The following is a 57,671-nucleotide window of genomic DNA, read 5'->3' as shown; positions in this document are numbered from 1 at the left end:
ATCTAATTTTTTATCCGCCTATTTTTTATATCAATTCAATCGGCCAACATATCATCAAGATTTTATTATTGTGCTTGGCAGTGGTTTAATTAATGATAAGGTTCCACCACTATTAGCAAGTAGAATTCAAAAGGCGATTGACTTTTATAATAAGCAAGCAGCTCTTACCACACCGCCAACCATTATTTTTTCAGGAGGGCAGGGATCAGATGAAAATCTGTCAGAGGCTGAGGCAATGCAACAATATGCACTTAATAAAGGGATTCCGATTGAGCATACACTACAGGAGAATCGTTCTGTCAACACCTATCAAAATATGCTTTTTTCGAAACAATTGATGGACGAGCAATCACAGGGTAAGCCCTATCGTAGTATTTTCACAACAAATAATTTCCATCTTTTCCGGGCGGGCATCTACGCAAGGCTAGCTGGGTTGGACAGTCAGGGCATTGGCGCAAAAACAGCCTTTTATTATTGGCCAAATGCTATGATTCGTGAATATGTAGCGATTGTTGTAATGGAGCGCAAACGGCATATGAAAGTAGTCGGAATCATTTTAGCCATTTCCATCCTATTCGTGATTATTAGTTATTTGTTTACGTAGCACTTTATAGGGGTTCGTGATGCAGGTTAGAGTCGTGTCATGCATCCCTTTGTTGTTGTATATTTCTTGATATGTTGTTCGTATACTGTCTGATAATAATATTTGTATGGATAATGCTCCTGTTGCAGCACCTTATACAGAACAGACAACCCCTCCTCATAGCGAACAGCAAATTCACAATTATCATAAAACTGCCGTGTTAGCTGTCTGATGCGATAAAGGTCTAGCTTTGTACTCACTCTCCAACCAAACCGAATGGTATCTTGTTGATCTAATAGATCACGATATGTATCAAGAACAATGCATGTATCTGGCTGGTGCTGGTTGATAAATACCAACATATCCTCTGTATGAATGGATTGTTAAAAAAAACGATGAACAAATTCTTCTATTGGTACATGAATAGCAAGTATATCCATAAGTGCCTGAAAAGTTGACTGAGGTGTATACTCATCACTCCCATCATCTGGGTAGTCAATCAGCTCTGTAATAGAAGCCATTATCCAAAAGTCATACGTCAATATTTATCACTCCATTTAAACATTTAATTTCTTGTTCAACTCTATTCATAGGCACTTGCTACGAAATCTCCTGTTCAAAGAGTTTTCACTCGTCTTTTTTTATCAAAATAGACGCTTCTCTTATAAATAGGGACCGAAATAGAGCTCCATTTTCTCCTGTGAGTAGCCATCCTGCCCTCTCCATGTAGCCATTGACATAAAATCCGTGCCTCGTCCACGCTCCTTGCGATAAGGGTTCTTGGAAACAAGCAAGCCTGCATATCCCCAAATTTCCATAATAACATCCCGTTCATATTGATTAGCTTTAAAAATATCCTTCCAACGCTTCTCAAGCTGTCTCGCTGCATCTGTAGCTTGACAGGACTCTATCGCCTTAATCATCTGTTGCAAAATGGCGCTATCTTCCTTACATACAGTAAATGCTGTTTGCTCCTTTGCTAAGCATTCAAGATCAAGCAGGCAATATAGCAGCCAGTTTAAACGAATGCCGCCCCATTTAATGCGTTCAAAATTTAACACATTCAAATCTTCATCGTTATATGCTTCATAGGCTATAATTTGCTGTTCATTACAGTAGCCACAGCCGCTATGGGATACCAGCTGCACAGGTCGCTCATGATAGGTATGGCTAGGTAATTGATATGTAAGCGCCCAGCTTGATAGCGCACTGCGTAAATGCACCTTGCGCGTTGATAAGCTATGCAAAAAGGCTGTAACAGCAAGCTCCTTTGTTAATACTTCATGGTGAAGCTGTTGCAGTCTTGCGATACATTCATCATGTGTAATCGTTAACGGATCAAACATTAGCCCTTTGCTTTTGGCATATTGAAAATCTTCTTCTGCACATGTAAATTTTCCTGCTTTCCATCTACCTGATTGCCAAAATGTTTGCATTAAAGTTTTCTTTGCCTTTTGATCCATAGCTCATTCCTCCTCACGTCTTCTCAAGTGCTAGCTTGGCACTTACAATTTGCGCCATCTCTTGCCAAGGCTGCTGCCATTCTGAGGCTGCTACCTCTTCCTCTGGTTGCGCTAGCCAATAATCGCCCTCCATTAGCTCAAACATATCTAGCAATGTGATTGGCGCACATACAGGATTGTGTAACGCTGCTAGCATTGGCTCTGATCCATCATCCCAGTTATAGCCATTAACGACCGCATGCAAAATGACAGCGGATGAAATAGCATGAATGCGCTGGCCCATTTTATTAATAGATTCCTCATATAAAATCGTATCCACTTGCCTTTGCTCCTCTGCTGTTAACGTTAGTCGGATTGCACCCGGCGTAGCAAGCAATAAATCTGCTATTTCTCTATGCATTCTTGCTGTATACCAAGCGGTTGCCTGAATCCCCCCTGGCGCATCTAATGTCACACCTTTGGCTAGCAATAACTGAATAACATTTTTTTGCTTAAACTTTACAGCTTTCTTTAGTGCTGTATCTCCAAGCTTATCTTGTGCCTCCAAGTCGATATTTTGCGCCAAAAGAAGCTGAATCCCTTCAAGCGGCATTCGATTGGTAATAAAAAGCATTAATGGCGTTCTACCACGTGCATCCCGCTCATGAACATCCAGCTTCTGCATAGCCTCCTGCACTTCCTCCATATTCTTTGATTTACTAACTGTTAGCCAATCCATTGAACATCCCTCCCTGCTTTATGTATCCATCCATTGCAGTAGCTGCTCTAGCTCCTCCTTTATCAGTGGGGCTTCTTGTTTAAGATGCTGTGCTAGATTATTTGCACGGCCAAAAATGCGATACAATGCAAATGCACGCTCATAGTCCTCTTTCTTTGCTAGCTCATCCACAAGCGCCCTTATACAATCCTGTTCGCATAGATCAAGCCCCTTTAATGGCTTAGCTGATTCATTGGCAGCCAATAAAATAGCGATAAATACAGGCATAAGCTCCGCTGCTAGACCATGCGCTTTTAGAAAAGCCTCCGCATAAGCATTTTGGACGGACTGATGCTCTGTATCAACAAGTGCCATATAGCTTTGGACAAGCGGAAAATAAGCATCACTATAAAGCCCTAATCCAAATACTGCATAAGTGCCAGGCATCGCTGATTTTTCGCTTGGCTCAACATCCTGATACCAGGCATATGCCTCCATTGCCATCTGTGCATAGTTTGCTAGCAGCGGAAAAAGGGATGGATATGTGAAGCAGTTGGCAAAAAATTGATGGAGCTTTGATTTTGCTAGTCCTTTCACTGGTAAGTAATGCTTGACTTTGCTTTTCAGCAATAGCTTATAGCCCTTTGGAAAGCCTGCCTGTAAAAGCTCCATTATATAATGAAGTGCTTCTTGATAAGCTTTTTCCTCTTCTACAATGATATGAATCGTTATTGTTTGTAAAATATCATTGGCTTGTCCTCGTAACACATTACTTTGTCGTCTGCTTTCATAACGACCGCTTCCTGCTTGTAAATACATCGTTGCCTTTTCCGAACCAAGCTGCTTAGCTAGCTCCAAATATTTTTGGCAAGTTGCTGGCTCTTGCTGTCCTATTTTTAATGCGCTATAGAGAAAGAAATCTAGTTTTTCCTGCGCTATCTGCTGTGGTGCGACCGCTGTTGTCAGCACCCACTCTGTTGTATATGCTTCTGTTTGTTGAAAATACTGTGTTAAAAAATGTGCCTCTGCCCACTGCTCTAATGCTCTTGTATAGTAGTAGTTCCATCGCTCTAAACGCTGTTGATTGGCACGATGCTTATCTTGTAAACAGCTAATGAGTGGTTCAATTTCTTCAGCTCTTTGCTGGAAAAAATGAGGATTTACAAGATACTGTGCAAAGAAAAATTCATCATTATCACTTGGACGTGCTGGTGGCTCAGCCATTATCTTTGTGTCAATAAAGGTTGCTAATTCCTGCTTGGCTAACGCAAGCTTCTGCTGATTTAATAGCTCTTTTTGATAGTGGATCATTTTCCCGTTATGCTCAAATTCAAGCACTACCTGACAATAATAATCAAAAAAACGAGTACCATACTGTGATGATTGAAAAACTTGCTGCATTTTGACACATAAAGCATCAAAAAGCTTCTCAATATGAAGCGTTTCTGTGAATTCCTCTATATAAGCGGCTGCCTCAATCTTATAGGCACTATCACTCCAATCCAATGGCTCGTAAACATCTAATAGAATCATTCCATAAGCACCTTGTTCTTTATGCCAAGTTACTTTTAAATAGTTAAAGATACCTGCTTGCAAGCGGCTTTGATCGTTAAGTGCGTTTATTCGTTCACTTTCTCGCTTATAAATGGTTGCTAGCTTCGCCCAAACATCCGCAAGAAAATGCTCTATATATGGTTGCAATACACGTTCCTCCCCTTTTACCTAGCAAAAATCTCCCGCTAAAATGACTTCCAGCGGGAGAGCAATCTTACCCGATTGTTTTCACAACCGTTCCTTGTTGATCTTTAATATAGGTTTTCAAAATTTGAAAGTTCACATCTGCTAAAGAAGATAATTCAAATTGTCCTTCTTGTGGTACAAGCTTTTGGCAAAGCTCCTCCACTGCTTCCTTATTTAAAGAAATAATCACTTCCTGCTCATTGACATGATAACCTGCTTGCTCATTCGCTTGAAATGTAATTGTCACTTGCTGACCAACTAAGCGAAGGTTTCTTCCTTTTAAAATTCGTCCGCGTAATAATTGACAAATCACACCTGCCTGCTTAGCTCCGAGCTGAATGATATAGGATGGCTTCGTAAACCAACCGGTTTTCCCCTCTTGCCATGCTAATTGATCCACAAAAAGAAAGCCTGTACTAGAGCCATCTTCTTCTATCCCTCGCTCCACAGCTTTGACAACTACTGGATTTTGTAAAAGAGAGGATCTTGCTAAATCTGTTACATAGCTTGGTAGCTGCTCTATACCTGCCTGTAGTACACCAAGTGTCTGCCAAGCTTGCATCGCCTCTAGCTCATCCTCTGTAATACCCACCATTTGAATAAACGTCACTTTACCATTTGGCGTATGCATTTCACCTAGCTCTGGATCATCTGTAAATGCTAATGCCGTTAACAATGTATCTGCACCTAGACAAATCGGGCCATTTGCATCTAAATAATCGCCTGCTACAAACACATTGCCACTGTTAAAAACATACCTTGCCATGTTTTGTAGCAAATTCAACGCCCAAGCTGGAGGCTCTTCCTCATCCTGACTACGTACTAGTCGAAATGTTAATTCAAAGCCAAAGCCACTATATTCTTTATTATTCAATTCTTTTTCATATAATTCAGAAAATCCATAAGTGACGAAGTGCCAATGTGGAATAGGTGTTTCACTTTTATAGGCGCTAATACCATCCAGCGGGTCTTGTCCGCCCAGTGCATAGGAAATTAATGTGCCGTAATGCTTTGGCTCTTGCTCACCATATAGCTTTACTAACGCATGATCAATTGCATCCCAGCCAGTTGTTGTTACTTCTTCACTCATCGCTCTGCCCTCCTAGCAGGTATCGCTCTCTTAAATATATTTATTATTGTTATGATACCAATTTTACAATAGGCCTTTAACAGGAATAGGACTCATTTTTACATACGATTAAATAGGTTTATTTTCATTCCAGCTAAGGTAATTATTACTATCAAAAAAATCCAGACAATCCGTTTAAAGATTGCCTGAATAGCTAAAATTATTTAACCATATAGCATGACTGGCGCACGTACACCTTGTAAATAGTCAGCCAGCTTTCCAGCGAAGACCTTTTCCAAATAAGGTAATTGTGCTAGGCAGTGAGGCGTCATTAATGCCGGATTTTGATATACTTTTAAACCTCCCACTTTTAATAGCGTCGCTACAAATTGGGAACAAAAGTAAGCACGCTCTCTTCTCACTTCCTTCTGCATCACCACACCAAACAAACCGATAAAATTATATTTATAGCGGTTCCGATTCCAGTACATGTACCGCACAATTTTCATCATATCTAAATATTGATAATGGGATATTGTGCAGCGATAAATCACACAATCTGCTAACTCAAAAAGCCCTCTTTCCGCATCCTCACGTAAAAAGCCCCCACTTAGTGGATTGTTTAGCTGTCTACGACCAAAGCTATACATTTCAAACAGCCCCTCATCAAAGGCTATTGACGCATGATTCATTTCTTTTCCCGTATACATACCGATTGCCTTCGATAATAAGGTTCCTGTTTTGGTTAATACTATGTAGATCGTATGTGTCATTTCCTCACCTACTCCGATATTCTCTATTACTACCAATACGTTTTAAATCTTCAAATGGTTTCGCTAATTCCCTTATTTTATAAATATATAGGAAGAATCTTAATAATTTCTTTAGTAGAACCTGAAGATTTTCTTAAGATTTTTCATGTTGGACGCAAAACTTTTGCCATTTTTACTATCTATATTATATGTATGTAATCGTATGCTTATGTAAGAACATCCAACACAGATAGGTATATAGTAACATAAATAACAATAGAAAAAGCGATTCTTTATTTTTATAAGCAGCTTTTTCTCTCTATATAAAAAGAATTTTTTAATAAATCTTAATGAGTTAATTTCATAATTCTAACCCCTTGTCTCCCAAGGGTTTCAAGACAATAAAAAACGGGCACCTCCCCATTTTGGTATAATTTAAGTGACCAAACCAAAATCAACCAAGAGGTGAATGCCCTATGACGATTGTAAAACAAATGAGCCTTTTTGACATCCATGAATTATTGAAAATGGAAAGTTCTCGTCGTTTTGATGCGATTTTAGCCACTTTCGATGTGCAGCCGATCTTTCAGCTATTTCGAAAGAAGACGATGCGTGGTGCTCCACGTGAATGTAATTACGGGGCGATGATTCAATCATTGATTATTCGCATTGTCGAGCGTATCCCAACCGTTAAAGATTTGGTCAATCGTTTAACGGTTGATTTTGTCTTTCGTTTAGATTGTGGCTTTTTAGTTTCGGACACCGTGCCATCTGAAGCCTCGTATTCACGTATGGTCGACGCGATTAGTCAATCAGATGTGTTAGATCGCATGCACGATGAACTGATTCAGACTGCTTTTACAGAAGGTTTTCTTGAAGAAGAACATCTTGGTTTTGACGCGACACATTTTGAAGCGAGAGATGCCGCAAAACCTTCTGAGAAAAAAGAAATCGCTCCGAAAAAACGGGGGCGTAAATCAAAGGAAGAACGTGCTGCCTGGCTCGCTGAACAAGCCGAAATCGAAGCGAATCAAACGACTTATGAAAAGAAGTTGGAAGTACAAATAACCATTCCATTGATGACTCTTTGGCAAGAAATTCCCATTGAACCAAAGTGGGGCATTAAGAAAAATAGCGATGGTAAAAACACATTCTGGTACGGCTTTAAAGGGCATTTAGCTGTTTCGACAAAAAGCCAGTATATCGTGGCGCGTCTGATGTCTTCCGGAAATCTGAGTGATAGTAAAGCGGCGATTCCGTTACTAAAAAAGGTGAATCACATCATGCCTAACCATTTCACAACGGCCATTTTCGATGCGGGCTATGATTATGAAGCGATTTATCGCCAAATATGGATACATGAGATGAAACCTGTGATTCCTTATGTGAAAAGACGCGAAGGCGAAATGGTTGGTTTTGATGAGCATTTCCGTCCAACCTGTGTGCGTGAACATAGCTACTGTTACGACAGCTTTGATGAAAAATATCAGACGCTTAAGTTCACGCGTCCAAAAGAATGCGCAACCTGTCCATTACGTGAGGATTCGCTCTGTCAAAAGGTATTTAAAATTAAATGTGAAACAGATCTCCGCAAATACACGTATCCAGCACGTGGCTCCGTAGTATGGAAAGCAATTTATAAGGAACGCACAGCTGTCGAACGAGTAAATGCCTATTTAAAGCAATTCTTTCAGTTAAACAACGTCCGCCACAGAACCGGTAGAAAAGCCAAACTGCACTTCAATCTCGTGACGTTTATTTATAATGCCTGCAAATTAGCAGTCGATCGTATGAATGTATTTTGACAGCTTCAAAACAACGCAACGTAATTTTAAAAAATTAAAAATCAGGCACAGGAGCAGTCTAAGCTCTTAAAAAAATCGAATTATGAAATTGATTCTAATAAATATTCTTATAAAATATTAAGAATTTCCGCTTATTATAAATAGAGAGTAGTTTAAGGAGCTAACAATATGAAAAAACAAAATTTAATAATGATTATTACTAGTATATACACAGCGCTCATCTTATTTTTCATGTTCTTTGGCTTTAATCGTTTAGAGCATAGAGCAGATTACATGGACGCAGGCTACGAATTTATGCTTATTCCGTCAAGCGTTCCTTTGAACTTCCCTAGCCTTACATTTTCATGGTTGTATGATTTTGGCAATATTGCAGCTTTTATTCCTTTTGGCGTCCTATTTCCATTATTAAAACACTGTCCTTATAAAAAATTTATTGGGTCGTTCATTGTTGTGATTCTTGGATTGGAAACGATTCAATCACTCGTCTATCTCGGGACTTTTGATGTAGATGATGTGATTTCTAATACGATCGGGGCAACGATTGGCTATATTGTATACAAAGTTGGCTTCACTTCAAATTTAACTTTAAAAAAGCTCATTGCTTCATGCTTGTCTGCTGTTCTATTGCTTACATGTGTAATGATCATATCTGAAGTTTTAGAGAAACGCGTTAGTTCTATACAGCCTTTACATGCTATTAAAGAAACAGCAGACACGAACCCCCTAACAAACGATATCCCAATTTTCACTGTAGCTGGTCATAAAATAGAGCCTCACTATAATTTATATAGTAATGAAGGAACTACGAGCAAGACCTACACTTATATGATTGATGGCAAGGAGGATGTTATACTTTTTCTACATCTCGGTATGCCGGATGAAGAAGAGCCTCAAGGGAACGTAACCATCGTTATGGATGGAAAGGAAATATTTCAAGCAGATGAAGTGTATTTGCAGGAAACCGAAACACTTGAAATGCCATTAGAAATTCCATTATTTTATGAAGCTAACAAACTGACCATTACTATTACAGGTCATATAAAGCTATGGGATATCGGCTTCACAGAAATGAAGCATTGGTGGGAATAAAATGAATAACAAGACCAGCTCGGCTAAATAGGCTTTGCTGGTCTTTCAATGTTAGCTCTATCCTAGAAGAAGAGGACGCTATCGTTTCCAGTTCAGCAGTCTTTCCACTATAAAAGTTGCGAAGGATGTTCTCCTTTATATTGAATTGTTATACGGTTCTTTAAAAATCATGGAACATTCCCAGCTTCTCACTCCCTCTTGTACCTTCTCCTTGAAAAACAGTCCCACTCTCTTTACTTTTTTATCAATTATATATAATTCAGATAAATTTTATAAAAACAACAGAAGTGAATTAAAAATGAGTTTAATGTCCTGCTGTTATGCTAAACCTATTCTACTAATGGAAGGCTAGTGCAAAATACGGTTGGTAAATGGGGTGGCAATAATACGGTGGTCGAACGCCAATACTCGGCACAAACCAACTATCCTTTAAATAATGCATCACTAATCTACTTTCGTGGTTTTCTAATAAACGAGTGACCTCTGGAAAAAATTCAATGCTCATCAAGCAATCCTCCTGCCCCTATTTTTGAACATAAAAGCGTTAACATTCATAGTATATGATGAAAAGGAGGGATTGGTTATTAGCCATCACAATGACTGGCAAGCTCAAGATCAGCAAGCACTGCTTGAGCAAATTCAATTTTATCAAAAATGGTTTGAGGATCATAAACAAGAGGATCCGTACCCTCAATATCCTGTCTATGGAAAGATTACGCAATATCAAGAAGTGCCGCTTACACAGCCTGAACAAAGACAATTGCGTCAACCAGGGCTTGAAAGTTTAATGGTGCCTAAGCCCATTATTGAAAACCCTCATTATAAAGGAAGCGGCAAATTAACAGGAAAAGTAGCTCTTATTACTGGTGGTGATAGCGGGATGGGGGCTGCCGCTGCCATTGCCTTTGCAAAGGAAGGTGCGAATGTCGCTGTTGCCTATTTGGATGAGCATGAAGATGCTGAGCGAACGAAAAAAAGAATTGAAGAACTCGGACAAAAATGTTTACTACTTCCAGGCGACCTTCGTGATAAAAAACAATGTACAGACATTGTGTTTGACACGATCCATACCTTTGGTGGCTTAGATATTTTATGTAACCATGTTGGGATTCAATTTCAACAGAATGAGCTTACAGATATAACGGATGAGCAATTTGATGAAACATTTAAGCTAAATGTTTATGCTCATTTTTATACTACAAGAGCAGCTCTTCCTTATTTAAAGGCAGGAAGCTCTATTATTGGAACGGCTTCTGTTGTAGCTTATGCCGGTGAACCTTTATTAATTGATTATTCTGCAACAAAAGCAGCGATCGTTGGCTGGACGCGTTCTTTAGCAAAAAGTGTTGCTAAAAAACAAATTCGAGTAAATGCTATAGCACCTGGTCGGATTTGGACACCGTTGATTCCTGCTAGCTTTTCCTCCGATGAAAACGCATTACATGGCCCAAATCTATTTAATCGAATGGCCCAGCCCTTTGAAGTTGCTCCTACATTTGTCTATTTAGCCTCCGACGATTCAAGACATGTGACAGGGCAAGTATTGCATGTAGACGGCGGTGAATCAACAAATTCATAAATTTAAATAAAAAGCTCAGATTTTCTATAAATAGAGTATTTGACTTTTATATAATTTTAATAAAAGCTCTGCTAATAATTCCGAAAATCAGTCCATTTATTGAAGGCTTTTGTTTAAAAGCTATCTTTTATTGCCAGGATTTAGACCAATAATTTTAACACTACTATCCTTCTATTTGGATAAATAACGCCCCTCTTGTTCCATGTTTTACATATCCTAGAGAATAGACAGGAGGTGTATGTATGGGTTTCTCTGGAAATGTAGGTAATTTTAATAATTATTGTGGCGGCGGTCAGGAGACAGGGAATAGCTCTACTTTCGTGCTAATCGTTGTACTCTTTATTCTTCTTATTATTGTCGGTGCTAGCTTTATTTGCTAATGTGAATATTTCGGGCTTTAGCTTCTGTTCATTTTTTATGAATACAGGAGGCTAAAGCCTTTTTTATTTTATAAGCTGCTAGTGTCTCTTGCAATATTATGCTGAGATAGCCAATTCTCTAATTAAGCTAGCCTAACCTAACATTTTTTAAGGATTATTTTCACCCAAGTGACCTTTAGCTAGTTAAGCCTTTTACCTGAGCTTTTAAGAGAAAGAAATGAAAAATGCCCTGTTCTTTTTTTAAGGTGTTTTAGCTTAGTAATATTTTTCATTAAATTTCAGCATTTTTAAACAGCACCCTATTTACGAACATTTATTCTGTTGTTAAACTACTAAAAAAGGAGGTCATCTTGTGCAAAACACATCAAGTATTGAATTAGTACATTTCTCTGAAGATTATGTCGATCGTTTACATGAATTTGAGCTACCTGAAGAGCAGCAGCAATTTACAGCACTGCCAAAGGAAATTACTGTCGGAAAAGTTGGACAGTACCCTATTGTCATTATTAGTAATCATGGTCCTGTTGGCTTTTTTGTCCTTCATGCAACAGAACGTGTAAAAGAATATTCAAACAATCCTCATGCAATGCTATTAACAGCATTATCAATGGACTATCGCCATCAGGGCAAGGGCTATGCGAAAAAGGGAATGCTTGCTCTAGCTGATTTTGTAAAACAAGAGTTTCAGCATTGTGATGAAGTCGTGTTAGTCGTTAATCAAAAAAATATCGCTGCACAAAATTTATATCTTAAAACAGGCTTTGTAGACAATGGTGAACGTAGGTTGGGCCCAATTGGTGAGCAAATAGTTATGCATTTATATCTTTAAAGAATAAAGTCACTCATTTGCTATATTTAAATGAGTGACTTTGTCCTCTCCATTAGTAAATCTATTCTAATACCCAAACATCATCACAAACAATATCTATAAAATCCTGATCATGTGTAATCACAAAGACAAATTTATTTTGGTTCGCCATGTGCCGTACCCACCTCGCTACATTTATCATATTAGCTCCATCTAAACCGCTAGTAGGCTCATCTAGTAGAATGATTTGTGCATCAGCTACTGAAGCAGCGGCTAGTGTTACCCGCTGCTTTTCCCCACCTGATAGTGATGCTGGATGCCTGTCCTTGACATGGGTTAGTGAGAAATTTGTCAGTGCTGCCAGTGATTTTTGTCTTAATGTCTCCGTTATTGGTCGTCCTAACACCATTTCATCGCCCACACTCTCTGCATAAAGTTGGTAGTCGGGGTCCTGCATGACAAAATAAGATCGTTTAGTTCGTTGTGATGGTGATAGCTCTTTATTATTGAAAAGAATTTGACCTTTTTGCTGTCTATACAGCCCTGCTAAAACCTTACAAAGCGTGGTTTTCCCTGTTCCATTAGCCCCCGTGATAGCAACAACTTGCCCGCTTTGTGCTTGTGCTTGAAAATGCTGAAAGCCCTTTTTATTTTTTTTATACATATACTGTACATCTTTTACTAGCAAGCTATTTGGTGCTACTTGCTTGTCCTTTTCTGCTAAATTATTCTTTCGAATGTTGGGAAAACGCAAACCATATTGAATAAAAGTCTGATCAGGCAAAGTAAGAAACTGTTCACATGGATTATCCATGGCTACTTGTCCTTCGTTTAGTACGATAAAACGATCTGCCAAATCTCGATAGCTAAACAATCGGTGATCACTAATAATAATCGTTGTTCCACTCTGTTTGAGCATCATTAATGTATCGAGTAACACTTGAATCGTCTGTACATCTAAGTTAGCTGTGGGTTCATCCAAAATTAACAATGTTGGCTTTAAGAAAGTAGCCGCTGCTATAGCCACACGTTGTTTTTCACCACTGGATAGACTTTGTACATCTTTTTCAAGTAAATCATTTACATGTAATTCTTCAGCATGTAGGGCTAAGCCGCTTACCATACTCTCTTTAGAGCATCCCAAGTTTTCTGCGGCAAATAAAATTTCATCCTGCACCTTTGACATAAAAAATTGACTTCTTGGGTCTTGAAAAACAACACCCATCAATGCTGCTCGCTCTTCCGCTGTGAATGTGCTCGGTTCTTTGCCGAAAACAGTAATTCTACCCTTTAGTTTACCAGCATAAAAGTTTGGTATTAGCCCCATTAATAATCTTAAAATGGTGCTTTTCCCATGACCTGATCTTCCACAAAAAATCGTACACGTGCCCTCTGGAATCGTGAACTGAAGATCATATACACCGCTCTCCCCTCCCTCATATTGAAATGTAACCTGTTCAAACTTAATCACTAAAATCACCTACCATTAGCCAAAAACTGAGTAACAGTAAGGAAAATAATGTAATGGCATCATTTGCGCGAAACTTTGTTTGATAAACAGTTGTACGTTTATGTAGACATGCAATGCCACGTATTTCAGCAGCTACAGCTAATTCATTGGATAGCTTTAAGCAACGAAACGTTAAAGGTACAACTAAACACTCATAGGCAATAAAAGGATGTCTTATTAGATGTAGCGGTGTAGGGAAAATGCCTCTTACCTTAATGCCATCATAAATCGTTTGAATTTCTTTCAGCAGTAGAGGAAAAAAACGTAAAAAAATCATTGTTACAATTAAAAACGGTTTAGGTAACCTTAACGCATCCAAAGAATATAAAATTCTACTTCCACCAGAAGCAGTGAAAACAACACCAATCATAAAAACAGGGTAGATTTGTGTAATTGAAAAGACAACTGGTGCTAAACCCGGCATTATAAGAGGCATTACTAGCAGCAAAATCTTGAAAAGAATATAGGCAAACATAGCATGAATAGCTTGTGTCCATATACCATGAAACAGCATGTATATGGTACTAAACACTAACATACTATAAATTTGCCATTGGGCTTCATTGAACAAAACAAGCATACTCATTACTAATAATACGATTAAATGAGTACGAGGATCATTTTGAATCATATTAATTTCGCTCTTTTTACATGACGATTTAGCAGCGAATTGCCAATAAAGCCACCAATAATAACACCAACTACAGCCATTGCACACATCGCTGCGATCATACTTGGCGTTTCATAATAATAAAGCATATGATTTAATGATTCTGGTGTCGTATAACTAGATGCCAGTGCCTTTAAATATTGCTGACGGAACATAAACAGTGGAAATACACCTGCTAACACATAACTAATTTGATAAAATATCATGCCAATTGTTAATTTGACTGGGTTTTGATAGCTACCATTCCTCCAACAAATCAGTTCAGCAACAATACTAAACACAATATAGATTATCATATAGTAAACCATGCCTAATACAGCCATAAAAATTCCCATACAAAGTGCTGACAATAAAAATACACCACGCTTATTCACTTTATTCGCCATAATTAACATAAAGGGTGTAGCGAGCAAGCCCGATATTACTTGAGAAACTAGCTCCCCTAAAAAAACATTTGTCATCGCGCCAATCATCCATGCAATAAACATCACCATATTAAAAATAGCCAATGTTATAAAATCATTTACAGTCCATTTGTTTTTCATAAGAATCCTCCTAAATTATCCAAGCTTCAATTTCCTTACGACAGTCCATTAACTTTTTATACGTTCCGATTTTATTGATTAATTCCTGATGTGTGCCCTTTTGAACAAGCTTTCCATTGGCTAATACTAGAATTTGGTCTGCATGTTCAATTGTTTTTAAACGATGGGCAATCACAATTAATGTTTTTCCAGCCACTAATTCATTAATAGCTGCTTGAATGAGATGTTCATTTTCTGATCCATGCTGGCTGTTGCCTTATCTAAAATAACAATTGGTGCATCCTTCACAATAGAACGAGCAATGGAAATTCGCTGCTTTTCACCTCCTGATAATGTAGCTCCTGCTTCTCCGACCTGCGTATGATAGCCATAATAAAGCTCTGACATTGCGCTTTTCGAGCCGCTTCATATACCTTCCTCATCTGTTGCGTCTGGCTTCCCAAAACGAATATTATTGATGATTGTGTCATTAAATAAATAGACGTTTTGAAACACAATACTAATATGACTTAATAGCGAATCTGTGGTCATCTCCTTAATTGGTTGCTGTCCAATGAAGATGCCTTCTTGCTGCACATCATAAAATCGTGCTATTAAGTGACAGATCGTTGATTTACCAGATCCTGATGGTCCAACAAAAGCTATAAATTGCCCTTCTGGAATCGCTAAATGAATGTTCTTTAATACAACTGGCGCATCCTGACTATATTGAAAAGATACATTTTTTAATTCAATAGCTAGTGATTCTGACAGTGAGACGGATTGCGTGACATTCAGTAATTCTTCAAGTATTAAAAATTGCTGAACAATATCTACAGCGTATTGGCTTTTTTGCATTATTTGTAAATGTCGCAAGCGGCTCTATAATATCTATTGAAAGGAGAAGACATAAAATATACTCGGTTGGTGTAAGCTCACCTGTTGTATATAAATACAAGCCTAACGGTAAGGTTCCGATTAATAATAACGGCAAAATAGCGAAAATCAAGCTTAATGTTTTAACCGAGCTATTAAACCAATTCATCGTATACTCCCTAAAATTTACTACAGCTAGTTCAAACCTCGTATAGAAATGACTGGTTTGATTGAATGTTTTGATAACCTCTCATCCTTCTGAGTATTCTACTAGCACACTATTTACATAATTATTGACCTCCATAATAAGGACCATAATTTTTATTCAAAGATTTTAGAGCAACTAGAAATGGTAGCAATGCAAATAGCAAGGTAATGAGTGAGATCATCGCCATTCTCCAATCAATCATAAATAAGTAAACAAAAATAGTGAAAGGCGATAAAGGTAATTCAATCGTTTCAGCCTGATCAATGACTAAATTTTTTAATTTACCAATACACTCATTTACTATTTTGCCTAAAGGTAGCTTTGTCATTTTTGAAGTTAAACGTAAGCAAATGTTTTCTAAAACTGTATAGGCTGCATCATGAGCAACCGTCATTGCAAAGCCAAAAAGAATATGTTTCGCCACAAAGCCTGCTATACTGACAGTGGCCCCAAAATAAAATAAGTTGAATTGTCACTGTTTCATGAAAGAAACAATCTAGGATGTTAAAAACCCCAAAGTAAGGGATAATGCCAGCAAACATACTAACAATTCCAAGCCCTATTGCTGTAATTACTTAGGGACGATTATTTTCTGTAAACTGCCATGTATACACTAGCCAGTTTCCGTTCATTTGAATGTCCTCCTCAAAAAAAATACAACTGATAATCATTATCAATTGTATTAAAAATTAACATATTCAATTTTTATCTTCTACTCTATTCGGATACTTTTAATCCATTTAGTGCTTAAGCTGTTTTCGATAGTTTAATGGTGTCATTCCTTTTTCTCGCTTAAAAATTTCTGAAAACTTACTAGGGTTTTTATAGCCCACCTTTTCCGCAATCGTTAAAATAGCATCATCTGTTGTAGCAAGCAATCGACTTGCCTGATATACGCGACATTTTTGTATATACGCTGTAATCGACATTCCATACGTTAGCTTAAAATTTTTCTTTAAAGAGGATTCCTTGCATTGAAATACTTTACATAAATCATTTAATGTTAATGATGAATCATAGTGACTGACAATATAATGTGCTACTTGCTTCATCGTTTCATAATTTTTATTCTCTATATAATCAGATATAATGCTATACTTTTCCAGCGGTAATGAGGAAATTATGTACAACGCTTCTAATATTTTGATTTTTAAATAGGAAAAATCATATTTTAATGGGCTATCCATTAAATCTTGAAATAAATGACGAATAGGCGTTGAACCACAATCCATCACACAAAATTTAGTGCTTGCAATATTTTCCACCACTTTTTGTAAATCAATTTGATGCGTAACCAAAGCCGCCATTGTGCTTCTCCCTAAGTTGTTAAGATCTACAGTTAAAGTGATTCCTTTAAAAAAATTCGAGGGGATATGAAAATCTTCAAACGTTTCGTCTAATAATGTCACAAGAATTTCATGGGGATTTAAAAAAATTCTCTTCCCTTTTTTCGAATCACATTCTATACGGCCCTCATAGCAATAGTTAATGGAGAGTAGCGGGGAATGTGTAAAACGTTGTTCATCAAAATCTTGTGCTTCAAAATCGTTAAATGTAATAGATATCCCATCAAATACCTCGATAAAATGCATACTTCCCTTTCTATTTTCACCCACCATCTCAAAAAAAATAGATTCTTTTTCTTTTTGAGATGGCTTAAACGAATTTATTTTATGAAATGTTTCAAATTTCATTGTTACCTCTCCAATCTCAATATAGTCCCCTCTAAAGAATTAATACCACAAAAGTCTATAAAGGCAATTAAGCAGAAATAATTCTTGAGTAAAGAGGGATAAAGACTCGATAAACAAGTATTTATTTTCCCTCTATTTGTAGGTATTTACAGGCTCAATCTACAAATAAAACAAGCACTAGGAATTGTGTAAATAATGATGAATTAACTCCTCTACTTGCGTTTTTAATGCCTGATTAGCATAGCGTAGCACTTCATCGTTGCCTGCAGTAGCAATCTGCACCTCGCTAAAATAGTCATCTATCCGATGCCAACCTACTAAGCGAATTTTTTGTTTAGCAAGCTGACCCTTGACATCGAAATAATCTTTGTGTAACTGCTTTAATAATCTATCTATAGAGGGTAAAAAAATGTGCTTCATTTTAAAATGCTCTGCCACTATGATATCGTGTCTCAATGATCTCACTGCTAAATCCAGTAGTAAATACTGATGCAATAAACGCTGCTGCTCTCGATTAAGCATCTCCATCGCCTTCTATATACGCCGCATCAATATAACTGAGTGGAATCGACTTTGTGACAGTGTCTGTTACTAGTAGCAGTTCCTTATCATTGATCGCTTGGATGATGCCGCTCCATTGCCTATAGCGACCATACTCCCAAACCGTTAACAGAATGTAGTGATGCTGCGTTAAAGCACGTGTTATCGTTTGCTGTAATTCTTCCAGCTCCCACTCAGCACGTTCACGTTGTGGCTCCATCAAACGCTCCTGTTGCCATATTTTCAATAGTCTTTGATGTTCTGGTAGCATCATTGCTGTCCATTTTACCATGCCCCTATCTTTCATACTTTGTTCACTCCTTATGCTAAATGCCCACCAACTAAGCGATTGCGTGCTACTGCTGTACCTGCCTTTGTATAGGATGCTGCTCGTAATATAGCTGTAGCCCCATGCTTGCTACGAATCGCATCCATTACATGACCAACTGCTCGCCGTTGTTCCTTCCGTTCATCCAATAAATCCAGCTGCATACTATATTCGGGTTCCATGTTTGTCAATCTTACAGATAATTGACGTATAGGCTCCCCTTTAAAATATTGATCAAGCAAAGCCAAGCAAGCTTTATACATCACCATCGTTTCATTTGTAGGTTCTTCAATGGTGAGCGAGCGGTGAAAGCCTTTTGTTTGTATATGATGGCAGTAGGAAAGCCCTAGACTAATCGTACGCCCAACATACCCAGCTTCCCTTGTACGACGCATCACATCCTCACACATTTCCAGTAGGACAACAGCAATAGCTTTACGGGTATAATAGCCCTTTCCTAGTGTTTGACCTTTGCTAAAGCTTAATGCAGCAGCTGTTGCAAATGAGTCCTCTAATGTAGAAAAATCAAGTCCCCATGCATGATCATAATATTGGCTCCCCATCACCCCAAAGCGTTTTTCTAATACAGATCGATCTGCATGGGCTAATTCACCAACTGTTTGAATACCCATTGTGTTTAAATGTGTCTCCAGCTGTTTGCCAATCCCCCACATCTTGGATAATGGCTTTACTGGCCAAAGCTTGGTTGGTACATCTGCATAGGTCCATTTTGCAAAGCCTGTTTGTTTTGCTTCTAAATCTAATGCTAATTTAGCCAGCAGCATATTCGGGCCCATTCCAATCATAGCTGGAATGCGAAATTGTTCATAAATGGCCTCCCGTATCATTGTTGCTACATGCTCGGGTGAGCCCCAAAGCTGCTTGGTTCCTGTAATATCAACAAAGCTTTCATCCACACTATACACATGGATCGCCTCAGGAGGAACAAACTGTGCAATTAAGCGTGTAATTGCCATCGACATTTCCAAAAAGAAGGACATTTTTGGTTCAAATAACTTAATAGCTGGATGCTTGGGAATTTCATAACGTCTACTGCCTGTTTGAATATGAAATTTTTCTTTCATCATTGGTGAAGCAGCCAGCACGATACTGCCTGGGTGTTCCAAATTCCCAATAATGGCAATTGGCTCTTTTAAGACATCCAATCCCTCTAGCATGGCGATACAGCTTGCATAGAAGCACTTCATATCAATACATAAAATATCTTTATGTGGAAAATCTTTAGTATTCATATAACCCCTGACTCTCGCTGTAAAATAGGGAGTACTGCCAAAACATTCTGAATTCTAAATGTACGCTTCGCAGACCGTGTAAAGCAAAAGGCCGTAAAAGAATCTCCTGTTATTTTGGTAATTTTTACACGCCTTTTCGTAATAATCCCTGATTGAGCAAGATACATAATATTCACTATTTGATGACGCTGCATCGCTTTTATTAATGCTTCTCTCATCTCAATAACTCCTTTCCACTTCCACATTTAAGAACAAACGTTTGTACACCTATTATACGAACATACGATCTAAAATAGAAGTGGTAATTTTTAGCTATTTTTAAGGAGTTCAGGCTCTTTACCTTAGCTAGCGTTGACTTCCATTCTGTCAAGGTAAATTTTCTAAGAGCGTCTGTCCTTACGGTAAGATGATGTTTGTCACTGCTCTTAGCATTTGTTTATGTTAAACAAGGGGCATTAAAAAAGTAGAGCTCCGCTATAGACATTCATATAAATATGTCTTTTATAGATGCCACATTAACGTTGCTCCAATCAATAACGCCTTTTAAAATGAATATAGGTTTTATTATAAAATAATCCAGACAATAGGTACTAAATAAAAGAATAAGCCGTATATTCGATTGAAAAAATCGTCATATACGGCTTATTTTTATCATTCAAACTTACGATTGTCTCAGACACTAGACTCAAATGACATTCCTTTTTCACGCACTAATTTATGTAAATTAATCAATAATATATCTATTTCTTTTTCCGTGCCTATACTTATTCTTAATTTATCTGCCAATCTTGGTTGATCAAAATATCTAATAAATATATTTTGCTCAGCCAAATAATCGTAAATAGCTTTTGCCTCTAAGCCATTGTTCGGTTTACATAATAAAAAGTTTGCATTTTGACCATAAATATCAAAGCCTAAATTAACCAATTCATGTCCTAATCTTGTTCTGGTGCTTTTCACTTTTTCGAGATTATGATTAAAATACGCTCTATCCTTTAGCCCTTCTTCTGCTAGTAATTGTGTAATCGTATTAATGTTATAGGAGTCTTTAATTTTATCAAGAATGGATATGATATCTTTGGAGGCAAAGCAGTAACCAAGCCTTATACCACACAATGAATAAGATTTAGAGAGAGTTCGAAGCACAATCAGATTAGGATACGTTTTTATTAGCTGTAAGCAAGATGAATTTTCGTCTGCAAAGTCTATATATGCTTCATCTAAAATGACCAGTCCTTTAAATTGATTTAGTATAAATTTTATTTTTTCCACAGACAATAAGATACCAGTAGGTGCATTGGGATTTACAATAACTATACCTGCTGCTTTTTTTGAACTACTCAATATTTTATCAACATCAATTGAAAAATCTTCTTCAGTATCAATACATATAGTATTTACATCGTGAATTTTAGCAACTGTTTCATATAGCGTATAAGTAGGATACGGTATTATTACTGAGCTATTTTCCTCAAAAAAACCCCTAAATAGTAAAGAAATGATTTCATCTGATCCATTCCCACAAAAAATATTTTCTACATCAATATCATAAATGTTTGCAATGCATTCTCGAAGTGAATCACTTTTCGCATTAGGATAGAACCTTAATTGATCAAAATTAAAATCCTTAAAATAATCCTTAATTTTAGGAGATGGTGGATATGGATTTTCATTTGAATTTAATTTGATAAGGTCATTGTTCCAGGTAGGTTGAAACCCTGATACATAGCCTTCTAAAGTTTGCAAATGTTTTCTTTCAAGCATATGTTGTTCCCCGCCTATAAAATAATTTTAAAATTCAGATTAAGTGTAATCCCCATTATTCTAAATATTTTAAACCTTCTATACATTCATACATTATTTTATATAGAATTAATTGTCAATTATTATTTCAAAAGGAATATTTATAAAAGTAAGAGGAGAAGCTTTTGTCTGATCATTTATTTTTTAGTTACCCTCAAATGAATGAGGAGGCTTTTACTGTCTGGCTGTTCCAGCTTCCTAATAATTACGAGATGTTTGTATAAAAGCACTCATATCACCTCAGACTCTGATTAAGTGCTATATATTCATGTAAATTATTTGATAGCGTTGCATTGCTTTTATGAACTATGCTCTCATCTCGATAACTTCTCCCTATAAATAGAACTAAAGGTCGTAAATAGAGGCAGTAATTTTTATAAAATCCACCATTTTATGAAAATTATGAATAGAATTTTATGGAATGTCCCATCCTACTTGTAAATTAACAAAGGATGAGGAAGTGTTACAATGCTAAAAGAAAATCTAGCATCATTACCATTTCAGGAGATTTTTAAGCTTTGGTCACAACTTAGTGTGAATCATGGCTATATCGCTTCAAGCCATGCTTTTTTTCAGCATACGCGCGATAAAAATTTAAAGATGGTAATTTTAGAATTTATACAATGCTTAAAAGAGGACAATAAACAGCTCACATTGTTATTGCAGGACAGTGGTGTGCTTGCACCCACCACATCGCTAACATCCAGTAAAATCAAGCTAACAGATATTCGGGGTAAAACGATCATTCATGATAGTGATATTAGTGCCATTTTATCCATGAATATTGCCGCTTCTGTGATTGCTGTCAGCCAAGCTTTGGAAATGGCCACTAAGAAGAAGCACCTTACAAAATATTGTGAGCTTCATATGCGCTATGCACTACTGGGAGCTAAGCTAATTGAGCTAAGCCAAAAGAAGGGCTGGCTATTAGCACCCACACACTAAAAAGAAGCTTCCGTTATTGAAAACGGGTGCTTCTTTTTAAGTTATGATCGCCTTTTGACAAATAATAGCTTGTACCATTGATTCACCAGGAATGGTAGCACTGATAGGCTATAAATCAAGCCGAGCTGTACTGTCGTTAATGGAGCAACCTCAAAGACTGTTGTTAGCACTGGCATCAATAAAACCGCATGTAAGCTTAACACCCCGATTAAAAAGGCAAGCCAGGTATATTTATTGGAAAATACACCAATGGCAAATATAGATTCTTTAGACCGAGAATTAAAGCCATGCACTAATCTCGATAAACATAAGGTTGTAAAGGCCATTGTACTTGCGGTTAATGTATCCCCCGTGGATAAGCCAATTTGAAAAGCGATAATGGTTGAAATGGCGATTAAGATCCCTTCAAGCACCACCTGGGTTGTAAATGCTTTGTTTAATAAAGGTGTATGAATATTTCTAGGCTTGTCCTTCATCGTTTTCTTATTGTTGGGCTCCAAGCCGATTGCGATGGCTGGCAAACTATCTGTAAGTAAGTTAATAAATAATAAATGAACAGGTGCAAAAGGCACAGGTAGGCCTAAGACCGTTGCATATAACACGACAAAGATAGCGCCTGCATTGCCTGATAATAAAAACAGAATAGCATTTTTAATATTTGTATAGATACTACGGCCATTGGCGATTGCCTTGACGATTGTGGAAAAATTATCGTCTGTTAAAATCATGGAGGAGGCGTCTTTTGCAACCTCTGTGCCTGTTACACCCATTGCCACACCAATATCTGCCTGCTTCAGGGCAGGTCCATCATTAACGCCATCGCCTGTCATGGCTACAACATGTCCCTTATCCTGCCATGCTTTAACAATGCGAATTTTTTGTGCAGGTGTGACACGAGCATAAACTGTATAATCCTGTACTTTTTCTTGCAGTTCTCGATCTGTTAAAGCTTCAAGTGCATGTCCTTCAATCGCTTGTGTTGGGTCTTGTAAAATACCAATTTGTTGTGCGATAGCTGTTGCTGTAATTTTATGATCTCCTGTAATCATAACTGGCTTAATGCCTGCATCGATACAGCTTGCAACTGCCGCTTTGGATTCTTTTCTTGGCGGGTCCATCATCGCGATTAAGCCAATAAAAATTAAATCCCGTTCGGCGCTATTATTGATGATTTGCTGCGGAGCTACCTCTTTGTAGGCAATAGCTAGCACCCTTAAGCCATTTTTTGAAAAATCACGATTCACTGCCTCAATTTTTTGGCGATGCTGTACTGTCATTTCAAAAATACCTGTTGATGTTTTAATTTTTGTTACTTTAGACAAAAGGACATCTAATGCACCCTTTGTAATCATGATAGATTGCTTGTCCATCTGATTCACTGTACTCATCAACTTTCTTTCCGAATCAAAAGGAACTTCAGCCTGTCTGGGATATTGTGCACGGATCTGTATTTCATCCAAACCATATTGTTTCCCTAATTTCACAAGGGCAATTTCTGTAGGGTCACCGATTTCTTTTTGATCACGCTCAACAGCATCACTACATAACAGTGCCTTTACCATCAACTCTTTTTCCACTGTATTCGTTGGATTTAGCCAATCATATGGAATCTTTTTTTGATCCACAAAAACCTCTTGTACCACCATTTTATTTTCCGTCAATGTCCCTGTTTTATCAGAGCAAATAACAGAAACACTGCCTAAGCTTTCAACCGCATATAGCTTGCGAATAATGGCATTTTCCTTTGCCATTTTCTGTGTGCCAAATGCTAGCACAATCGTTACAATGGAACTTAATGCCTCGGGAATCGCAGCAACAGCTAACGATACGGCAAACATAAAGGACTCAACTAAGGCGCGTCCTCGAAAAAGATCAATTGTAAAAATAGCTAAACAGATTAATGTAATACCTAATGCTAATTTTTCACCAAATTGATCAAGATTCATTTGTAAGGGTGTTTTCTTTTCCTTGGCTGTATCAAGTAAATGCGCAATTTTTCCAATTTCCGTTTGCATACCAATAGCCGTTACAAGTACAAGCCCGCGCCCATTGGTAACAAAGCTGCCTGAATATACCATATTTTTCTTATCTGCAATCGTTATATTGCTGTTATGGATAGGCTCTGTATTTTTTGCCACAGCAATCGATTCACCTGTTAATGAGCTTTCATTAATATGCAAATTATGGCTTTCAAGTAATCTACCATCAGCATTGATATAATCGCCAGCCTCTAGCACCAGTAAATCTCCTACGACAATTTCCTCAGAGGGAAGCTCGATTAGTTGATTGTTGCGCATAACCTTGGCAATGGGTGAAGTCAAAGCTTTTAAATTATCTAAAGATTGCTCTGCCTTGACATGCTGCACCGTGCCTAAGATCGCATTTAAAATCACAACAATCATAATCACAATGGTGCTTTCTACCTCTCCTAATAGAAAGGAGACAAAGGCAGCGACAAGTAAAATAATGACCAATAAATCCTTAAATTGGCCTATAAAAACAGCCCATGTACTTGTTTTTTTCCCTTCCTCTAACACATTATAGCCATAGATCTGTTGCCTTCGTTGAGCGTCATCATCATTTAAGCCTTGCGTGGTGACATTCAATATCTTCATGACTTCCGTAGCCGATTGTTGATGATATTCAGTCATTTGATTCTCCTTTCATTTCACAAGATATAAAGGTCTCCTTCTAGTTCCTAGCACTCATATTTGGTCTTCCATCTCTAGCTTCTTAAGTTGATGAATTCATACACTACAACAATCTATTCCAGCGTGAATCAGAGTATGCTAAGAAACGATAGAGAAATTCGTTTTTGGAGAAATGCGGCAATAGATTTAGGGAAACAACGAAAAAAGGCATTGGGAATCTTTATCCCAATACCTAATTGATGATGACTTTCATATATGGAAAAAATCTAAGAACAGGCTTCTCCTTGTCCTAAAGGAAAGCTTTTAAACCAAATACAACCAACAAGCTAACGCATAGTTATGGCACTCTCTCTTCTTGTTTGAACTACTCGCCACTTAGCTCACGCTTGAAGTGGGAGATTCCTGCGAACACCAACGTAACCGCCAGTTTTTAAGCAGGCTACCCTCGAAGTCCCTACGATTGATACGAAATTCGTATGGTCTATAAAGAGAGAGAATTCCACTAAGCCATAAAGACCAAGTACAATCATATTTCAATCCACTCTCTTCATACAAAGAGAGACTGATACAGTTAAAGCAGACGATACACATACAAACATTTCAATCCACTCTCTTCATACAAAGAGAGACAATTTTGAAATGGGGAGATGGGTATAGTAATGCATTTCAATCCACTCTCTTCATACAAAGAGAGACCTTTTATCTTATCTAATTGAACATACAGATTTTATTTCAATCCACTCTCTTCATACAAAGAGAGACAAAAAAACGTTTAAGGCAGTTTTGCCAAATATCATTTCAATCCACTCTCTTCATACAAAGAGAGACATCAAGCTTTTATAGTTGGTTGGTGCGTGAAGAGATTTCAATCCACTCTCTTCATACAAAGAGAGACTGTGAAAAGTAATATAAAAATAATACTTATAATTGATTTTCATTATAAAATAAATCTATAAGGTCATAATAACCCAAGCTTCCTTCCATTTCAATGGAAAATTAGTTGTTTAATAGGTGCGAATCTCCCTGGGAAATCATGTTTGCTTCATATTCGCACCTACTAGTTAATAAAAAGACTTACGCTATAAAATCTAGCATTCACTATTCCCTCGATAAAATGCGTTCCTTGTGCTTGTGGCTGTTGTGAAATATTTGCACACCCTGTTTATTTAATTGCTCAGCATTAAAATAAAAACTTGAATCGAAATCATAACTTGCTGAGTCTAATAGCTGTAAAGGAGGCGATTTTCATTACAACAACACAACAATCATTAGTGGTCCTCGCTCAACATGGCGATGAGGAGGCATTTTACCAGCTAATTGAGCAGGAACAGCATAAGCTTTATCGTATGGCCTATGTTTATGTACAAAATGAAAATGATGCCATAGAAGTTTTTCAGCAAACGATTATTCGTGCTTATGAGGGCTTGCCACAATTAAAGGAGCCTCGCTATTTTGCCACCTGGCTCACCCGCATTATGATCAATTGCTGTAAAACATATATGGCTAAGAAAAATACCATTCAGCTTGTTGAACCACAGTCCTTAGCAGATTTAAACAGTACATCCCCTACATATATCGAGGAAGAACTAGATTTATGGCAGGCACTCTGTCAGCTTAAGGACAAGTATAAAACCGTACTCCTGCTGCGTTTTTATCAGGATTACTCTGTAAAAGATATTGCTGTGATCCTGCAATGTCCTGAGGGTACTGTAAAAACACATATTCGCCGTGGTTTACAAACATTACGACAACAATTAAAGGGGGCATATCTCGATGAATGGGTTCAATCCGCTGAAAGAAGTCATTAATGCAATTCCCATCCCTGAAGGACGTTTAACAGAGGTATTACGTGTTGAAGGGATGTCCAAAATTTATCAGCAAAAGCATCATACCGTAAACGCCTTAAAAAATATCCATTGCACCATTTATCAAGGGGAGATGGTGGCGATCATGGGGACAAGTGGCTCTGGAAAAAGCACCTTGCTTAATATGATCAGTGCCATTGATGAGCCAACAGACGGGGCATTATTTTTATTTGGCAAGGAAGCTCAGGCTATTTATCAAGAGCCAAAGGCATCGCAATTCCGAAAAGAAAATATCGGCTTTATCTTCCAATCCTTTCATCTATTAAAGGACTTGTCGGTGGAAGATAATATTGCGCTGCCCCTTATTTTAAATAATGTGGCTAGCAAAGATATTAAGCTACGTGTGCAGCAGATGATGGAACAATTAGCGATTGCCGCTTGGGCGAAGCATCGACCACATGAGCTATCGGGTGGACAAAAGCAACGTGTCGCCATTGCACGTGCATTGATTGCCAACCCACCTATTTTGCTGGCAGATGAGCCGACAGGGGCATTGGATGTCAATACAACGGATGAGATTTTAGCACTGCTTGTCGATTTGCAACAAAAGAACCAGCAAACAATTTTACTCGTTACACATGACCCTTATGTGGCGACCTTTGCCAATCGGGTATTGTTCTTCCATGATGGGGCGATTGTGGATTCCTATCAAAACCAGCAAAATAAAGAGGATTTGGATTGTATTTTAATGAAATTTAAGCAAATTACGAGGGGTGATTGATATTGTTTACGATGCGTACCATTGCCATGAAGCTTTTTCGTGCTGCTTGGGCAAATGTCCTAATGAGTATTAGTATTATCACAATCTCAATTTGCCTTGTGATGACGATGACTGTCTACATTTGGAATGCCAATAGCCAAATGAAGGCTGATATCCAAGCACTGTATGGGGAAATGGATTTAATGGTCGGTTATAATCCCGATCAAGCCAAGCTGTTAACCACACAACAAGTAGAAGATTTTTCTACCTTAGCAGGCGTCACACAAGTGTCCAGTATATCTTTAGCTCATACAACAGTTGAACAAGAAAAGAATATCGTTTTTTATACCGTTGGCGTCGAAAATGATGACCTTGTCAAAAGTCGCTACCATTTTGAGGTAAATCTTGGTCCTAAGGATGCGATTCTTTCTGAAAATGTTGCACGTATTTTCAATAAACGTGTGGGAGACTCCATTCATATTCAGTCTGAGAATTTTATTGTCCAAGAAATTTTACCAACTATCAAGGGCACTGACAGTCCTAATATTATCTTGTTGTCTAATGATATTGTGAAAAAATGGATGAATAATAGTCAACCACAAACTGCGGGGATATTTACACTCATCAAAACAGATGAGGGGCGTGCCAAGGTAGTAGGCGCAGAAATCAAACAGCTCGATAAAACATTGCGTGTAGATATCATGAATGATTATGATTTAATTAAAACAAATTTACAGAGCTTAATGGTTTTTATGATTGTGCTTTCTGTTTTTATTTTACTCATTTCAAGTGTTTTATTGCTGTCCACCTTCCAGCTCTTATTCTATAAAATGAAAGAGCAGCTCATGATTTTACGAGCTCTTGGGGCATCAGTGCAACAAGTTGGGCGTATTGTTAAGCTGCAATTATCACTTATTATTAGCTTTGGTGTTATGCTTGGAACAACGATGAGCCTTCTGGTAATAAAAATCTGGCTACCACAATTAATTAGCCTCTTACATTTACCAGATGCTAGAACAGAACTGCCTATTGTCTTTGTACTAGTGATTGCCCTTTCCAGCTTGTTAATTCTTCAGGCACTGACACAATGGCAAGTAGCGAAAAGCTCCAGACTGCTGCCATTACAAATCGCTTCGGACAATGAAAACTTGCAGCTACGTTGGACAAAGTGGAAAACGATTATGGTCAGTATGATAAGTGTGATCGCCTTCCTATTATTTTGGCAGGCACAATTAGTAGGAACAGGAAGTGGTCAAGGTGCACTATTTATTTTAATCGGTTCATTACTTGTCTGTGGGATTTTACTACTATTAATCCCCTACCTGTTTAAAGCCATTCTTTATATAGCTTTAAAGCCGATTCGGAAGGTACTTGGCAAAGAAGCCTATTTAGCGTGCCAGCAACTTATGCCACAAGTACGCAAAAATATGCCGATTGTACTCAGCATTATTGGCTTAATGGTCATTTTAACCTTTGGTAGCTCATTAATGAAAACCTTACAGCACAACGAACTTGCCTACACGGAATCGCAATATGATACAGCTATAAAAATTAAGAATGAACTAGATGACCCAACCCTTACGCCCACAATTTTACAGGAAATTGAAGCATTGCCAAGCGTGCAATATGCTTATGCACAAGGGAATAATACGTATATTGCGCTACAACTCGGACAAAAATGGCTACCAGAGAATTATACAACGATCAATATTGAGAAATTAGTACAAATGGGAAAGCTGTCAAAAATCGAGGGCAATTTGCAGGATGGACTTATAGTAACACAGAGCTTTGCACATCATCATCATTTATCGGTTGGTGATCGTGTCACGATTGGCTCCTACGATTTTGATGCCCAGCAGGATAGACCTACTGGCGAATTACAGATTATCGGGATTATTGATGCACCTATTCATCATGCTGATTTAATTGTTGATTGGTCATCCTTCCGCACTGCTCGGGATTACACAATCATTGAAGACATTATGGTTGAAACAGCTAACCCTGACAAAGCATTGGCTGATTTAGCATTCTTAAAAGAGCGCTGGCCAGCCTTGAAATTTACAGATAAAGCAACGATGATTGAGCAATCCAATGAAATGCTCTTCCAGCGCTGGAGCCTATTTGTTGGTGTCTTTGTGATTTTAATTGCGGCGACTTGCCTTGGTGTTTTGCAAACATTATTGCATACGATTTATACAAAGCGCAGCGATTATGCCATTCAACGATTAATTGGCTTATCACCAAATGGTTTAATGAAGCTGATCTTGACACAAGTCCTATCGTTTGTACTCTATGGTCTTACGGTCGGCACATTTATCGGGTTAGTTTTAACGACAATGCTAGGCTTTATTGAGAAAGTATCCTATGACTTCTTGACATTAGGCATTACAAGCATCGCCTTTCTAGCTGCGACACTGATCGTCTTTGCCCTACAAGGCTATTGGATTAGTCGCAAAAAGCTTGCCTATGAAATGATCGACATGTAATAAAAGCAGCCTCCTCCATAGAGGGGGCTGTTACCTTTGATAGTTATTGCTAAACATATACGTTTTATTGCCCAACTTTTATGTTTTATCGCCTAAATTATGTGTTTTATTACCCAACTTTTTTCTTTATGCCCCAATAAACAATACAGCCTGTCCAATTGCAATAAAAAATGCTTCGTGCTGAATAGGGCTGCTATCCTCGATTTCTAGCGTAATCGCAAAATAGGTTTCATAAAAAATTGCCTGCCAGCGGGCTATTGGTTGATCCTCCACTGTAAAAACAGACCAGCCCTCCATTTCCTTGTTTAGCTTGATCTGCTGCGCTCCGTCGGTAATCAATAAATCAGGAATCATAATTTGCCAGCCATCATAGGCAATCGTGTAGTTCTTGCCTGTGACGAAATCCTTACCTTGGAAATGGACACGCCCACGACGCGCTACTTTTTTACACGTAAAAAGAGGCTGCCCCTGGATATCCTTGACATCAAAGCGCACAAAATAACGATAGTCCATTGTGCGATCAAACGCTTTTTTTAGTGCATTCGTGTAAATGCGCTGCACTGTCGATGATACTTGCCCTGTTTCATTGAGGATGTCGATAACCTCTGTAGACTCGATTGCTGCGGGCTGCTTGTATGTATATGTTTTCACTACCTTCGCTCCTTCTCACCATTACGTTCTTTAAATTATCATAATAGCATAAAAATAGGCTAGTCAAAGTTCTCACTTTAACTAGCCCTATTTGATAATCCCCATCTTTCATCGTGACAAAGCCATGGTTCGGAGAAAATTGCTGATAGCTATTGAAAAACATTCTTATTAGAGCTAATAATGTTCATTCAATCCCCACTAGGTTCATATCGAAATTTTTACTTTCAAAGGTCTCTCTTAATTTTTCTTTTTCATATTTTAATAACAATTGCTCTAAATTCATCTCTATAGATAGTAATATCTTTTTCGCTAACTGCATTTACATAAGAATACGCTTTAGTAATTTTTGTTCTTAATCAGTTTACCTAATAAAGAGCGTATTATTCTAGCTTTTATAGGATACATTTTATTTGGTGAAGAGCCATTTATTAATACTTGTCCCATTTTCATGCCTAAAATCAAAATCTAGTTTATTTATTAGAATTAATATCCTGAATTACATGGGTCTATGTATTCTTGAACGAGACCAGTAATTTCAATCAGTCCAGTATAATTTGAGTACTTATAAAAAGAAGTGTTAGAGGCACGCTTACAAGTATTAAATGTTCTATTTGCATCCACATAATGAGATTTTTTATAATAAACTGTAGTTAATTCTAAACTTGCGAAAGTGGATGCAATGCTCATTGGTATTGCCCACCCAGCAGGAACACCTAAAAGTGTAGCGATGACACCTGCTATCAGACTAGCTTGCGCATATTTCCAAGAACTATTTCCAGAACTTGTAGATATATATTCCCATTTTATTGCTTGAGTAGTGAATTCATTGTTCTTAATTAGAGCAGGATCTCCTTGTAACTCCTCTGTAATTTCAGAAATCTCAGCAAAAACCTCACCATCAACATAAATTTTGTTTCCAATTGCTTCGATTTTATGCTTCAATTCACCACTATCCGAGAACACATAATGAACATATTTTCCATCTTCAAGTATTGATTCTAAATACTCTACTTCACCAGTTTCTAAATTCTCTACCTTAACTTTACTGTATGTATCACTAACATTAAAAGGAGTAAATTTCACATTTTGAGTATTAGTATTCTCTTGTGCTTTAGCAGTACTAGGATTAAACATTAATGTCGAATATATTAAACAAAAAATCATAATTGTAGAAAATAACTTATTTAGTTTCATAACTATCTCTCCTCGTATATTAGTAGTAAGAGCTCTTTCCGATAGAATTTCCAGTTGATCCGGACAACTGGGGGATCTGTTGGATTTTCTATAGGAAGTGGTCGCCGATTGGCTCCCACACTCTTGTTTTATGTTTTACCTGTTTGACCGAGGGAGACAAAAGGAAATCATCATTTTATTGTTAAATACTATTTTAAGTATTGCCTACAGGTGCTTACCTGTTTATTTGTCATCCCCTTTTTTAACCCAATTTTATAGCACAAGGGCGAAGGATGGAGGAGGCTCCATTTCAGTACTTCGTCCTTTTTTAGTCATCCAAAATAGTTCACGCAGCCCTGTGTCCATGCGACAATGGAACAGACAAGGTATTCACAGGAAATAGCTTTCACTCCTTGCAGACACACTTGTGTACTGCTTCATAAGCCTGCTACCCATCGTTCATTATGGAAGGTCTAACCACTGGCTGCGACGTAAGATTCAGAAGAGAGTGTAGCGCTCATAAATGGTCTTCTACTTGCGATTGCTGATAACGAGGCAGACATCGATGATTCGACTGGGCACCCAGGTCTGCGTGTATCTTGATTAATTCCCCCTTAGGAGGTGATTGGCATGTCACATATGCTAGTCGGTATTGACGTGAGTTTGCGCTCCCATCATGTTCATTTCATGCATGGAGAGGGTCACACACTCGCTGATTTTTCTGTTCGAAATGATGTAGAAGGTGCGGACACTTTGATTCAAAAAATTATACGAACAGCGGAAAAAAATCAAACAGATCAATTAAAAATCGGGATGGAGGCCACGGATCAATATAGTTGGCACCTTGCCCATTACTTAAAAGCACAATGTAAAAAAGTCTTACCCCATCTTCAAACAGCGATTTATATGCTCAACGCGCGTAAAGTAGCTCGCTTTAAAAAGGGCTACGATACATTACCGAAGAACGACAAAGTAGACGCCTGGGTTATTGCGGATCATCTACGCTTTGGACGATTGCCACATGAAATGCAAGAAACCTTAATTTACGATGCCCTGCGTCGTTTAACACGTACGCGCTTCCATTTAGTTCATGAAATTGCGCGTAATAAAACATACATGTTAAATCAACTGTACTTAAAATTTAGCGGCTTACGCCAAGATAATCCGTTCTCTGATACATTCGGTGCGACAAGCATCGCCGTCATTGAAGAACTGGACCCTGGTATCATCGCTGAAATGCCTTTGGAGGAGCTGGTCGAGTTCCTACAAGAAAAAGGTAAAAACCGTTTTGCGGAGCCTGAGGAGATGGCGAAATATCTCAAGCAGCTCGCTCGTAATTCGTACCGTTTAGATAAAATAATGGCCGATCCGGTTAATCTTTCTTTATCCGTGATTTTAAGCACCATTCAACACATGGAAACCCAAGTAAAGCGGTTAGATAAGGAAATCGAACGCATGATGAAAGGTATTCCACAAACATTAACTTCGGTAAAAGGCATCGGTCCCGTGTACGCAGCGGGTTTAATCGCAGAGATTGGGGATATTCATCGTTTTGATGATCACCACGCTTTAGCGAAATACGCAGGTTTCGTATGGACACAGTATCAGTCAGGCGAGTATGAAGCCGAGGATACCAGCCGTATGCGAACCGGCAATAAGTATTTACGCTATTATCTTGTGCAAGCATCAGACGCCATACGAAAACATGACGCCGAATATAAAGCCTTTTATCAAAAGAAATACCAAGAAGTAACGAAACATCAACACAAACGCGCGCTCGTCTTAACCGCTAGAAAACTTGTACGACTCGTGCATTCGCTACTACGCACGAAACAGTTGTACATCCCCAAAGAAGAAAGGAGAGAATAACGAATCTTTTCTCACTTTTCTTTAGTTAATTTATAACTTCCGTTTTTTAACTATTTTTAGTTAAAAAGCGTGAGGTTTATTTAAGTGCGCCTAAAATCAAGCATTCAGCGGCTATAGAGCTTAAGAATTTCCAATTTTACTGTTTTTAATGGTTGACATTTCACCACTGGGCTTCTATAGACATTAGTATATCAATGGTTTGACCCATTTTTAGAGTAATGAAAAAATATTTTTACCATGGATTAAATATAGTCTTTTCTTCTATTTTTATGTCGTGTGTTTTTTTGGCTAATTATTATATCAGCAATTATTAGAACTACACTTGTAAAAAGAAAGGCTTTGAATAAAATGCCTTTACTGATAAAAAAATATGCAAAAACTGCTAATAAAGACATTAAAAGAGCAAAGAGTGTCAGTTTACTAAAATCCCCTAATATACCCCCTAAAATTCCACTAAGTATAGCAATAGTCATGAGTATACCAATAGTATGAATGCTAACAGAATAATCGGACAGCGCTAAAAATAATGCTATAAGACCTATAATAGACCCAAACCTTGCAGTAATATTGGCTAATTTTTTAATTTAAAAACCTCCCAACTTTTTAATCGAAAAATAAATTGATTAAGATATTTAATGTAATATTTTCATCATCCCTACTTTCAATCTTATTTAAGGATATTCGATATTGGCTCTTTACCATAACTTGTGGTTGAACTAGCTTTGCTAATGTGCTTTGTTATTGTCGCTGAGTTGTCTCTAATCCCTTTAGAAATTACACTAGCACTACTTCAGTCAAGCTCGATTACATTCTAAAATATCAATCACATCTGTTGATGATGAAATATTAAACTTAATAATACTATAAAAATAGGTAATTTTCAATATTTTTTGATTATATTCCATTAATTTCATAACTAGAAATCTATAAACTCATAACTAAAATAAGTATTTCTTCATATATATAAGCATCTAATCTTTCACGTACAACTTTATCACTCGATCAATAATGTATTTTGAAACAATAAACGACGTAGACAACATTATTTCTTATAGTTTGATTTTTAATTGGTTATTGTGATTTTATCGAGAAGTAAAGCGTGTAGAATAATATAAATTTTTTCGAATCAGTTCGTTTTCTACTATAAAACAGACTATATACCATTTTTTGGTCGATCTTGAGATGCATTCGACAATCTCTGTTGACTTGATAGCTATATGTATAAGTGTTCACTATCTTCACTTCTTCTTGTCAGTACTTTCTTTAATAAAGCGTAATAGCATAAAAATAGGCTAGCCAAAGTTTTCACTTTAACTAGCCACTCATTTATCAATTTACAAGCTCGTGATGGTGTCCGTTTAGGTCGATTCGGTAATGCCCAAATGTTGCTTTTCGTTGCTCGACACTACCGCCAAAGCGCTGATAGCCAAATGTTTCGATACACTGCTCGCTAATTGTCCAATCATGCACCTTGCCCTCTGTATCAAAGACATAGTAGAAGCCTGGCTTACCTAAATAATCCGATACCCATTGTCCATTTTTCAATGTTGCTACTTTTAAGTTGCTTGTTTCATGGGCATCCAGTATACCGCGCATATATTGTGTTACATAATAAACATTATTGCCATACATTTTTACTGCCTTAATTGGTGCTTTTTCAATCGCTACCCTTGTCAGCTTTTCACCATCAACATGGTATAAAATAAATTCCTGTGTTGTGGCATGGGCATAATGTAGATAGAAATTATCCATAGCTGTCTTCAACCATATACCGCCTAGTCGGACTGTATTTTTATCCTCCGCAAATTCCTGATAATTAAATGGCTCAAAATCATAGAAATTATCACTCGAGAATAACTGACCATTTTCTTTAATGACAGCCATAAAACGATCACTATAAACAATGGGTTTCCCTTGATATAACAACTCGCAAGCACGTATTAAATTAAGATTCTCCAGTGCTGTGGCATGAGGCTCTCTAATAATAATTAAGTGATATACATTGTTTAGATAGACGACCTTTTTATCAAAGGCTTCGCCAATATAGCGTAAGGGAATGTATGTTGAATGATTGGAAAGACTTGCGGCAATATCCATTTGTATCGTTTTACCATTTACAGTAAGCACCTTGTCTCCTAGTTTCAAGGTGATGGTTTTAGTAGTGGATTTAATGGTGATGGTCTGATTTTTAGTGTTGAAATCTACCTTTGCATCAAATCCTTCAGCGATGAAACGTAATGGTACAAGGGTTCTGCCATCTTTAACAATAGGCTGCACAGTTGAAGTCATGTGTCCATTCACAAATGCCTTAGAGCTGTCGAGCGATAAGATTATACTATTTTTTACATCCTTTTCTGTTACATCAGCATAATAGTCAGTAAGATTTTCTGCCTGAGCTGTATAACCAAATGCAAAAAATAATACAAATGTTAATACCGTAGTAAGTCTTTTCTTCATTTTTCTCCCCCCTCTTCAGTGATTGCTTATTTTAGGGATGCATATATTACCAACAGAAGACTTATCTAAATTATATATTTTTCCATTAGACGCTACTAGTATTTTATTAAAAGGTTTGTTTAAGAGAGGCTCCTACAAGGAAAATAACTTACTACCAATATAAAGCTATTCATTTCCAATAAACACCTTATATATAAGATGTTTTTTTCTAGGAATTTTTGCTGACATCTGCCTGACATAAATATTTTTTATAGTAAACCATGTGGACAAAAGAATAACTAAAATATACAGCGCTGATTTAAGAAACACTATAAATTTTTTGGAGATGATTGGTATGAAGCGAGCCCATGTTTATGAATTAGATATTACGCGTGCATTAGCCATTTTAGCAGTACTTTTGATTCATGCTACTAGCACACCTGTCACCGCTTTACCCAGTGACTCAAAGCTCTATCCGCTATATGTTGCGTTAAATATTTTTCCGAAATTTGCTGTGCCTGTATTTATCTTTTTAAGTGGCTTTGTGTTATTTTACAACTATATCCAAAAGGACCTTACGAAAGAGCTGATTGTACGTTTTTATCAAAAGCGAGTCACGCAAATTGTTATTCCGTATCTCTTTTTTTCTATCTTTTATTATGCCGCCACACGACTTTTTCTGACGCATGATCTAGCCCTTACATGGCAGGCATTATTTAGCATGGAATTTTTGGAAAAACTATTAATCGGCAAAGCCTATACGCATTTATATTATATTTTTATTATGGTGCAATTCTATGTAATGTTCCCACTTATGCTCTATATCATTAAGAAAAAACCAGTCGTATCGCCTCATCTTATTTGGATTGGCTTCGTCCTACAGTGGGCATTTATTTTATTAAATGCTGCGTTTTGGCAGTATCCCTATCGTGGAAGTATTGCATTCTCGTATCTTTTTTATTTCCTAGCAGGTGGATTTTTAGGTATTTATTTTGAAAAATATAAAAAATGGCTCCAGCTAAAAAGGGAAAATTTCTCGATTGCTATTTTGCTTATTTTGCTGCTATGGCTATTTGCTACTTGCTATAATATTTATTTATATTATTTTGTGTTTTCATCACAGACCTATTTAGCAAGCAGTATTGTCTTTGAGCTTGCTTTTGAGCTGCAAGCCATTACAGCTAGCATTGTGTTATTACAGCTGTCGTTCTGGATTTATCATCAATGGCATAGAGCTATTGTCAATAGCTTGATTAACCTAGGAACACTATCCTTTGGTATTTATTTATTGCATCCATTTTTCCTGTTCCTTTATCGACAAATTCCTATTAGTGGCAATAGTCTGGTATTCCACGTATGGAGTGTGGGTGGCTTTGTGATTGCCTTATTTGTCACTTGGTGGGTGGTCTTGGTCATTGGAAAATATATTAAATATCATTGGATTGCCTTTGGACCGATTCCAAAAACATTTCCATATAAAAAAAGTTGAAAGACGTCATCCTGTCTTTCAACTTTTTTAGTTATTGATCTACGGTAAATGTAATTTCTCCGATGCCCATTTCAGCTTTGACGTCTAATACAACATCTGCGTTTTCGTAGGCTTCATTGACATAGACACCATCACCTTGTGCAGTAAAGCCTTCAATAGTGGAGGAGCCAATGCCTTTTTCCAATGTTAATTTCACCCCAACTGCTGAAGGTAAAATAACGGTTGTTTTTCCTACTCCTGTTTCAATATTCGTTGTAAAACTTTTGTGCCAATCACCGCCTAGATTGACCATTACATCGCCTACACCTGCTTCAACCTCTAAATTTTCAAGCTGTAATCCTTGTAAATCAAGATTTGCTTTAGAGGCTCCTGTCTCAACCGTTAAATCGATTGGCACATCATTATTGAGCTGCATCGTCCAACTATTTTTTACTTTGGATAGCTTTGGCTTTGCTGTATTTTTATGCTCAATGACAATTTCTCCTCTATCCTTCTTTATAGTGTAGCTTACTTGGGGCGCAAGCTTTTCCATATTATAGCTAGCACTGCCCTCTACCCATTCCTCTGCGCCACCTGTAAGCGACATTTCACCAAGGCCAAAATCAATATCTACCTCTAATGCCTTTGCCTGATCCTTCTCCACCAAAATGGCTTCTTCCTGAATCTTGCCTGGAATAAAGGAAAAACACCCTGCTAACAGCAACGCCGACGTTCCCATCATAACTGCTAAACCCGTTACCTTTTTCATGATTTAATTCCTCCCGCTATCTAATAAATATATTATAGCAGGAGCATCTCTATCACCAATACGTCCCTGCGTTTGAAAATTCTCTCAGGCTTAAGACGTAGTATCCTCTAGTAGTGCCTTTAAATAAGCAAGGGAAGCATCATAGCCAGCCATGTTAAAGCGAACCGTCGTACCACCCTGTGGTTCTTCTATTAAAAAAATCGCAATCACTGTTTCAGGAACTTCTAAGTAAAATGAAAATTCCTGATGTTTGATAACACGCTCAATCGTTAGCTCCATTGGCAAGGGCTCTGTGAGTTTATTATGCTCGCTTGGCATTAATGTAAATACCATCTTTTCGCCTGCTGCCAATAGTGGAATTGCCCAAGTAGACCCTGGCGCATACCATTTTGATAATGGCTCCTCCCCTGTAATTGCCTGCCAAACCCTATCAATCTCCGTGTTAATCCAAATCGAACTCGTCACGCACAATCCCTCCGCTTATTAGTTTCCATTATTTTATCGAATCTTTAGGAGATAAACAAAAAAACGAAACTCTATTTAAAGTATGAGTTTCGTTGCTTTATCATTGTAGCAGTGCCCTGAGCTGGGTAGGATTCATTGTAAGCGCCTGTTGTCCATATAGCCACCTGGTCACCAACTGCAAAAGGACTTGTATCTGGATAGGATACTGTTAATGCATTTGGCTTTGCGATTGCTAAAATTTCTTGTTTTGTTTTCATCGCTAGGTCTTGCTCTGCCACATCCCACACAATGGTTATCGTTTTAGCTGTTTTTTCAATAATGTTTCCCTCTGCATCCGCCTTATTCGTATAAAAAATCCCCATTGTTAGAGCGCTCCAGCAATGTGCAGTGCTAACAGGATACGGCATTAAATGAAATGTTATAGCAGAAGGTCCCTTGCACAGCTTGGTATTTTTATCGATAAAGCCTCTGTTGTTTTATCTGCATAGTGGATTTGAAATAAGGTTGCATCTTGCTTCATCATATTATGTAAGATGGTCGATGCTTCTGGTATCGAGTGATTGCTCTTTATGCCTACGATGATTTTTTCATGGCTAAAATCAGCACTTGTATATTGATGAGCATTCATTTGCTCCATGACCTTATTCAAATCATCCTCAGAATAATGAGCTTGATAAAATGGAATCGGCAATGCCTCGCCATAGGCTGCTAAAATGGCTTGCTCTACCTCTTTTATTGCTACACCGTGTCGTATGCCAATATTGACCATGCCACCATTTGCTTGGTCAATATACATCCCTAGATAATCCTTAGCTTCTATCATCGTTGACATCACTTGCTGTATTTGAGGAATCACGCTACCTTGTGTTTGAAATCGTTGCTCTAATTCAACCTCTTCCTCTGGCGATAAGTACATATTGTATACTTCTGAGTATGGAAATAATTGGATAAGCTGAGGGTCTGTTGAGAAACTGTATTCTTCGCGTCTTTCAATTTTTGTTGGTTCATCCACAGTTATTGCTTCACCTACAGTTGCGAGCAATAATGTAGCTAGTAGGACTGTGCATAACATAAATATTTGCCTCATTGTCATCTCCTAACCCCCTCCTTCTAACCGTTTAGACGTATGGTAGATAGAAAGTGTTACAGAGAGGACAAAAGGCTGCTGAGAAAATACTCTCAACAGCCTAAATGTATTACGCCTCTTCCTGTGGATAGGTTTTTTGTAAAAAGGTTATGGATTGTTGGATTAGAGCCTTTAACACGTCTATATCAATATCCACTAGCTTATTAATATAGACACACGCTTTTCCTGTTGTATGCTTGCCAAATTGCTGGAGTAGCTGCTCGCGTTCTGAATCACCTGGTGCAAAGTATAGACTAATTTTCGCTTTGCGAGGGGAGAAAGCAACAAGTGGTGCATCGCCTTCATGCCCTGTTTGATATTTATAATGATATTTCCCAAACCCAATGATACTTGGCCCCCACATTTTTGCCTTATATCCTGACACCTCCGTAAAAACATCGACAAGCTGGTATGCATCCTCGCGCTTTTTTGGATGCGCTACACTTTCAATAAATTCAATAACACTGGCATCAGTTTCTTTGGTCTTTAATTCATACATATTGATTCCTCACCTTCTAAAAGATGTACCTCTATTATTCCCTATTCCACCTGCTCTAACAACAGTTTTTGCTGAAGATGATGGTAAATGCCTTGTCGTTGCATAAGCTCTTGATGATTGCCTTGCTCCACAATTTCTCCCTGTTGAATTACAAGGATTTTATCAGCATTTTCAATGGTTTTTAAGCGATGGGCAATAACAAAGCTTGTGCGTCCCTGCATTAAATGCTGTAAGCCTTTTTGAATATCGACCTCTGTTTGTGTATCCACACTCGATGTCGCTTCATCCAAAATTAAAATATCGGCATTCTCTAAAATGGCACGGGCAATCGCAATAAGCTGACGCTGTCCCTGACTTAAATTGGCTCCTCCTGCCTGCACGAGTGAATCGTATTGAGCTGGTAAATATTTAATAAAATGATGCGCATTCGCAATTTTTGCCGCTTCCACGACCTCTTCATCTGTCGCATCTAGCTTCCCAAAGCGGATATTTTCACGAATGGTACCAGAGAATAAGTACGTATCCTGTAAAACTACACCAACTCTTTGACGAATCGTCGCCATTTGATAGTGTTCGATATTATGACCATCAATCAGAATTTCACCTTGTTCAACGTCATAAAATCGTGTTAATAAATTGATAATCGTCGTTTTACCAGAGCCTGTTGGACCAACAAGGGCAATCGTTTCCCCTGCCCTAGCATGGAAGTCAATGTTTTTTAACACAGGCTTGTTTGGCTCATAGCTAAATGATACTTGCTTGAATACAACATCCCCTTTAAGCGATGTCGCCTCAATGGCATCAGGTTGATCGGCTACCTCTGATGGTTCATCTAGGATCTCAAAAACCCGCTCTGCTCCTGCAATGGCAGACTGGAAGGTATTTAATAGATTGGATAACTGATTAAGCGGACGGAAAAATTGCCGCGTATAGGTCACAAAGGCTGCAATAACCCCGACTGTAACGATACTCTTCACGGCTAAAAGAGCACCTGTTCCAATGACCACAGCCAATCCTAAGTTATTCATAAAGTTATTAATTGGTCCTAATAAGCCAGTGGTAATTTCTGCACGCTGGGCGGAGTTTCGTAGGTTTTCATTTTGCTGATGGAACGTATCAATCGTTTGCTGCTCCTTACCAAAAAGCGTAAGTACCTCTGCCCCTGTAATCATTTCCTCAATATAGCCGTTGAGCTTGCCAAGGTCGCGCTGACGTGCTGCATAATTTCTACCACTACGTTTAATAATTTGCTTCGTTGTGAAAACGATCAGCGGAATAATAACTAATGTCACAATCGCTAATTGCCAGCTTAGTGTGAACATAGCGATACTGACACCAATCACTGTTAGGATGGATGACACAATTTGTGTAACACTTTGCACAAGTGCTGTGTTTAAATTATCAATATCATTGGTAACACGGCTCATTAAATCACCGAGTGCACGTTGATCAAAAAAACGTAATGTCAGCGTTTGAAGCTTTTGAAATAGCTCCAGTCGCAATGCCCGAATGGTTTTCATCGCCACATGAATCATGACATACGTTTGCAGCCATGTAAAAATAGAAGCTACTGTAAAAATAACCGCCAAAAGAATACCTAGGCGAATCGTACCGCCAATATCCTTTTTTAAAATATATTCATCGATAATATGCCCAATCATATAGGGCCCTACTAAGCTTAAAAACGTGGAGGCAATTACAAAAAAAATAGAGAAATAGAGCCCTATTTTTTGCTGTTTCACATAGTACCATATTCTCGCTAGAGTTGTCTTTTGATTTTTCGCTTTTTCAGCTGGTCCTGCCATACGGGAGCCACGTCCAAAATTCATTTGCTTTGGTTGATTTTGAGTCATTATTGTTCACCAGCCTTTTGCTGTGACGCATAAATTGCTTGATAATATGGATTGGTTTGGACAAGCTGCTGATGTGTGCCTTGCCCAACGATTTCGCCATCCTCTAAAACAAGAATCATATCTGCCTGCTGAATCGAGGTAATTTTCGATGCCACAATAAATGTTGTTGTATCTTGATAATTTGTGTCAATCGCTTGCTGCACATGCTTTTCAGAGGCGCTATCTAGTGCTGAAGTTGTATCATCCAACACTAAAATAGCAGGCTTGCGAATAAATGCTCGACTTAAAGCAAGACGTTGCTTTTGCCCACCTGAAAGATTCGTAGCGCCCTGCGACAATTCATGTGCTAGGCCCTTATCAAGCCGCTCCACAAATTCACTAGCACATGCTGCATCTAAGGCTTGCTGTATGTCCTTGGATGTCGCCTCGTCCTTGCCGAGACGAATATTTTTTTCAATCGTTCCTGAGAATAGTAATGCTTTTTGCGAGGTAAAGCCAATATGCTCACGTAGTGTTGAGAGTGCATAATGCTGTAATGGTTTGCCATCTACACGTATTTCACCACTTGTTGGGTCAAATAAGCGGGGCAATAGCTTGACAAGTGTCGATTTACCACTGCCTGTTTTCCCAATAATGCCTACCGTTTGCCCAGGTTGCACTGAAAAAGAAATCTTTTTTAAAACATCTTCTGCTGTATCGTAGTAGCGATAGCTTACATGATCAAAATCAATCGCTCCTTTTATCGGCTTAACAAGCGCATTTGAAGCTTCCTTCACCGCAACATCTTTATGTAATACATCGACAATACGTTCTCCTGAAGGAAGTGCGCGCGCAATTTGCATAAGCACCATACTAGAGGACATTAAGCCATTTAAAATCATTGTTAAATAGTTAATAAACGCAAGAATAACGCCAACCTGTAAAGTGCCTGCCTCCACCTTTATCACGCCAAGCCATAGCGCTGCCACAATGCCAAGATTGACCACAAACATTGTAAAAGGTACAAGCACCCCCACAATTTGTTCGGCAGTCATAAAACGCTTTGTGAGTGCATTATTCAGACTGCTAAATTGAGATACCTGTTGCTGTTCACGTCGAAAGGCTTTTATCACACGAATACCTGCAAGATTTTCCTGCAGCTTTGTATTGACCCCATCAATTGCCTCCTGTACACGGCGATAAAGCACACCTGAATACTTTGTAAAAAAGTACATGGCAATGATTAAAATGGGCACGATAATTAACAGAATAGAAAAAAGCTCTCTCGCTGTGATAAAAACAATAATAACTGCTCCGATAAATAGCAATGGCCCACGCACAAAAATACGCAATGTCATCATAAATGCACGCTGAATGCTTTCCACATCACTTGTTAAAATCGTAATCAGCTTGCCTGTTGTAAAGGCATCACGTTCTCTTGCTGAATAAGTCATGATTTTTTTATAGAGTGCCTGCCGAATATCTGAGGCAAAATGAATTGCTGCCTTTGAGCTGTAATAGGAGCAGCCGATACCTCCAATTAGACCAAGCACTGCACTGGCTAGCATCCAGCCAAACATTTTGAGCACATATGGATGGTCCTCATTGGCAATGCCTGTATCAATCATATGCTGCATAATGGTTGGCTGTAGTAAATCCATTGTGACCTCTAGCACCATTAGTAGCGGTGCAATAATGGTTAAAAATTTGTAGGGCGCTAAATACTGCCCTAATTGTTTAATTGCTTGCATACTGTCGCTCCGTTCTCTTTAAATCCCATTCGTTTTCCATTATAACTGAAAATCATTCGCAATTGGCAATGTTTTTTCGAGTCACGTAATAATTAAATAAAGAGGCTCATAGCTTTTTTGAATGGCAGAACTTTCTTTTGAGTGACTCTTTTACTTTTTTGAGCGGAGAGACCCTTCTTTTGAGCGACTCTTTCTCCTTTTTGAGCGGGGAACTCCTTCTTTTGAGCGACTCCTTCATCTTTTTGAGCGGGACACTCCTCCTTTTGAGCGACTCTTTTACTTTTTTGAGCGGAGAACTCCTCCTTTTTGAGCGGGGATCTCCTTCTTTTGAGCAACTCTGCGATGTATTGAGGTCACATTGGTATGAAGCTACATCAACACGTTTAAACAATAGACGATCATCGCCATGTACACTTGATTCTGCACATCCTGCTGTAGAATTTTTTAATGTTCAAGTGCGGCTTCATCCATTTGAAAGACAATTCCATCACCAAAGATGTCTTGTACAGTTCAGCGATTTCATCTGCACGTCAGTCAAAGTGGTTCATCATCAAATGAAGCTCGTTTCTTTTTGATGGTTGAATTATTTTAATGCAACGCTAGTGATTTTTTATGATTAATCTATTTCACAAACATAAAAAGTCGATTTACACCAAATCCGTTGGCATAAATCGACTTGTTCAGTGTCCTCCGTAACAAAATATTTTTCCATAAAATCACCATCCAAAAGTTGTCGATAATTGTAGATAATTAACTATTTTTGTAGAAAATGTTTACTATTAAGTCCATTTATTTTATATTTCGATACGTGGTGTAAGTCTTTTCATTTCAATCTTTAATTATTTTAGATTCATTACATTAAGAAAGAGGGAAAAATAATGAAAAAAAAGATAAAAGTCATGGCAGCTACTGTTGTAGTTGGCGTAATGACTTCAGCTATGGGTGCTGCCGCGGCAACATGGGGGAACTACTCAGCCAATGTACCAACCTTTAGTGACTATGAAACATCAACTATCACAAAAACGACTACTGGATCAGCTTACAATGAAGTTGGTTATATTGAAAAAGATGGAAAATTAGTTTCTTGGATCGAAGATGCATCAGGCTCAAATATTTCTTCAAAGGTTTCTTATTCAACAACAGGAAGAAAAACAATGGACTATACAGCTGCTAGTACATGGAAAGATAAAAAAGTTCGTCTTAATATCTCGACTTCCCCTGGAACATTTGAAGATATTCAAACTTCAGGAGAATGGACGCCTAATTAATAAGCTATCTATTATAATTAGCATTAGCTACATATCATCCTAATATTTCGGATAATAATAATGCTTTTGATTTTCATAAATGATAGACTGCACCACAAATTTAGAGTTATATAATAAAATGAATGTGTTTTGAGGTGTTATAATATGAATTCTTATATAAAAGAGGAATTTAAACGAGCATTTTTCTCAAAAATAACCCTTTTTACATCCATCTTTTCCATAGTTTTAGTATTTGGAGGTATGTTTGAATACATAAGTTGGATTAAATATGGTGATATATCCGTTTTATATTTATTTTTATCAGGCTATAATTCAGGAACAGCTAATTTTTTAATTGTTGTTTTTCCAATTATCAGTTGTTTACCCTTTGCAGCATCATATGTGAGTGATTGTAAGACAGGATTAAATAAATATATCTATATTCGAATGAGTAAAACTAGCTATAGATGGATAAGGCTACTTGTAAATGGACTTGTTGGAGGATTTGTTTTGTTTATTGGTCCATTTATTTCATTGTTATTTCTTTTGGGAATCAAAGTTTTTACACATATTCCAATGGCAAAAGAACAAATGGAAACGTTTGAATACTTCAAAAGTTTAGGTATCCATTCACCTATTATAGCCATTTTAATTATTTTAATCGTTTTGTTTTTCTGTGGATTTACCTTTGCTACTTTTGCTTTAGGTATATCAACATTTATCCAAAATATTTATTTGGCTGTATTGTTACCTTTTATCTATTATATTTTTTCTGCAACCGTATTAATTAACATTCATACCTATTTAAATGCAGTAGTATTATATGATGTTAATCATTTTGGGGTGAATTTTGCACAACGATGCTTGTATGGAATTATATTATGTATGGTTGGAATCATAACTTTCTTTATAGGAGGTTATAAGGTTGAACAAAAAAACACGTAATCATGAACTGATAAAGGTTTTTTATAACAAAAATATTAATATATTCATTTTTATTTTGCTTTCACTATACAGTCTAGATCTTTTATTTTCAACAGTGGAGAATGATTTAGAGACGAATGTATATGATTTGTTGATGAAGATAACGGGATTTCTTCCATTATCCTATATAATGATACCAACGTTTTTAATAATTATTACTGTACATTTTTCAGCAGGTGAGGTGCAAAATTATATAGCCTTTAGATTTAAGAGTAAACGACAATGGTATCAAATGAATGTAATTTTTATTGCTCAACTAACGGCTATTTTTTCCCTTACCGTTGTTGGCATTATGCTGCTGCAATCTGCATTTATTCTTAGTTTTAAGAATAATTGGAGTGAATTTGCTCTTAGTTATTATAAAAATCATGCTACTTTTTTATCTAATTATTCCCCTATGCTGTACTCCATAGTAACCATCATATTGCTATGGCTTATTTTATTTTTACTAGGATTAATTTATTTTCTGATATTTTTATGGACAAAAAAAACGATGATTTCATTTATGGTGGTTTTTATAGTAAATTTGCTAAATGTTGCAATAACATTGGGTAAATTTGATGGTATATCCCGTTATCTTTTTACTGACCATGTAAATATTATTCAATATATTTATAGATTTAATTTAAGTCAGCAACATTTTCCATATAGTATAGTTCTATATTGGATTTTCTTAATTTTTTCCATCTATTTGATGGGTTTATTTATTGTTAACCGAGTAGATATTCTTTTAGAGAAAGAGAGTAAGAATGATGTTAGCTAGAATTATAAATTACCACTTTTTATGTATAATAACACCAAAAAAATTATTATTCATCATCGCCACATTTATTGCAAATGTACTTCTAGTCTTTTCTATGTACAGCCATAAGATTATCCCTCAAGAGACTATACGAGCAACCATATTTATCTTTTATTTGCCAATAAATTTCAAGCTAGATATGTTTAGATGTATATTGATTTTATTACCTATTCTGACTATATTCGGTTTATTTATACATACTGAAATAAGGGAACGAACAGCCTATCTACTGTTGCATGTGAAAAGTTTGAGTCATTGGTTTTACAGTCTTATTTTTGTATTGTTTATTTTTATTTTCTTAACTTTTACAACAGGTTTTCTTACAACTATGGGGATTCTTACTTTTATACCAAGAGAAAAAGTATCCAATGATTGGATTCAGACATTAAATTATTTATACACTTCTAATTCTCTCAATTTGATTATTAACCAGTTTTGTTTACTTATATTATCCTTTTTTTTACTAGCATTAATCAATTTATTTTTTATTTTTTTGATAGATAATCTCGCCTTTACTTTTTTATTAACCCTAATGTGTTTTATCCTATCTATAACAATAGGGAGCACCTTTCCTAGTATATTGAAATGGTTGCCCTTAACATCTGGTTTATTAGCCTTTCACGAATTAAATAATTATTCATTAATGTGGTGTTACTTTAACGTGTTAATTAGTATTGTTGTATTAATTGTTGTTAATTTCAGGCTATTTAAAATTCGCAGAGAGTATCTTTTTATGCGGCATGAATAAAGGAGAATATGTATAATGAATACTATACTAGAAATACAAAATTTATCGAAAGAAATAAAGAATCGTACATTGTTAAAAAATATTCACATGAAAATAGATAAACCAGGAATATATGGAATAATAGGAAGAAATGGTTCTGGCAAAAGTATATTATTTAAAACAATTGCTGGGCTTCTTGTTCCATCTAAAGGTGTGGTTAAAGTTTTCGATGAAGATATTGGAACAGGAAAATTCCCTAAAAATTTTGGCGCTTTATTAGATATTCCTGGTTTTCTTCCACACTATTCAGGTATTCGTAATTTAAAATTATTAGGATCTATTCAAAATCGTGTAACTGAAGAAGATATCAGAAAGGTCCTCACTTTAGTTGGTCTGAATCCAGATGATAAAAATGCTGTGCGTAAATATTCCCTTGGTATGAAGCAGCGTCTTGGAATTGCCCAAGCCATTATGGAAAAACCAGAACTCTTAATTTTGGATGAACCAATGAATGGACTTGATGAATCTGGCGTATCGGATATTCGAAATATGCTAATAAATTTCAAAAAACAGGGAATGACTATTTTGCTAGCTAGTCATAATGCTGAAGATATATCTCTTTTATGTGACAGCGTGTATAAAATGGATAATGGTGAATTAACACAACTCCATTAGCCTCAATGTATCAACATCTTTCAGTTTCAATACTCAGAAACAGCTTGCTCGCTTTTTACGCGAACAAGCTGTTTTGTTTCCCGCTATAAAGGCTGGTACAATTGACCGCGAACAAGGCAGGAAGGTGTTATAAATCATCAAAACCATTATCTTCTACATTCACTTTGACATATTGGCGGGAACGCTGTTCAAAGAAGTCTGTTTTGCCTTGGTCCACATCCTCATAAGCCTTAATCCATTTCAACGGATTTTTGCGGTAGCCGTCAAATGGGCGGTCAACGCCAAGCTGATTACAGCGCACATTGGCATAGAAATGGACATAATCATGGACGTCCTCAACATCAAGACCTTCAATTTTATCGCCAATCACTTCATTTGCCCAGTCAATTTCAAGCTGCACGGCTTCACGGAAAATATCCTGTACCCTCTCTTTACGCTCAGGTGTATCATATTCTGGATATTCCGTTAATAGCTCCTGATAAATTTTTACAAATAAATCGACATGTAGCTGCTCATCGCGATTAATATAATTGATCATCGTAGACGTAGCAACCATTTTTTGATTGCGCGCTAAATGATAGAAGAAGGCAAAACCTGAATAGAAAAATAAGCCCTCTAAAATTACATCATAAATAATGGCCTCTAGCATATTATCAACCGTTGGCTCCTCGGAAAATGCACGGTAGCCTTTAATCACAAAATCATTGCGACGCTCTAGCACAGGCTCCGTACGCCAAAAATCAAAGGTACGATCCTGCTCAGCTTTATTAACGATACTTGATAGCACATAGGAATAGGAGTGGTTATGAATCACCTCCTGCTGCGCTAAAATAATCATTAACGCATTCAAGCTGGAATCGGTTAAATAGTCTGCCACTTTGCCAGCAAAATCCGTTTGTACACTATCCAATAGTGCAAGTAAGCCAATAATTTTTAAAAAGGATTCTTGCTCATCCCTTGTCAGCTCTGAGAACTGCTTAACATCATTGCTCATATTAATTTCAAAGGGTGTCCAGAAGTTACCGAGCATTTTTTTATACTTAGGATACGCCCAGCTAAAGCGGACGTCATCCCAGTTTAAAATATTGGAGGAGCGCCCGTTCACAATACCTGTGGAACGGTTTGGCGCTTCCTTATCCATAATTTGTCGTTTCGTAATCGTTGTCATCATTTATTCCTCCTAGCTTGCACAAGACTCACATTCTAATAATTCTACAGATGTGGAACGTACATAATAGGTTGTTTTTACACCACTTGCCCAAGCATTCATATGCAATGCCAGTAAATCTTTTGCCTTAATGGTATTTTGAACATATAAATTTAGTGAAATGCCTTGGTCGATATGGCGAGCACGGGCTGCATTTTGCTTAATTGTCCAATTTTGATCAATGAAATAAGCAGATTTATAGAACCAAGTCGTTACTGGTGATAAATCAGGTACAGTCACTGGAATTTTGTAGTCCTTCTTCTCCTCTGAGTAGCTCTTTTGGAAAATCGGGTCAATCGTTGCTGTACTGCCTGCTAAAATGGATGTCGATGAATTTGGAGCAATTGCCATCACATAGCCATTGCGCATTCCCTCTTTCTCCACTGCCTCACGTAAAGCATTCCATTTATCACTGTCATAGCCGCGCTTCTCAAAGTAAGCTCCTGTTTGCCAATCAGAGCCCTTAAACAATGGATACGCTCCTTTTTCACTTGCTAAGGCATTTGAGGCACGAATCGTTAAATAGGCAATTTCCTCATAGAGCTTGTCCGCGTATTCTACGGCTTCCTCAGACTCCCATTGAATTTCCTTCAACGCTAATAAATGATGCCAGCCAAATGTGCCAAGTCCGATGCCACGGTAGCGTAAATTGGTGCGCTCTGCCTGTTTTACAGGAATCGTATTTAACGCAATGACGTTATCAAGCATACGTACTTGAATCGGAATTAAACGCTCTAATACACCCGCAGGTACAGCTTTGCCTAAATTAACAGACGATAGATTACATACAACAAAATCGCCAGGCTTGCGACGAGTCACAATTACATCGTCCTCAAGTGTAATTGATTCAAATTCAGTAGGTGACATATTTTGGAATATTTCAGTACACAGATTTGAGCTGTAAATCATCCCTTTATGCTGATTTGGATTCATGCGGTTCACTTCATCACGGTAAAACATAAAGGGCACGCCCGTTTCTAGCTGTGAGCGCATAATTCGCTTCATAATATCAATGGCCGGTACGACTTCACGGCTTAATAATGGGTTTGCCACACATGCGGCATAGTTCGTGCGGAAGGAGCCATTGCCCTTTGTTTCATCATAGGAATCCTCTAAGGAGAAGCCCATCACCTCACGTACTTCATGTGGATCAAATAAATGCCAATCTCCACGAGCCTCCACTGCTTCCATAAAAATATCTGGTATGCATAGCCCTGTAAAAATATCATGGGCACGTAGACGCTCATCTCCATTGTTTAGGCGTAAATCTAAAAACGTAAAAACATCCTTATGCCAAACATCTAAATAAACAGCGATGGCTCCTTGACGTTGTCCAAGCTGGTCAACCGAAACGGCTGTATTATTCAGCTGCTTAATCCACGGTAGCACGCCACTGGATGCGCCCTTAAAGCCTTTAATGGAGGAGCCACGGCTGCGAATTTTGCCCATATAAACGCCGATACCACCGCCATATTTTGATAATGTCGCCACATCGGTATTTGTATCATAAATGCTTTGTAAACTATCATCGACTGTATCGATAAAGCAGCTAGAAAGCTGACCATGTGTTTTCCCGGCATTGGATAATGTTGGTGTCGCTACTGTCATATATAAATTACTCATCGCCCAATAGGCTTCTCGAACTTTTTCAAGACGATTTTCTGTTTCATCCTGCATTAATGTCATGGCGATGACCATCCAGCGCTCCTGAGGAAGCTCTACAGGTGTTTTTGTATAATCACGCACAACATAACGATCCATTAACGTCTTTAAGCCAATATAAGTAAATAGCTCATCACGGCTAGGCTCTAAATAACTTGCTAATTGCTGAAGCTCTTGCTCACTATATTTTGTTGTTAAGCTTTCGTGATACAAGCCAGCCTCTGTATAACGTGCTAATTGCGCGGGAAATACTTGGTAAACTTCCTTTGGTGAAACCCCACGGCACACCGCAAATTGATCGTATAGTTTTGCTAAATAAATGCGTGCAGCCACAAATGTCCAGTAGGGCTCCTCCTCATCAATCAGGCTAAGCGCTTGTAAAATCATTGCATCTGCCCATGCTTCAAATGTGGCATTGTCATTTTTGCGTAGCCAACGATCTGATAATCTGACAAAGCTTTCAAGTTCAGCCTCCGTGTAACTATTTTTTAACTTCGCCATTTGCTGTTCAATTTGCACTGTCATCTATTCTCTCCCTTTCTCCCCACAACATAAAAAAGCGATCCTGCAACATCCATCGGTTGCGGGATCGCTGTAAAATCGAAAATGGAAATGAAGGACATGCACACAAAGAAGTGAACAAATCTCTCGCCTCCACTTCTCAATCCCCGAAGAATGTGTTGCTGTCTTGAACAATATGGCAGGTCTCCTGGCTTATGCTTCCTCCAAATAATCACCTTCCCATTAAAAAACAGTGGCTTTTCGATTATTTGTCAGCACGTACAGTTGCGGGGACAGCTTCGGCTTGCAAGCATACTTGCTCCGAATTCCCTTTTAAACCATCTTGGTACCGCTTGTCCAACATACTATATATTGTGTTTTGATTCCTAAACAAATCTAACATATTGTGTTTCGTGTTGCAATAGGTGTTTCGTCCCTTGCCATTTTCAACACAGCTTATCTGCTCGAAACAAGCCCTATTACAGTGTAGTTTTGCGTAATTTTTCAAAATTTCTTAGGAAAAATTTTTCTGCCTGCTGCTCTTTTTCAGGATCAATGCCAAGCATAATGACTGTACAGGGCCCGGCTGATTTGGTTATATCAAGAGAGCATTCAGGCTGCTGTTCTCTAAAAAGACGAACCAATTCTCCCTGTAGCCCCTTTGACCCGACTGGCCATACTTGCTGCACAATTTCTGCCTGCCATGCCTGAAAAATAGGTTGAAGCTGTGCAACATCTTCAGGCTGAGCTACTACCTCTGTGCCAACAAGCGGCAAGCCATAAGTGTACCAGCTAAGCTTTTCACGGTCAAACGCTGCACGCTGTTGTGGCTCGCCAAGCATTGTAATCGCTAAGCCTGATTGTCTCGTTGGCATATTGGATTCTGTGCTCCCCGCAACGGCAGGACACGCAAGACCGATTTCCTTAAAGACCTGTTGTATCCCTGCAATATACCGCGCCCATGCGGCATCCCCTGAAAAATTCGCCAGCAAAATTTGCGTAGGAATGGCTTGTGCGGCAAGCTGCTCTAAAAAGGTGACACGTGCTGTCATATAGGCTGTAAGCTCATCCGATGCTGCTACGCTATCTTGCGGCTTTTGCCCAATGGCTGCCGCATTATCCATCGTGGCAATCAAGCTCCCTACCTTTATCGCATTTCTCATGATACGCTACCTTCCTTGCGTACAAAAACTTTTCTTAACACAGGCATCCCGATTGCCACAATGACTAAATTGAGCGCTGTTGCTGTACAAATACTTATTAATGCGCCCCAGAAAAATGCTGGGCTAATAAGAAAATAAAAAGGCACGGGCGCAATAATGCCGTTTAGCACAAAAGCAATAGGCCATTTCCAAATATGCATATCTTTTTTATGCATAACGCCAAAAACCCATACAACAATAAACATTTCAACAGCAATGATCAAATGCAGTGGTCCAAATGGAAAGCCCGCTGTGAGTGCTGTAATAAAATGACCAAGCATTCCTGCCGTCCCTGCCAATACAGGTGGTAAAAATACAACACCTAAAAAGGCAGGTGCTGAGTCAAGTGCAGCCGTTGACACAAATGGGATTGGTACTTTAATCATCGCACCTACTGCACAAATAGCTGCTACCATCGCTGTCAATATCCATGTCATCAATTTTTGTCGCTTCATTCCATTTCTCCTCTTCCTTACTTGATTTGCTCACCAATGCCATACCAGATGCGGACAATCTGCTCTGCCTCTGCAAATAAAGCTTGGTATAAACGTCCACAAGTATCGCGCAGTAGCCGGGCCTGCTTGTCCATTGGTACAACGCCACGTCCCATATCAGTCACAATAACTGCTAATGTACACTGCTGTGCCAATATCTGGAGCCTTGTTACGATCGTTTGAATCACCCTATCATCTTCCTCAAGCTGTTGCGCCAGTAGCCATGTTTCCAAATTTTTGATAACGAGCACATCACAAGCTGGCACATTTTTGGGGATTTCCCCCTCTATAAGGACCACCTGTTGCGGCTGATAAAAGCGCATTACATAGTCGGTTTTGCCATTATAGGCTCCCCCAATAAAGATATGCATCTTGCTCCCTCCTCCCAAGCCTTACGGGTAAACGTTAAGGTAAATTGCTGGTCATGTGGTACATGATACGACCAAAAAGGTTGTTCGGTTGGGGCAAATGCCACAAGTAAGGCACGAATCACACCGCCATGGACAACGAGATAATAGCTAGCTTCATCTTTTGGTAAAGAACGGAAACCATCCACTACACGTGCTATAAATGTCGCAAAACGCTCTCCCTGTGGCGGTGGCGTCTGATCAGGATCTTCTAGCCATGCTTGGTACTGAGGGTTGGTTTGTAAATCCAGATAAGTCTTGCCTTCAAAGGCTCCAAAATTCATCTCACGTAATCTTGCATCTGCACAATAGCTAGCATGTGGAAAATAATAAGACGCCGTTGTTTGACAGCGCAGTAAATCACTACCATACACTTGTTGAACGGTAGCATCAATCGCAGTAAGCGCCATTGGATTAGCCAATGGTGCATCCGTCCAGCCAAGATAGCGTTTTTCTATATTAGCAGTTGTTGGTGCATGTCTGATTAAGCGCACAGTAACAATGTCACCCATAGTACAACCTCCATTCCTTCAATTGAAGCGCCCAGTAAATCCCCTGATACACCGCCAAAGTTACGCATTGTAAACTGTCGAAATAGCACAAGCGCTATCCCTAAAACAATGACAAGGATAATTGGTAGCATCGAAAACTGGGTCACAGCAAGCACAATCACCAGCCCCAAGACAAATGATAGTAGCATTCCAATGTTTAATCGAGCTACATAAATATGTGTCCGAAAATAATAAGCAAGGCCTTTTTCCTTGGCACATTTTAGCGAAATAAAATAAAAGCTCATTCCCACTCGTGTTAAAAAAGGCACAATTATGACCATCCATAAGGCAAATTTTTGTTGGACAAACAGCTCATACAGAATGACAAATTTCCCCATCAATAAAAATAATACAGACAGCACTCCAAATGCGCCAACACGTGGGTCATCTAAAATTTCTAGTCGTTTCTCACGGTCCCGATAAGAAAAATAGGCATCCCCCATATCAATAAAGCCATCTAAATGTAAGCCACCCGTCCATAAGGCAAATAGCCCCAGCACAATAAATGCCAGCATGACCTCACTGCTTGCCGTCCACTGTGTCACGCTATAGAGGATTGCTGCTACAATTGTCCCCATCAATGCCCCTATCCATGGTAGGCACACAAACATTCCTGTAATCGTTGTTCTTGTTAATGGCAGTTCTTTATGTATAGGCAACACCGTAAAAAATTGAAATGCTAGTAGTAGGCTATGCCAAATAGTTTTCATTGTCCTGCCTTCTTTCTTTCTATTATTTCCATTTTTTAACGATACCATAATAAATTTCATAGGCTTCTTGAGCAATCGCTACAAACCATTGGTGGAATTGACCTAATGTCTGTCGATAAAGCTCCACCTCATAGCTTGCATAGGGGGGCTCATCAAACAGCTCATTGGACACCACCAGCAAGGTGACACCCCTTTTTAGCAGTGCCTCAATAGCCTGCTTCACACGCGCGAGTTTATGATTTACACAACCAGGCTGTACAAGACATGGTGTGCCACTCTCAAAACCTTCATAAAAAGCATTTGTCAGCCAAGTTGTGACACAATCCCATAGCACAATATCATCAGCTTGATAGAGTGCGAGCGCATCAGCTATTGCATAGGGGGCTTCCATCGTTTGCCATTCAATGGGCTGTGCCTGCCGATCTACCTGATGACGTAAAATCCGTTGCTGCATTTCATCATCCAAGGCAATACCAGAGGCAAGATAAATTAAACGTTTTGCTGTAGAGGACTGCTCTTGATAATAATGCATCGCCATTTGTTCAGCGAAATGAGATTTTCCACTACGCACACCCCCTGTTATAAAAATCAACGGCATCTATAACGCCTCCTATTTATAAATGATCGATATTGCCAATTTCTTTAACAAGCCATTGCTGGTCTTTATAGTCAATAATCGTTACGCTTGTTCCATGTAAGGGGACTGCCCAGAGCTCGCTAATATTGCGTTTTAAAATCGCATTTAGCATACAGTTAATGGTAACAGCATGTGACACAACTAGTATATATTCTTTCTGGTGCTGCTCGGCGATTTTTTTGAGCGTAAACATGGCTCTTTCTGTGACAGCCCCAAAGCTTTCGGTATGTGCCGCTATATATTGTGCAGGGTAATGCGTATATAGCTCATAATTCAGTCCGTCTGTAGCGATAATATCTTCAATCCTCTGCCCTTGCCAATTCCCTAAATAGATTTCTCGTAAATCGGCCTCATAATAGATAGGTAGCTGTCGCTTAGCCGTTAAAATCGACATGGTTGCCTGTGCTCGGCCGCTTGAGCTACTATAAGCAGCCGTAAAGGGAATGGACTGTAATTGCTGCTGAAGCTTTTGAGTAGCCTCTCTGCCATTAGCCGTTAATGGCGAATCTAGCCAGCCCTGTAGTCGCTGCTCTTGATTCCATACGGTTTCTCCATGTCTTACTACATAAAAAGTTGTCACATTGCTCTCTCCTCATTAAACCATCCTTGCAAGCAATGATATAAGTAAGTCATCGCTGTTACATCTTTGATGCCGATGCGGAACCACTGCCCCTGTAAGCCTTGAAAGTTTTTGGTATGGCGCATCACAACGCCCTTTGCTAAACAATATGTAAAAAAGCGATCCACCTGCTGGTCACGAGGTAAAGAGAAACAAACATAATTGGTCACGCTATTTGTTACTTGACAGCCATTTTCCTGTAAATAGCGCTTTAGTTGCTCCCGTTGTGTGGTAGCATAGGCAATCGCCTGCTGACAATAGTGTTGCTCATCCAAACAGCCTGCCCCAATGATTAGTGCAAAGGCATTTATATTCCAATGTGGTAGCACCTCTCGCAATGACGCTACAATTTGTGGATGGGCGATTAAATAGCCAAGTCGTAAGCCTGGAATCGCATACATTTTTGTCATGGAACGTACCACGATAACATGCGGATTTTTGATGCTAGTATGAATCATGGAAGATGCCTCGTCCACCCAATCCATAAAAGCCTCATCCAGCACAAGCTCACAGCCAACTGCGGCTCCATGCGCTATTAATGCCTCTATATCCTCTTTTTTAGGCAATACTCCTGTTGGATTATTAGGCGTACAAAGATAAAGCGCATCCGCCTGCACCATTGCCTGCTTAAGCTGTTCCATTGGCAATGTATACGCCATAAAATCTGTGACAATCACTGACATAATCGTTGCCCCGACAGTACGTAGTGTACGCTCATATTCGGAAAAGGTTGGATGCACAATAATGACACGCTTCTGTGCATAACGTCTTGCCAGCGCATTAAATAGCTCTGCTGCGCCATTTCCTAGGACAATCCTATCCTTTGCCACCTGATGAAAGGCTGCCACCTTTGTTAGAAAAGGCTCGCCATGTGGATCTGGATAACGTTGAAGCAACGGATAAAATGTTTGCCAGCATGCCTCCACAAAGGCTGGTGGTCCTGCTGCATTAACATTTTCACTAAAATCATAGACCTTTGTTGGCATCTGTAAGCCTATTTGCTGATAGAGATGCTGCGGATTTGCACCATGATTAGGCAATAACATAGATCAACACCTCCACTGCCAGCATCACAAGTGTAAAGAGCAATGTGGCCATACGCATCTGCACAATCGATCCCATAATATGCTCCTTCGTTAAAGGTACTAGCCTTTCTCCCATTAATGCGCGGTGAGAAACAACCCCTTGA

The 57,671-nt window shown here is 38.2% G+C and carries 58 protein-coding genes, 1 pseudogene, 1 CRISPR repeat array and 1 riboswitch (2 of these 61 running past the window's edge); of the genes and pseudogenes, 16 read left to right on the top strand and 43 right to left on the bottom strand.

Annotated features, from left to right (window positions below; translation table 11 throughout):
- A protein-coding gene (locus MHB44_RS10545) for a YdcF family protein (protein WP_341302729.1) crosses the window boundary here: on the top strand, window positions 1-604 show its 3' portion. Its footprint begins 431 nt before the window's first position; 604 of the gene's 1,035 nt are visible here — the last part of the coding sequence; its start codon lies beyond the left edge, outside the window; the stop codon is at window positions 602-604.
- A 26-nt stretch (window positions 605-630) separates the two neighbouring features.
- Here MHB44_RS10545 and MHB44_RS10540 read toward each other — a convergent pair whose 3' ends face one another.
- From MHB44_RS10540 to MHB44_RS10510, 7 genes are all read right to left on the bottom strand, one after another.
- Window positions 631-945: a hypothetical protein gene (locus MHB44_RS10540; RefSeq protein ID WP_341302728.1), complete on the bottom strand. Its 315-nt coding sequence runs from the start codon at window positions 943-945 to the stop codon at window positions 631-633.
- Window positions 946-966: 21 nt separating this feature from the next.
- Window positions 967-1,125 (bottom strand): hypothetical protein, encoded by a 159-nt coding sequence (locus tag MHB44_RS10535; protein WP_341302727.1) that lies wholly within the window; start codon window positions 1,123-1,125, stop codon window positions 967-969.
- 120 nt (window positions 1,126-1,245) lie between these two features.
- The gene (locus MHB44_RS10530) at window positions 1,246-2,046 is read right to left on the bottom strand and encodes a hypothetical protein (protein WP_341302726.1); all 801 of its coding nucleotides are present in this window, start codon (window positions 2,044-2,046) and stop codon (window positions 1,246-1,248) included.
- A 13-nt stretch (window positions 2,047-2,059) separates the two neighbouring features.
- The gene (locus MHB44_RS10525; RefSeq protein WP_341302725.1) at window positions 2,060-2,764 is read right to left on the bottom strand and encodes a DUF4274 domain-containing protein; all 705 of its coding nucleotides are present in this window, start codon (window positions 2,762-2,764) and stop codon (window positions 2,060-2,062) included.
- 18 nt (window positions 2,765-2,782) lie between these two features.
- Window positions 2,783-4,444, bottom strand: a complete 1,662-nt coding sequence (locus MHB44_RS10520; protein ID WP_341302724.1) for a DUF6138 family protein — start codon at window positions 4,442-4,444, stop codon at window positions 2,783-2,785.
- 67 nt (window positions 4,445-4,511) lie between these two features.
- Complete coding sequence (locus tag MHB44_RS10515; protein WP_341302723.1) at window positions 4,512-5,573, bottom strand: suppressor of fused domain protein; 1,062 nt, start codon at window positions 5,571-5,573, stop codon at window positions 4,512-4,514.
- 203 nt (window positions 5,574-5,776) lie between these two features.
- Complete coding sequence (locus MHB44_RS10510) at window positions 5,777-6,325, bottom strand: hypothetical protein (protein WP_053995569.1); 549 nt, start codon at window positions 6,323-6,325, stop codon at window positions 5,777-5,779.
- Window positions 6,326-6,780: 455 nt separating this feature from the next.
- Between MHB44_RS10510 and MHB44_RS10505 the strand changes: the two genes are divergently transcribed.
- Window positions 6,781-8,109, top strand: coding sequence for a transposase (locus MHB44_RS10505; RefSeq protein WP_053993626.1), 1,329 nt, complete (start codon window positions 6,781-6,783; stop codon window positions 8,107-8,109).
- A 168-nt stretch (window positions 8,110-8,277) separates the two neighbouring features.
- Window positions 8,278-9,198 (top strand): VanZ family protein, encoded by a 921-nt coding sequence (locus MHB44_RS10500; RefSeq protein ID WP_341302722.1) that lies wholly within the window; start codon window positions 8,278-8,280, stop codon window positions 9,196-9,198.
- Window positions 9,199-9,535: 337 nt separating this feature from the next.
- Here the strand turns inward: MHB44_RS10500 and MHB44_RS10495 are convergent, their stop codons facing one another.
- A complete protein-coding gene (locus MHB44_RS10495) occupies window positions 9,536-9,703 on the bottom strand; it encodes a hypothetical protein (RefSeq protein WP_341302721.1) in 168 nt (55 codons plus the stop codon).
- Window positions 9,704-9,775: 72 nt separating this feature from the next.
- Here MHB44_RS10495 and MHB44_RS10490 point away from each other — a divergent pair, with 72 nt between their 5' ends.
- The 3 genes from MHB44_RS10490 (at window position 9,776) to MHB44_RS10480 (ending at window position 11,986) form a co-directional block, all read left to right on the top strand.
- A complete protein-coding gene (locus MHB44_RS10490; RefSeq protein WP_341302720.1) occupies window positions 9,776-10,777 on the top strand; it encodes an SDR family oxidoreductase in 1,002 nt (333 codons plus the stop codon).
- 242 nt (window positions 10,778-11,019) lie between these two features.
- A complete protein-coding gene (locus tag MHB44_RS10485; RefSeq protein ID WP_341302719.1) occupies window positions 11,020-11,157 on the top strand; it encodes a YjcZ family sporulation protein in 138 nt (45 codons plus the stop codon).
- Between the two features lie 352 nt (window positions 11,158-11,509).
- Window positions 11,510-11,986 (top strand): GNAT family protein, encoded by a 477-nt coding sequence (locus MHB44_RS10480; RefSeq protein ID WP_341302718.1) that lies wholly within the window; start codon window positions 11,510-11,512, stop codon window positions 11,984-11,986.
- A 61-nt stretch (window positions 11,987-12,047) separates the two neighbouring features.
- On the opposite strand, the gene MHB44_RS10475 is transcribed toward MHB44_RS10480, so the two are convergent.
- The 13 genes and pseudogenes from MHB44_RS10475 to hisC form a co-directional block, all read right to left on the bottom strand.
- Complete coding sequence (locus tag MHB44_RS10475; protein WP_341302717.1) at window positions 12,048-13,436, bottom strand: ABC transporter ATP-binding protein; 1,389 nt, start codon at window positions 13,434-13,436, stop codon at window positions 12,048-12,050.
- A complete protein-coding gene (locus MHB44_RS10470; protein ID WP_341302716.1) occupies window positions 13,429-14,106 on the bottom strand; it encodes an energy-coupling factor transporter transmembrane component T in 678 nt (225 codons plus the stop codon). Before MHB44_RS10470 ends, MHB44_RS10475 begins: the two co-directional genes overlap by 8 nt.
- A complete protein-coding gene (locus MHB44_RS10465; protein WP_341302715.1) occupies window positions 14,103-14,690 on the bottom strand; it encodes an MptD family putative ECF transporter S component in 588 nt (195 codons plus the stop codon). Before MHB44_RS10465 ends, MHB44_RS10470 begins: the two co-directional genes overlap by 4 nt.
- A 10-nt stretch (window positions 14,691-14,700) precedes the next feature.
- Window positions 14,701-14,886 (bottom strand): hypothetical protein, encoded by a 186-nt coding sequence (locus MHB44_RS10460; protein ID WP_341302714.1) that lies wholly within the window; start codon window positions 14,884-14,886, stop codon window positions 14,701-14,703.
- Window positions 14,886-15,527: pseudogene (locus tag MHB44_RS10455) on the bottom strand (ATP-binding cassette domain-containing protein). Before MHB44_RS10455 ends, MHB44_RS10460 begins: the two are co-directional and overlap by 1 nt.
- Entirely contained in the window at window positions 15,475-15,714 is a 240-nt protein-coding gene (locus tag MHB44_RS10450) for a hypothetical protein (RefSeq protein ID WP_341302713.1), read from the bottom strand. The pseudogene MHB44_RS10455 and the gene MHB44_RS10450 overlap by 53 nt, the downstream one beginning before the upstream one ends.
- 121 nt (window positions 15,715-15,835) lie before the next feature.
- Window positions 15,836-16,177, bottom strand: coding sequence for a hypothetical protein (locus MHB44_RS10445; RefSeq protein WP_341302712.1), 342 nt, complete (start codon window positions 16,175-16,177; stop codon window positions 15,836-15,838).
- Window positions 16,178-16,493: 316 nt separating this feature from the next.
- Window positions 16,494-17,447: an AraC family transcriptional regulator gene (locus MHB44_RS10440; RefSeq protein ID WP_053995750.1), complete on the bottom strand. Its 954-nt coding sequence runs from the start codon at window positions 17,445-17,447 to the stop codon at window positions 16,494-16,496.
- Between the two features lie 177 nt (window positions 17,448-17,624).
- Entirely contained in the window at window positions 17,625-17,969 is a 345-nt protein-coding gene (locus tag MHB44_RS10435; RefSeq protein ID WP_341302711.1) for an aconitate hydratase, read from the bottom strand.
- Window positions 17,962-18,294: a YolD-like family protein gene (locus MHB44_RS10430; RefSeq protein ID WP_341302710.1), complete on the bottom strand. Its 333-nt coding sequence runs from the start codon at window positions 18,292-18,294 to the stop codon at window positions 17,962-17,964. Before MHB44_RS10430 ends, MHB44_RS10435 begins: the two co-directional genes overlap by 8 nt.
- Before the next feature lie 14 nt (window positions 18,295-18,308).
- Window positions 18,309-19,568: a UV damage repair protein UvrX gene (locus tag MHB44_RS10425; protein ID WP_341302709.1), complete on the bottom strand. Its 1,260-nt coding sequence runs from the start codon at window positions 19,566-19,568 to the stop codon at window positions 18,309-18,311.
- Window positions 19,565-19,786, bottom strand: a complete 222-nt coding sequence (locus MHB44_RS10420; protein WP_341302708.1) for a transcriptional regulator — start codon at window positions 19,784-19,786, stop codon at window positions 19,565-19,567. The genes MHB44_RS10425 and MHB44_RS10420 overlap by 4 nt, the downstream gene beginning before the upstream one ends.
- Window positions 19,787-20,240: 454 nt before the next feature.
- Window positions 20,241-21,332 (bottom strand): histidinol-phosphate transaminase, encoded by a 1,092-nt coding sequence (gene hisC, locus MHB44_RS10415; RefSeq protein ID WP_341302707.1) that lies wholly within the window; start codon window positions 21,330-21,332, stop codon window positions 20,241-20,243.
- Window positions 21,333-21,839: 507 nt separating this feature from the next.
- Here hisC and MHB44_RS10410 point away from each other — a divergent pair.
- Window positions 21,840-22,316, top strand: coding sequence for a DUF3231 family protein (locus MHB44_RS10410; RefSeq protein ID WP_341302706.1), 477 nt, complete (start codon window positions 21,840-21,842; stop codon window positions 22,314-22,316).
- A 41-nt stretch (window positions 22,317-22,357) separates the two neighbouring features.
- Here MHB44_RS10410 and MHB44_RS10405 read toward each other — a convergent pair whose 3' ends face one another.
- Complete coding sequence (locus MHB44_RS10405) at window positions 22,358-24,967, bottom strand: cation-translocating P-type ATPase (RefSeq protein WP_341302705.1); 2,610 nt, start codon at window positions 24,965-24,967, stop codon at window positions 22,358-22,360.
- 530 nt (window positions 24,968-25,497) lie between these two features.
- Window positions 25,498-25,862: a CRISPR direct-repeat array (repeat unit 33 nt; unit sequence ATTTCAATCCACTCTCTTCATACAAAGAGAGAC).
- Window positions 25,863-26,178: 316 nt separating this feature from the next.
- On the opposite strand from MHB44_RS10405, the gene MHB44_RS10400 reads away from it, so the two are divergent.
- The 3 genes from MHB44_RS10400 to MHB44_RS10390 are packed head-to-tail and all read left to right on the top strand — an operon-like array spanning window position 26,179 to window position 30,018.
- Window positions 26,179-26,775: a sigma-70 family RNA polymerase sigma factor gene (locus tag MHB44_RS10400; protein WP_341302704.1), complete on the top strand. Its 597-nt coding sequence runs from the start codon at window positions 26,179-26,181 to the stop codon at window positions 26,773-26,775.
- Entirely contained in the window at window positions 26,741-27,553 is an 813-nt protein-coding gene (locus MHB44_RS10395) for an ABC transporter ATP-binding protein (RefSeq protein WP_341302703.1), read from the top strand. Before MHB44_RS10400 ends, MHB44_RS10395 begins: the two co-directional genes overlap by 35 nt.
- Window positions 27,554-27,564: 11 nt before the next feature.
- Window positions 27,565-30,018, top strand: coding sequence for an ABC transporter permease (locus MHB44_RS10390; protein WP_341302955.1), 2,454 nt, complete (start codon window positions 27,565-27,567; stop codon window positions 30,016-30,018).
- Between the two features lie 126 nt (window positions 30,019-30,144).
- Here MHB44_RS10390 and MHB44_RS10385 read toward each other — a convergent pair whose 3' ends face one another.
- Window positions 30,145-30,669, bottom strand: a complete 525-nt coding sequence (locus MHB44_RS10385) for a hypothetical protein (RefSeq protein WP_341302702.1) — start codon at window positions 30,667-30,669, stop codon at window positions 30,145-30,147.
- A 483-nt stretch (window positions 30,670-31,152) separates the two neighbouring features.
- Window positions 31,153-31,863 carry a hypothetical protein gene (locus tag MHB44_RS10380; protein ID WP_053995760.1) on the bottom strand — a complete coding sequence of 237 codons (711 nt, stop codon included), beginning with the start codon at window positions 31,861-31,863 and terminating at the stop codon, window positions 31,153-31,155.
- Between the two features lie 609 nt (window positions 31,864-32,472).
- Here MHB44_RS10380 and MHB44_RS10375 point away from each other — a divergent pair.
- A complete protein-coding gene (locus tag MHB44_RS10375) occupies window positions 32,473-33,711 on the top strand; it encodes an IS110 family transposase (protein ID WP_341300262.1) in 1,239 nt (412 codons plus the stop codon).
- A 1,329-nt stretch (window positions 33,712-35,040) separates the two neighbouring features.
- Here the strand turns inward: MHB44_RS10375 and MHB44_RS10370 are convergent.
- Window positions 35,041-36,168, bottom strand: a complete 1,128-nt coding sequence (locus MHB44_RS10370; protein WP_341302701.1) for a copper amine oxidase N-terminal domain-containing protein — start codon at window positions 36,166-36,168, stop codon at window positions 35,041-35,043.
- Window positions 36,169-36,502: 334 nt separating this feature from the next.
- Between MHB44_RS10370 and MHB44_RS10365 the strand changes: the two genes are divergently transcribed.
- A complete protein-coding gene (locus MHB44_RS10365; protein ID WP_341302700.1) occupies window positions 36,503-37,636 on the top strand; it encodes an acyltransferase in 1,134 nt (377 codons plus the stop codon).
- A 31-nt stretch (window positions 37,637-37,667) separates the two neighbouring features.
- Here MHB44_RS10365 and MHB44_RS10360 read toward each other — a convergent pair whose 3' ends face one another.
- The 7 genes from MHB44_RS10360 to MHB44_RS10330 form a co-directional block, all read right to left on the bottom strand.
- Window positions 37,668-38,384 carry a toast rack family protein gene (locus tag MHB44_RS10360; protein ID WP_341302699.1) on the bottom strand — a complete coding sequence of 239 codons (717 nt, stop codon included), beginning with the start codon at window positions 38,382-38,384 and terminating at the stop codon, window positions 37,668-37,670.
- Window positions 38,385-38,474: 90 nt separating this feature from the next.
- Window positions 38,475-38,849, bottom strand: a complete 375-nt coding sequence (locus MHB44_RS10355) for an SRPBCC domain-containing protein (protein WP_341302698.1) — start codon at window positions 38,847-38,849, stop codon at window positions 38,475-38,477.
- A 71-nt stretch (window positions 38,850-38,920) separates the two neighbouring features.
- The gene (locus tag MHB44_RS10350; protein WP_341302697.1) at window positions 38,921-39,211 is read right to left on the bottom strand and encodes a DUF3221 domain-containing protein; all 291 of its coding nucleotides are present in this window, start codon (window positions 39,209-39,211) and stop codon (window positions 38,921-38,923) included.
- Window positions 39,212-39,267: 56 nt separating this feature from the next.
- The gene (locus MHB44_RS10345) at window positions 39,268-39,942 is read right to left on the bottom strand and encodes a hypothetical protein (RefSeq protein ID WP_341302696.1); all 675 of its coding nucleotides are present in this window, start codon (window positions 39,940-39,942) and stop codon (window positions 39,268-39,270) included.
- Window positions 39,943-40,045: 103 nt separating this feature from the next.
- Complete coding sequence (locus MHB44_RS10340) at window positions 40,046-40,474, bottom strand: DUF1801 domain-containing protein (protein WP_341302695.1); 429 nt, start codon at window positions 40,472-40,474, stop codon at window positions 40,046-40,048.
- Window positions 40,475-40,515: 41 nt separating this feature from the next.
- Window positions 40,516-42,327, bottom strand: coding sequence for an ABC transporter ATP-binding protein (locus MHB44_RS10335; protein ID WP_341302694.1), 1,812 nt, complete (start codon window positions 42,325-42,327; stop codon window positions 40,516-40,518).
- Window positions 42,327-44,057: an ABC transporter ATP-binding protein gene (locus MHB44_RS10330; protein ID WP_341302693.1), complete on the bottom strand. Its 1,731-nt coding sequence runs from the start codon at window positions 44,055-44,057 to the stop codon at window positions 42,327-42,329. Before MHB44_RS10330 ends, MHB44_RS10335 begins: the two co-directional genes overlap by 1 nt.
- A gap of 878 nt (window positions 44,058-44,935) precedes the next feature.
- On the opposite strand from MHB44_RS10330, the gene MHB44_RS10325 reads away from it, so the two are divergent.
- From MHB44_RS10325 to MHB44_RS10310, 4 genes are all read left to right on the top strand, one after another.
- Window positions 44,936-45,325 (top strand): hypothetical protein, encoded by a 390-nt coding sequence (locus MHB44_RS10325; RefSeq protein WP_341302692.1) that lies wholly within the window; start codon window positions 44,936-44,938, stop codon window positions 45,323-45,325.
- 144 nt (window positions 45,326-45,469) lie between these two features.
- Window positions 45,470-46,249: a hypothetical protein gene (locus MHB44_RS10320; protein WP_341302691.1), complete on the top strand. Its 780-nt coding sequence runs from the start codon at window positions 45,470-45,472 to the stop codon at window positions 46,247-46,249.
- Window positions 46,230-47,051 (top strand): hypothetical protein, encoded by an 822-nt coding sequence (locus tag MHB44_RS10315; protein WP_341302690.1) that lies wholly within the window; start codon window positions 46,230-46,232, stop codon window positions 47,049-47,051. Before MHB44_RS10320 ends, MHB44_RS10315 begins: the two co-directional genes overlap by 20 nt.
- A gap of 802 nt (window positions 47,052-47,853) precedes the next feature.
- Complete coding sequence (locus tag MHB44_RS10310) at window positions 47,854-48,492, top strand: ABC transporter ATP-binding protein (protein WP_053995777.1); 639 nt, start codon at window positions 47,854-47,856, stop codon at window positions 48,490-48,492.
- 127 nt (window positions 48,493-48,619) lie between these two features.
- Here MHB44_RS10310 and MHB44_RS10305 read toward each other — a convergent pair whose 3' ends face one another.
- The 11 genes from MHB44_RS10305 to cbiB all read right to left on the bottom strand — a co-directional run.
- Window positions 48,620-49,660, bottom strand: coding sequence for a ribonucleotide-diphosphate reductase subunit beta (locus tag MHB44_RS10305; protein ID WP_053995778.1), 1,041 nt, complete (start codon window positions 49,658-49,660; stop codon window positions 48,620-48,622).
- A gap of 12 nt (window positions 49,661-49,672) precedes the next feature.
- Window positions 49,673-51,886 (bottom strand): ribonucleoside-diphosphate reductase subunit alpha, encoded by a 2,214-nt coding sequence (locus tag MHB44_RS10300; protein WP_341302689.1) that lies wholly within the window; start codon window positions 51,884-51,886, stop codon window positions 49,673-49,675.
- 156 nt (window positions 51,887-52,042) lie between these two features.
- Window positions 52,043-52,231: riboswitch (cobalamin riboswitch) on the bottom strand.
- A gap of 110 nt (window positions 52,232-52,341) precedes the next feature.
- Window positions 52,342-53,025, bottom strand: a complete 684-nt coding sequence (locus tag MHB44_RS10295; protein ID WP_341302688.1) for a hypothetical protein — start codon at window positions 53,023-53,025, stop codon at window positions 52,342-52,344.
- A complete protein-coding gene (locus MHB44_RS10290) occupies window positions 53,022-53,519 on the bottom strand; it encodes an ECF transporter S component (protein WP_341302687.1) in 498 nt (165 codons plus the stop codon). Before MHB44_RS10290 ends, MHB44_RS10295 begins: the two co-directional genes overlap by 4 nt.
- A gap of 17 nt (window positions 53,520-53,536) precedes the next feature.
- Window positions 53,537-53,929, bottom strand: a complete 393-nt coding sequence (locus tag MHB44_RS10285; RefSeq protein WP_341302686.1) for a bifunctional adenosylcobinamide kinase/adenosylcobinamide-phosphate guanylyltransferase — start codon at window positions 53,927-53,929, stop codon at window positions 53,537-53,539.
- Window positions 53,881-54,477 carry a histidine phosphatase family protein gene (locus MHB44_RS10280; protein ID WP_341302685.1) on the bottom strand — a complete coding sequence of 199 codons (597 nt, stop codon included), beginning with the start codon at window positions 54,475-54,477 and terminating at the stop codon, window positions 53,881-53,883. The genes MHB44_RS10285 and MHB44_RS10280 overlap by 49 nt, the downstream gene beginning before the upstream one ends.
- A complete protein-coding gene (gene cobS, locus MHB44_RS10275; RefSeq protein WP_341302684.1) occupies window positions 54,450-55,226 on the bottom strand; it encodes an adenosylcobinamide-GDP ribazoletransferase in 777 nt (258 codons plus the stop codon). Before cobS ends, MHB44_RS10280 begins: the two co-directional genes overlap by 28 nt.
- A gap of 22 nt (window positions 55,227-55,248) precedes the next feature.
- Window positions 55,249-55,824 carry a bifunctional adenosylcobinamide kinase/adenosylcobinamide-phosphate guanylyltransferase gene (locus tag MHB44_RS10270; protein WP_341302683.1) on the bottom strand — a complete coding sequence of 192 codons (576 nt, stop codon included), beginning with the start codon at window positions 55,822-55,824 and terminating at the stop codon, window positions 55,249-55,251.
- Between the two features lie 16 nt (window positions 55,825-55,840).
- Window positions 55,841-56,443, bottom strand: coding sequence for a histidine phosphatase family protein (locus MHB44_RS10265; RefSeq protein WP_341302682.1), 603 nt, complete (start codon window positions 56,441-56,443; stop codon window positions 55,841-55,843).
- Window positions 56,440-57,528, bottom strand: coding sequence for an aminotransferase class I/II-fold pyridoxal phosphate-dependent enzyme (locus MHB44_RS10260; RefSeq protein ID WP_341302681.1), 1,089 nt, complete (start codon window positions 57,526-57,528; stop codon window positions 56,440-56,442). Before MHB44_RS10260 ends, MHB44_RS10265 begins: the two co-directional genes overlap by 4 nt.
- Window positions 57,515-57,671: the 3' portion of an adenosylcobinamide-phosphate synthase CbiB gene (gene cbiB, locus MHB44_RS10255; protein WP_341302680.1), read on the bottom strand. Its footprint extends 800 nt past the window's final position; only the last 157 of its 957 coding nucleotides appear in the window; its start codon lies off the right edge, out of view; the stop codon is at window positions 57,515-57,517. The genes MHB44_RS10260 and cbiB overlap by 14 nt, the downstream gene beginning before the upstream one ends.

Source organism: Lysinibacillus sp. FSL H8-0500, from assembly GCF_038051955.1.
Taxonomy (GTDB): domain Bacteria; phylum Bacillota; class Bacilli; order Bacillales_A; family Planococcaceae; genus Lysinibacillus; species Lysinibacillus macroides.
The sequence above is the reverse complement of the archived record's forward strand: the minus strand, read 5'-3'. Positions and strand labels throughout refer to the sequence as shown.

Bases quoted from the DNA above. Each gene is read 5' to 3' on its own strand.
- MHB44_RS10540 (WP_341302728.1), bottom strand. From the start codon at position 945: ATGTTGGTATTTATCAACCAGCACCAGCCAGATACATGCATTGTTCTT.
- MHB44_RS10530 (WP_341302726.1), bottom strand. From the start codon at position 2,046: ATGGATCAAAAGGCAAAGAAAACTTTAATGCAAACATTTTGGCAATCA.
- MHB44_RS10525 (WP_341302725.1), bottom strand. From the start codon at position 2,764: ATGGATTGGCTAACAGTTAGTAAATCAAAGAATATGGAGGAAGTGCAG.
- MHB44_RS10515 (WP_341302723.1), bottom strand. From the start codon at position 5,573: ATGAGTGAAGAAGTAACAACAACTGGCTGGGATGCAATTGATCATGCG.
- MHB44_RS10510 (WP_053995569.1), bottom strand. From the start codon at position 6,325: ATGACACATACGATCTACATAGTATTAACCAAAACAGGAACCTTATTA.
- MHB44_RS10505 (WP_053993626.1), top strand. From the start codon at position 6,781: ATGACGATTGTAAAACAAATGAGCCTTTTTGACATCCATGAATTATTG.
- MHB44_RS10500 (WP_341302722.1), top strand. From the start codon at position 8,278: ATGAAAAAACAAAATTTAATAATGATTATTACTAGTATATACACAGCG.
- MHB44_RS10495 (WP_341302721.1), bottom strand. From the start codon at position 9,703: ATGAGCATTGAATTTTTTCCAGAGGTCACTCGTTTATTAGAAAACCAC.
- MHB44_RS10485 (WP_341302719.1), top strand. From the start codon at position 11,020: ATGGGTTTCTCTGGAAATGTAGGTAATTTTAATAATTATTGTGGCGGC.
- MHB44_RS10470 (WP_341302716.1), bottom strand. From the start codon at position 14,106: ATGATTCAAAATGATCCTCGTACTCATTTAATCGTATTATTAGTAATG.
- MHB44_RS10465 (WP_341302715.1), bottom strand. From the start codon at position 14,690: ATGAAAAACAAATGGACTGTAAATGATTTTATAACATTGGCTATTTTT.
- MHB44_RS10450 (WP_341302713.1), bottom strand. From the start codon at position 15,714: ATGAATTGGTTTAATAGCTCGGTTAAAACATTAAGCTTGATTTTCGCT.
- MHB44_RS10440 (WP_053995750.1), bottom strand. From the start codon at position 17,447: ATGAAATTTGAAACATTTCATAAAATAAATTCGTTTAAGCCATCTCAA.
- MHB44_RS10435 (WP_341302711.1), bottom strand. From the start codon at position 17,969: ATGCTTAATCGAGAGCAGCAGCGTTTATTGCATCAGTATTTACTACTG.
- MHB44_RS10430 (WP_341302710.1), bottom strand. From the start codon at position 18,294: ATGAAAGATAGGGGCATGGTAAAATGGACAGCAATGATGCTACCAGAA.
- MHB44_RS10425 (WP_341302709.1), bottom strand. From the start codon at position 19,568: ATGAATACTAAAGATTTTCCACATAAAGATATTTTATGTATTGATATG.
- MHB44_RS10420 (WP_341302708.1), bottom strand. From the start codon at position 19,786: ATGAGAGAAGCATTAATAAAAGCGATGCAGCGTCATCAAATAGTGAAT.
- hisC (WP_341302707.1), bottom strand. From the start codon at position 21,332: ATGCTTGAAAGAAAACATTTGCAAACTTTAGAAGGCTATGTATCAGGG.
- MHB44_RS10410 (WP_341302706.1), top strand. From the start codon at position 21,840: ATGCTAAAAGAAAATCTAGCATCATTACCATTTCAGGAGATTTTTAAG.
- MHB44_RS10405 (WP_341302705.1), bottom strand. From the start codon at position 24,967: ATGACTGAATATCATCAACAATCGGCTACGGAAGTCATGAAGATATTG.
- MHB44_RS10395 (WP_341302703.1), top strand. From the start codon at position 26,741: ATGAATGGGTTCAATCCGCTGAAAGAAGTCATTAATGCAATTCCCATC.
- MHB44_RS10390 (WP_341302955.1), top strand. From the start codon at position 27,565: ATGCGTACCATTGCCATGAAGCTTTTTCGTGCTGCTTGGGCAAATGTC.
- MHB44_RS10380 (WP_053995760.1), bottom strand. From the start codon at position 31,863: ATGAAACTAAATAAGTTATTTTCTACAATTATGATTTTTTGTTTAATA.
- MHB44_RS10375 (WP_341300262.1), top strand. From the start codon at position 32,473: ATGTCACATATGCTAGTCGGTATTGACGTGAGTTTGCGCTCCCATCAT.
- MHB44_RS10370 (WP_341302701.1), bottom strand. From the start codon at position 36,168: ATGAAGAAAAGACTTACTACGGTATTAACATTTGTATTATTTTTTGCA.
- MHB44_RS10365 (WP_341302700.1), top strand. From the start codon at position 36,503: ATGAAGCGAGCCCATGTTTATGAATTAGATATTACGCGTGCATTAGCC.
- MHB44_RS10360 (WP_341302699.1), bottom strand. From the start codon at position 38,384: ATGAAAAAGGTAACGGGTTTAGCAGTTATGATGGGAACGTCGGCGTTG.
- MHB44_RS10350 (WP_341302697.1), bottom strand. From the start codon at position 39,211: ATGGGGATTTTTTATACGAATAAGGCGGATGCAGAGGGAAACATTATT.
- MHB44_RS10345 (WP_341302696.1), bottom strand. From the start codon at position 39,942: ATGACAATGAGGCAAATATTTATGTTATGCACAGTCCTACTAGCTACA.
- MHB44_RS10340 (WP_341302695.1), bottom strand. From the start codon at position 40,474: ATGTATGAATTAAAGACCAAAGAAACTGATGCCAGTGTTATTGAATTT.
- MHB44_RS10335 (WP_341302694.1), bottom strand. From the start codon at position 42,327: ATGACTCAAAATCAACCAAAGCAAATGAATTTTGGACGTGGCTCCCGT.
- MHB44_RS10330 (WP_341302693.1), bottom strand. From the start codon at position 44,057: ATGCAAGCAATTAAACAATTAGGGCAGTATTTAGCGCCCTACAAATTT.
- MHB44_RS10325 (WP_341302692.1), top strand. From the start codon at position 44,936: ATGAAAAAAAAGATAAAAGTCATGGCAGCTACTGTTGTAGTTGGCGTA.
- MHB44_RS10320 (WP_341302691.1), top strand. From the start codon at position 45,470: ATGAATTCTTATATAAAAGAGGAATTTAAACGAGCATTTTTCTCAAAA.
- MHB44_RS10310 (WP_053995777.1), top strand. From the start codon at position 47,854: ATGAATACTATACTAGAAATACAAAATTTATCGAAAGAAATAAAGAAT.
- MHB44_RS10305 (WP_053995778.1), bottom strand. From the start codon at position 49,660: ATGACAACGATTACGAAACGACAAATTATGGATAAGGAAGCGCCAAAC.
- MHB44_RS10300 (WP_341302689.1), bottom strand. From the start codon at position 51,886: ATGACAGTGCAAATTGAACAGCAAATGGCGAAGTTAAAAAATAGTTAC.
- MHB44_RS10295 (WP_341302688.1), bottom strand. From the start codon at position 53,025: ATGAGAAATGCGATAAAGGTAGGGAGCTTGATTGCCACGATGGATAAT.
- MHB44_RS10290 (WP_341302687.1), bottom strand. From the start codon at position 53,519: ATGAAGCGACAAAAATTGATGACATGGATATTGACAGCGATGGTAGCA.
- MHB44_RS10285 (WP_341302686.1), bottom strand. From the start codon at position 53,929: ATGCATATCTTTATTGGGGGAGCCTATAATGGCAAAACCGACTATGTA.
- MHB44_RS10280 (WP_341302685.1), bottom strand. From the start codon at position 54,477: ATGGGTGACATTGTTACTGTGCGCTTAATCAGACATGCACCAACAACT.
- cobS (WP_341302684.1), bottom strand. From the start codon at position 55,226: ATGAAAACTATTTGGCATAGCCTACTACTAGCATTTCAATTTTTTACG.
- MHB44_RS10270 (WP_341302683.1), bottom strand. From the start codon at position 55,824: ATGCCGTTGATTTTTATAACAGGGGGTGTGCGTAGTGGAAAATCTCAT.
- MHB44_RS10260 (WP_341302681.1), bottom strand. From the start codon at position 57,528: ATGTTATTGCCTAATCATGGTGCAAATCCGCAGCATCTCTATCAGCAA.